Source organism: Paenibacillus sp. JT22N7 (assembly GCF_059383875.1).
On sequence record NZ_JBXENY010000003.1, the window covers coordinates 228925 to 286595 of the forward strand.

The following is a 57671-nucleotide window of genomic DNA, read 5'->3' on the forward strand; positions in this document are numbered from 1 at the left end:
GCGCTGCTGCCGCTATAATGCGTATTACCTTTCGTGGAACAGGCGATTCGATGGGCGTTCCGCGTGTTTATTGCAGCTGCGCTGTATGTGAAGAGGCGAGAAGCACGGGCATTAATCGCCGTTTGCGTTCACTCGTACAGCTTGATGGATTGGGTGCAGAGCCTGCAGGTGGAGCTGATGATCCGGTTTGGATTGACTGCGGTCCTGATTGGGGAAGGCAAATGGAAGCGGCTGGACTCAGGTTCGTCAGGCGGATTTTAATTACCCATGCCCATTTTGACCATATTGGCGGTCTTGTGGAATGGGCCGACGCTTGCCGTTGGCTGAACGTCAAGGGCGAGGCTTTTGCAGCGGCTGAGGTGATTGGCGAAATTAATGCGCGTTTTCCTTGGCTGCAGCGGCAAATTGATTTTCATGCCATAGACGGCGGTAATCTGCGAATGGGCAATTGGGATATAAGGAGCTGGCGTATCAATCATGGCAAAAATGGCTATGCGTATGCTTTTCGTTTTGATCATGCGGTCGAGAAACGCTCCTGGGCTTATTGCTCAGACGCGATTGGGCTAACGGACGAACAGCAGCAGCCGCTTTATGGTCTTAATCTGCTTGTGCTCGGAACAAGCTTTTATAAAGAGCCCTTCGCCTATGAAACCCGCTCTGTTTATGATGTAACGGAAGCGCTTGAACTGCTTCAACTTTGGCAGCCGAATCATACGATATTTACCCATATGTCTCATGACATTGATCTGAATAGCGATTATGGGCTTCCAACCTCTGTGCAATTTGCAAGGGCAGCCCTTGAAGTGACGGTATAGCTAGGCCTAGACCAATGTACCATATGCAGCATGAAGTTTCTTGCGAATACCTATGGGGTTGACAAGGAGCTTGTTTTTGAAGTAAGTTGAAGATATATATTGTTGGCTGGATGGTTCAGGAAGGGGTTTATTTTATGTTGACAGGTGTTCTTAACTCATAAATTGGATAGATCAGATCGCGCTTGAAGGCGAATGGAGGCTTGCCGGCTGCTTTGTGCAGTTGAGGCAGGTTTCTATGAATGTATCTTCATCAGCGCTCTGATACCAAGAGTTAAGAACATGTGGACTCCGCCTGAATGCTATTCGGCAGCGGCCTGACCACCGTGCTCTTGCAGCACGGTTTTTTTGCGTTATTCGCGCTAATGACAACCGTATTTGTGTGGCGGTTACATTAGGCATGATTAATGCTTGGTTAGGTACAGCAGCCGTTTAAAACAGGAATGGGACGCTCATGCGTTCTGTTCCTGTTTTTTTTGTAATTATGCTTTGATAGGTGCACCAAACGGTTGATTACGAATCATTCACGCCAACGAAATGGGAAATACAACCGATTATAATGAGGAGCGATAGAAAATGATGCACGAAGCTACGCTAACGCGTTTGGAATATGACAAATTAAAAGAACAATTGATCGGCTATACGGTTTCTCCAGCAGGGAAAATATTAGCGGAACGCCATCTGCCCAGTATAGAAATGAGGCAGATTCAAGCATGGCTGTTGGAGACAGAGGAAGCTTCCGCCTTGCTGGCAGCGGGGGCAAGCGTTCCCTTATCCGCTATGGAGGGGATTGATCCTTTTCTGGCACTGCTTGGCAAAGGACGCATTTATGTTGAGCAGGAGCTGGAGCAATTGCAGACATGGCTCGCTTCTGTCATGCAAATGCGCAGATACATGGCGAGCAAACGGGCAATTGCCCCGATCATTGCCAGCTATGCAGATTCCATGCATGATTGCCCGCAGCTGCGCGAAGAGCTGAGCCGCTGTATTCGCTACGGAAGCCTCACCGATCAGGCAAGCGCTTCGCTCGCGGAAATTAGGAGGCATCGCTACGCGGTCGAGGACAAAATCAGTCGTAAAATGGAAGCTTCGCTTTCTAAATACAAAGCAGCCTTGCAGGAGCCGATAGTGAGCAAGCGGAGCGGCCGGCTTGTTATTGCAGTAAAGCGCGAGCTGCGCAAGCAGGTACCGGGTACGGTGTGGGATGAATCGGCCAGTGGGCAAACCTTATTCGTAGAACCGGTTGATGTAGCCGATTTGCAGGTCGAGCTGCGGCAGTGGGAGGCGGAGGAGGAACGCGAACGCACCGTTATTTTATCGGGTTTATCCGATCTGGCTGATGCGCACGAAGCTGAGCTAAAACTTAATTTAGAGGCGATGGCCTCCTTCGATTTCATTATGGCGCGCGGCAAGCTTTCGCGTTCCTACGATGGGAAATCGTTTCAATTAACCGATGAACCTCTCATCTCTTTATCGCAGGCTCGTCATCCATTGCTTGGCCCGTCGGCAGTTCCACTTGATGTGGAGCTTGGTACGAGCTGGAGTCAGCTCATTATAACAGGGCCCAATACAGGCGGGAAAACAGCAACACTGAAAACAATCGGCCTGCTTGCACTGCTCGCTCAGTCAGGGCTGCTTGTTCCGGCAAAGGAAGGGAGCCGATTCGGCATTTTCCGCACGATTATTGCCGATTTAGGAGATGGGCAAAGCTTGGAGCAATCTTTAAGCACCTTCTCCTCGCATATTCGGGTGCTCAGAGAAATGCTGGAATCTGCCGAACCGCGCTCCTTGCTGCTGCTGGATGAGCTGGCGGCTGGCACCGATCCCGGAGAAGGTATAGCTCTATCTATTGCCGTGCTGGAGGAGCTTCACCAGAAGAGAGCTTTAACGGCGGCAACAACACATTTTAATGAGATTAAGCAATATGCTTCCCGTACGAGGGGCTGCATGAACGCGCGGATGGCTTTTGATCCGCAGACGCTGCTTCCGCTGTATCAATTGATCATTGGGGAGGCAGGCGAAAGCCAAGCCTTCGCCATTGCCCGCCGTTACGGTTTGCCGGAGCGGGTTATGCAGCGGGCGGAGCAGCTCGCAGTTAACCGCCAGCAGGTCATAATGTTAAACCCAGATGCTGCAGCCGTGCATGCCGAAGATAGTAGCGAAGCTCATACGGAGATTGATGTCAAAAATAGCAGCAAAAAACAAGAGGGCGCCGGTAAAAGCGCCTTGCAGCCCTTTCAAGCGGGCGATGCGGTATGGATTTATCCGCTCAAGCGCCTGGGTATCGTTTTTCGTCCGGCTGATGCCCGTGGAGAAGTCATTGTTCAGGTGCAGGGCCGCAAGCTGGCCTTTAACCGAAAGCGGCTCAAGCTGTCGATCAGCAGGGAGGAGCTTTATCCTGGGGAAGATTATGATATGAGCATCGTCTTCGATTCCAAGGAGAATCGCAAGCTTCGCAAACAGCTGAGCCGCAAGCATGTGGAAGGGCTGGTCATCGAGATGGAGCCAGAGGCTTTTGAGTAATGCTTGTGCTTTTAGTTCCTCATTGTTTAATGTTTAATGTTTAATGTTTAATCGCGGCTTTGAATAATGAGCAGCAGCCCAGCATCAATCGTAATGCTGCCTTCCGTCTCCGTCAGTATATTGCTAATGCCAAGGGATTGGCCAATTTGCAAGTTTGCTTTTTGCAGAGGATACTGAAAGCCAGTTAGCGTAATGCCGGAAACAGCAGAAGACAAGGGCAGCAGGGAAACATTCGCATACAGCCCTTTCTGTATTATTCGTTTAGAGGAAGTAACAGTAATACAGTTATGTTGGTCGATAATACAGGCGGGGATACCCCGCTGTTCGGCGAGCATCAGCAGCTGTACATTCGATAACGAATGGTCAAAGCGGGTGCCTAAAGCACCCAGTAAAATAATTTCATCTGGATTTTGCTCCAGCGCATAACGCAAAGCCATTTCTGTATCCGTATAGTCTTTATAAATCGGATCACAGGTGATGAGCTCCGTGCTGGCGGAACGTATTTGCTCCAGCTGCTCGTCAGTGACCGAATCAAAATCGCCGATTGCGAGCTGTGGGGAATATCCCTGCTCCACCAAAAATAGTGCGCCGCGGTCTGCGCCAATGCGGAAGGCATCCTGCTTCAGATGAGGCAGTGCCCAAGTTCCAAGCTCGCCGCCTGAGCAAATGACTATTCGTTGTGGCATAATCGCTTCCTTCTTTCTTTATCACTTTTGTAGCTTTGCCGCCAAAGGACGGCGACAGCCGTTTCACCTTGTAGCTTGTCGCTTTTGCTAGTATATAGCTACTTTGAGCAGGAACACCAGCAGCAGACGGAAAATCGGCAGAGATTTGGCGAAATATGTCGTTGCTTTACGAAAGCGGCGGGGCTAAAATGGGAAAGGACATACCGTCTGATAGATGACATCGGACGGGAGAACGGAAGCGGGGGCGTACACGTTGGATTTGGAGATTTTTGGCGTATTCAGCATCATCGGCACCATTGCCTTTGCCGTCAGCGGCGCGGTTGTGGCAATGGAGGAGGAATACGACATACTTGGCGTTTTTGTGCTGGGCCTGGTTACGGCGTTTGGCGGGGGGGTAATAAGGAATTTGCTGATCGGCGTTCCGGTTACCTCGCTTTGGAGCCAGGGGAGCTTGCTGAAAATCGCGCTCATCGCGATGACGATTGCTTTTTTGCTGCCGGTTAAATGGATTTATACGTGGCGCAAAAGCGAAGCTTTTTTCGATGCGATCGGTTTATCAGCCTTTGCGATTCAGGGCGCGTTGTATGCGACGCAAATGAACCACCCGATCAGCGCGGTGATGGTAGCGGCTATGCTGACAGGCATCGGCGGAGGCATCATTCGCGATGTACTGGCAGGGCGCAAGCCGCTTGTGCTGCGGGATGAAATTTATGCCGTTTGGGCGATGATTGGCGGCTTGGTTATTGGCAAGGGCTGGTTTCATTCAACACTCGATTTGCTGTTCCTGTTCGTGCTTATTATCGTGTTCAGGATGCTGTCGGTATATTACAAATGGAAGCTGCCGCGCCGCTCGCTGCGGGAGAAAATTGTTCAGGAGAAAGGAGAAGCCTAAATGAAGCAAAAAGTGTTGTTTGTTTGTCTTGGAAATATTTGCCGTTCACCGATGGCGGAGGCTGTTTTTCGCAGCAAGGTGGAGCAGGCGGGGCTGTCAGAGCAAATTATTGTAGATTCGGCGGGTACGGGAGATTGGCATATCGGCCATCCGCCGCATGAGGGCACACGCAAAGAGCTTGACACGAATGGCATATCCTATACAGGGATGAAGGCACGTCAGTTCACACAGCAGGATGATGCGGATTTTGACTATATTGTCTGTATGGATACGAAAAACGAGCGCGATGTGCGTGAAATTCTCGGAACGCGTGTGGGGAATGCGGAAGTGCTGACCTTTATGAGCCTGCTGCCCGAGCGTGGCGTAGCGGATGTGCCAGATCCTTATTATACGGGACAATTTGATTATGTATTTGAATTGGTGGATGCAGGCTGCGAGCGGCTGCTGGACCATGTGAAGCTTAAGTAACCAAGTTAAGCGAGCATGCAGTTGATAGAATGGCTCAAAATAAACAAACAAAGCCTTGGCTTCCTCCTTGGGCGGGGGAAATCAAGGCTTTGTTTCATTTGTTAGGCAAGGCTGCCGCGCTTATTGGCGCTCGATAAAATACATTAATGCTTCCGGCAGCTCTTTCTGCCAAAAGCCCCATTGATGTTGGCCTTCTTTTTCCGCATAATAAAAGGGAGCTTGTCTTTCTTCGAGCAGCTTTTTGGCTTCACGGTTTAATTCGACAAAATTATACACGCCTCTATCTGTTGTTTCATATGCCGTTTCCTGCAGGCCGACAATCATGTACAGCTCCAGCCAGGAAAGGTCATTCTGTGCAGCCATAATTTCTAGCGAGCGCTCGAAGTAGGCGCCTGATAAAGAAAGCACACGGTTGAACAACTGCGGATAGGCCAGCGCAAGATGAAAGGAGATGGTGCCGCCAAGCGAATCGCCAGCAAGCACGCGATGCTCGGCCTCACGCCGGACCGGATATTTTGCTTCTATAAAGGGAAGCAGCTCCTCGCCGAAAAAGCGGACATAAGCCTCATGGCGGTCTCCGTCAGGAGCATATTCTGCTGTGCGAAATGTTTTATTCACATCTACGCCAACAATAATGAAGGGCTCTACGCCTTCATCCAAAATAATGCGGTTCGCCGTTGTCGCGATCCGGCCGAAGTTGAAAAAGTCTTCTCCGTCTTGGCAGTAGACGACGGGGTAGCTCAGCAGCTCATTGTAGCCGGGCGGCAAATAGACGCGAAGCGAGCGCTGCCCATCTTGCAAATAGTTGCTTGCAACCGTTTCCCTGAGGACGGTGCGTTTCAAATAACGTTCATCTGTCATCATTTCTTCCTCCGTTGGTTGAATGGAATGGGAGCTTGTGGGTAAACAATAGAGAGATGCCATAGTGATGCGGGATCGGCAGCAGACGGAAAGGCTGTACAAGCTCCACTGTTTCAACATTGTATTATGCTGTTATATAACTTTGTGGCAGCTGTTACATATACAATTTCTTAACAAAAAGGGCATAAGCGTTGAAAATACAGCGGATTTTTTGCTTTTTGCTTTGACCATTTTTGTTAAACAGGTTTATAATAATTCTATAACAGAGTACTGTAATATTCAAATATTAATGATTGAGGTGAGCGTTCACAATGAGCAAAGTGCTTAGCAAACTGCCATATGAAGTTCAAACGGAGCCAGTTACACCATTGTCCGTCTTGTCGCTTGATGGTGAAGTTGTTAACCCGGATGAAATGCCGGAGCTTACGGACGACCAATTAAAAGAAATTATGTACCGTATGGTATTTACCCGCACTTGGGATGATCGTGCCGTGAATTTGGGCCGTCAAGGCCGTCTGGGCTTCTACGCTCCAGTATCCGGTCAAGAAGCAGCCATGATTGGTAGCGAATACGCTTTGAATAAAGATGACTTCATCTGTCCGGGCTACCGCGATATTCCGCAGCTCGTATGGCATGGTCTTCCGATGTACCAAGCGTTCCTATATTCCAGAGGACATCAGCATGGTGGTCAAATCCCTGAGGATGTTCACGTTCTAATGCCGCAAATCATCATCGGCGCGCAAATTTTGCACGCTACTGGTGTTGCGATGGCATTTAAGAAAAAGAATGAAAAACGCGTAGCAATTACGTACACAGGCGACGGCGGTTCTTCCGAAGGTGATTTCTACGAAGGCATGAACTTCGCAGGCGCGTTCAAGCTTCCGGTTATTTATGTTGTACAAAACAATGGCTATGCGATTACAACACCTTATGCTAAACAAACAGCTGCACATTCTGTTGCCCACAAAGCGCTTGCTGCTGGTATCAAAGGCGTGCAGGTTGATGGCATGGACGTGCTTGCTGTAATTAAAGCAGTTAGAGATGCTGCTGAGCGCGGCCGCAACGGCGAAGGCGCTACGCTGATCGAGCTTCTTACTTACCGTTATCGTGCGCATTCCATGGCGGATGATACGACAAAATATCGCACCAAAGATGAGGAAGCGGAATGGGCTCCTAAAGATCCACTCATTCGTTTCGGCAAATATTTGGAAAGCAAAGGTCTCTGGTCAGAAGAGGATACGACTCGCGTGAAGGAAGAAGCGAAAGCGACTGTTAACGAGCAAATCAAGAAAGCAGAAGCTGTTGAAAAAATGACGGTTGAAGGCTTGATTGACTCGATGTTTGAAACAACGCCGCAGCACCTCGAAGAGCAAAAAGCTGATTTCAAATAATAGCCTTTAACGAAGGAGGAACTATAGATCATGGCTCAAATGAATATGAAAGAAGCGATCCGTGACGCAATGCGCGTTGAACTTAAACGGGATCCGAATGTACTACTTTTTGGCGAGGATGTTGGTAAAGTCGGCGGCGTGTTCCGTGCGACTGAAGGCCTTCAAGCTGAATTTGGCGAAGACCGCGTATTTGATACGCCGCTTGCCGAGTCCGCTATCGGCGGTTTGGCAGTGGGTATGGGGATTCAAGGCTTCCGCCCAATTGCCGAAATTCAATTCGTAGGTTTCATCTATGAAGCGATGGACCAAATGTTCATTCAAGCGGCTCGTATGCGTTACCGTTCCGGCGGACGCTACAACTCGCCAATCGTATTCCGTACGCCTTTCGGCGGCGGCGTGAAAGCAGCTGAGCTGCACACGGATTCCCTGGAAGGTCTTGCAGTACAGACGCCAGGTATCAAAGTGGTTATTCCATCCAATCCTTACGATGCTAAAGGTCTTCTTATTTCCGCTATTCGCGATAATGATCCTGTATTTTTCATGGAGCATTTGAACCTTTACCATGCTTTCCGTACAGAAGTGCCAGAAGGCGAATATACGGTTGAAATCGGCAAAGCCAATGTCGTTCGTGAAGGCAGCGACGTTACAATCATTGCTTACGGCTTGATGGTTCACACGGCTGTCAAAGCAGCTGACGAGCTTGAGAAAAAAGGAATCAAGGCTGAGGTTATCGACCTTCGTTCCCTTGTGCCTCTCGATATCGATACTATTGTAGCTTCGATCCAAAAAACGAACCGTGCAATTGTCGTTCAAGAAGCGCAAAAAACTTCCGGCGTTGCCGCTGAAGTAATCGCTCAAATTAATGAAAAAGCAATTCTGCACCTGGAAGCTCCAGTGCTTCGGGTTGCAGGTCCGGATACCGTTTATCCGTTTGCGCAAGTTGAGGATGCATGGCTTCCAACGGTAGCCCGCATTTCTGCAGCTGTCCAAAAAGTACTTGATTTCTAAAGGAGGATACACGCGGTGGCTAAATTCGAATATCGTTTCCCTGAGCTTGGCGAAGGCTTGCACGAAGGCGAGATTATTAAAGTGCACATTAAAGCCGGCGACAAAGTAACAGATGATGACATTATTATGGAAGTGCAAAACGACAAGGCAATTGTTGAAGTGCCATGTCCGGTTAACGGAACAGTGCTTGAAGTTTTAGTTAAAGACGGCCAAGTTTGCCACGTAGGCGAAGTAGTCGCTTTGATTGATGCGGAAGGCGAAGTGCCTGAGCAAGCAGCTCCGGCAGCTGAAGAGCCTAAGAAGGAAGAGGCGGCTCCGGCCCCAGCTCCAGAAGCGGCTAAAGATGCTCCAGCAGCAGAAACAGCTAAAGAAGCTCCTAAAGCTACAAATGCTTCTGTGCTTGCTACACCAAGCGTTCGCAAGTTCGCTCGCGAGCAAAATGTTGATTTGACGCAAGTAAGCGGCACTGGCAAAAACGGCCGTATTACGCGTGAAGATGTTACTGGCTTTGACGGTTCTGCTTCTGCAGCAGCCGATCAAGCAGCGGCTCCGGCTGAGCAGCAAGACAACGCAACTGCAAAAGGTGCTGGCGAAGCGAAAGCAGCTCCAGTTGCTGCTGGTACAGCTTACCGTCCGGAAGAGCGCTTGCCATTTAAAGGCATTCGCAAAATTATTGCAGGCGCTATGTCCAAATCCGTTTATACAGCTCCGCATGTAACGATCATGGATGAAGTGGACGTTACTGAGCTTGTGGCACTTCGTGCAAAATACAAGCCTTATGCAGAGAAAAAAGGTGCTAAGCTTACGTACTTGCCATTCATCGTGAAGGCGCTCGTAGCTGCTGCCCGTGAATTCCCAATTATGAATGCGACGCTTGACGAAGCTAATCAAGAAATCGTTTTGCGCAAATATTACAACATCGGTATCGCAACAGATACAGACAACGGCTTGATCGTTCCTGTTATTGAAGATGCGGATCGCAAAAACATTTGGAAAGTGGCTGACTCGATTCGTGATCTGGCTGTTCGTGGACGCGATGGCAAGCTTTCGGCTAACGAGCTGAAAGGCAGCACGATTACTATTTCCAATATTGGTTCGGCAGGCGGTATGTTCTTTACACCGGTTATCAACTTCCCTGAAGTTGCAATCCTCGGTACTGGACGTATTTCCGAAAAAGCAATCGTACGCAACGGCGAGATCGTAGCTGCTCCTGTAATGGCTCTGTCACTGAGCTTCGACCACCGTCTAATCGATGGCGCAACCGCTCAAAACTTTATGAACTACATTAAACAGCTGCTGGGCAACCCAGAACTGTTCATTATGGAGGTATAAACGATGGTTGTTGGAGATGCTTCATTAGATATCGATACTTTAGTCATTGGTGCAGGTCCTGGTGGTTACGTAGCGGCAATCCGCGCTGCGCAATTGGGACAAAGCGTGCTTTGTGTAGATAAGGAATATGTAGGCGGCGTTTGTTTGAACGTGGGTTGTATCCCATCCAAAGCTCTGATTTCCGCTTCCCATCAATATGAGTCCATCAGCCACGCTGATGTATTCGGTATTACAGCTAGCGATGTAAAAGTTGACTGGAGCAAAGTACAGGAGTTCAAAAGCGGCATTGTCAAAAAATTGACTGGCGGTGTTGGCTCTTTGCTTAAAGCGAACAAAGTACAGTTTTTCAATGGTGAAGTGATGTTCATCAATGAAAACGAAGCGCGTGTGTTCAACGATCAGGAAGCTCCGCGCTACCGTTTCAAAAACTGTATTATTGCTACAGGCTCCCGTCCAATCGAACTGAAAGCTTTCCCTTATGGCAAGCGTATTATCTCCTCTACAGGAGCTTTGTCGCTGCCTGAGCTGCCGAAAAGCGTTATCGTTATCGGTGGCGGCTATATCGGTATCGAGCTTGGTCAAATGTTCTCGAAATTCGGTACGAAAGTAACGGTTATCGAGGGCGGAGACAGCATTCTGCCTGGCTTCGACAAAGACATGTCTTCTCTTGTCGTTAAGAAGCTTAAAGGTACAAAAGTCGATATCGTAACGGGCGCGCTTGCACAAAGTGCTGAGCAAACGGATAACGATGTAACGTTGACTTACAAAGTCGGCGATAAAGAAGAAAAAGTAACAGCAGACTACTTGCTTGTTACCGTTGGCCGTCGCCCTAACACAGATGGCGATCTTGGTCTGGAACTGGCTAACATTAAAGTTGGCGAGCGCGGTCTGATCGAGGTTGATGATCAATGCCGTACTAGCAATAAAAACGTTTATGCAATCGGCGATATTATTGCTGGTCCTGCACTTGCTCACAAAGCAATGTATGAAGGACGTGTTGCGGCAGAAGTTATTTCCGGCCTGCCTAGCGTGATTGATTATAAATGTGTTCCTGCTGTCTGCTTCTCTGATCCAGAATGCGCAAGCGTTGGCTACACGGAGAAGGATGCAAAAGACAAAGGACATAATGTAAAAGTGGGCAAATTCCCATTTGCTATCAACGGACGCGCGATGTCGATTAATGCGAATGAAGGCTTCGTGAAGCTCGTTGCGGATGCAGACAGCGGTCTTGTACTTGGCGCGCATATCGTCGGTATGGAAGCTTCCAATATGATTGCTGAGCTTGGTCTTGCAATCGAAATGGGCGCTACGCTTGAAGATATCGCCCTTACGATCCATGCGCATCCAACACTGGGTGAGATCGTGCTTGACGCTGCAGAAGTAGCGCTTGGCCACCCGATCCACACGTTTCTTAAGTAATTGATTGTTATGATTCACTAAATATAGTCGCCGCATTTGCGGCGGCTATTGAAGAGGTCCCGCGGCTGCTGAAGCCTGCGGGCCTTTTTTTATAAAAAATTAATAATTATGTGCTTTGTTGAGAATTTATACGGAATCAGCAGAGGCAACTATTTTAAATGATTGACTATAATGATATAATACAAATCTATATGTCCAAAATAGGAGTTGTAAGGGAATGAGTGTTCATACTAGTGAGAACGAATACTTGCAGCTGCTGCGCAGCGTTCTGGAACGCGGCACGGTCAAGGAGGATCGTACCGGAACGGGCACGATTTCCACGTTTGGCTACCAGATGCGTTTCGACTTAAACGAAGGCTTTCCGCTCATTACGACGAAGCGTGTACCGTTTAAGCTGGTTGTCAGCGAGCTGTTATGGTTTATTAAAGGCGATACGAATATTCGGTACCTGCTCCAGCACAACAATAATATATGGAATGAATGGGCCTTTAAGAAGTGGATAGAGAGCTCTGATTATACAGGTCCAGACATGACCGGCTTTGGCCTGCGTTCGCAAAGCGATGAAGCTTTTAATGTGCTTTATTTGGAGCAAATGGAGCTGTTCAAGCAGCAAATTTTGCAGGATGACGCTTTTGCAGAAAAGTATGGCGAGCTCGGCAATGTATATGGAAAGCAATGGCGCGACTGGAAAACCTCGCAAGGCGAATCCATTGATCAATTGAAGGATGTTATTCATACGATTAAGACGAATCCCGATTCCCGGAGAATGATTGTCTCCGCATGGAATCCAGAGGACGTTCCTAGAAATATGGCTCTACCGCCTTGTCATACGATGTTTCAATTTTACGTATCAGAAGGCAAGCTTTCTTGCCAGCTGTACCAGCGCAGTGGAGATATATTTCTCGGAATTCCTTTTAATATTGCCAGCTATGCCTTGCTTACGTTGCTTATTGCCCATGAATGTGGCTTGCAGCCTGGACAATTTGTGCATACGCTTGGGGACGCGCATATTTATTCCAATCATATGGAGCAGATTAAGACGCAGCTTGCCCGCGAACCTCGCGCGCTTCCGCAAGTGCGGATTAATCCAAATGTGAGCTCTTTATTTGATGTAGAAGTGGATGATATTGTACTGGAAAACTACCAGCCTCATCCTGCAATCAAAGCGCCTGTAGCCGTATAGAAGGGATGGACAAACGATGTCGATTACATTAATAGCAGCGATGGACCGCAACAGAACGATTGGGATCGGCAATAAGCTGCCGTGGCGGCTTCCAGCAGAGATGGCGCTGTTCACGAAGCACACGCTTGGCAAAACCGTTTTAATGGGCCGTAAGACGTTTGAATCGCTGCCTAAGCCGCTGAAGGACCGCCATAACGTCGTCTTAACTAGGCAGTCTGATTTTGCCTTAGAAGGCTGTGAGACCGTTCATTCGATCGAGGAGGCTTTGTCGCGTTTCGGCGAGGAAGAGCTTATGGTTATTGGCGGAACGGAAATTTATACGCAGTTTCTGCCGATTGCAGACAAGCTTTACCTGACAGCTGTTGATGTGGAAGTAACGGGGGGCGACGCTTTTTTTCCTATGTTCAATGAAGCCGATTGGGAGCTAGTGGAAGCTATTCCTCATCGCAAGGATGAACGCAATTTGCATGATTTTACATGGCAAACTTTTAAACGTATAAACCGTTGAATCGGTTTTTCGCGGGGTACAAAGGACAAATATGACATCTTAAGCTCATTTTTTTGTGCTCTCCTGCATAGAACGTACGAACATTATGTTATAAAGTGCAAATGATTGTACGGATAATCCATTAACGATGGCAGGGTAAGAGTGTTAGGATTTTGTAAAATGCCTCGCGAAAAATTGAAAATGTTTGTTATTGAATAATTGCTGAGTTCCCGATATAGTTTGTTTAGAGAAGCCTTACAACGGTTGACGGGAATAACGGATGGAGGAAAAGCGATCATGTCTACACCTACTGGTTTTATGGAATATCAACGAGAACTCCCAGCCGATCGCGATCCGATTGAGCGGATTAAAGATTGGGAAGAATTTCATAAGCATTTGTCCGATGAACAGCTTCGTACGCAAGGTGCGCGCTGCATGGACTGTGGAACACCTTACTGTCATTCTGGAATGGAGCTTGCTGGCTCAACGTCGGGTTGTCCGATTAACAACCTCATTCCAGAGTGGAACAATTTGATTTACCGCGGTTTATGGCGTGAGGCGCTGGATCGTTTGCACAAAACGAATAATTTCCCAGAATTTACAGGGCGGATTTGCCCAGCTCCATGTGAGGGCTCCTGTACGGTTGGCTTGATTGGTGATGCGGTTACGATTAAGACGATCGAGCAAGCGATTATTGACCGTGGCTTTGATGAAGGCTGGGTTGTTCCACAGCCTCCGAAGATGCGCACAGGCAAACGTGTAGCGGTTGTCGGTTCGGGCCCAGCGGGCCTTGCTTGCGCAGCGCAGCTTAACAAAGCGGGACATCTTGTAACAGTGTACGAGCGTGCGGACCGCATCGGCGGACTTCTCACTTATGGTATTCCTACAGTCAAGCTTGACAAGAAGGTTGTTCAGCGTCGTGTAGACTTGATGGCGGAGGAAGGCATAGAATTCGTTGTAAACACAGAGATCGGTAAAGATGTATCGGCTGATGAGCTGCAAGGCCAGTTCGATGCAATCGTATTGTGCGGCGGCGCTACGAAAGCGCGCCCGGTAGATATTGAAGGACATGAGCTTGAAGGCGTTCATATGGCGATGGATTATTTGAACGGCACGATTAAGAGCTATCTGGATTCCAATCTGGAAGATGGCAACTACATTTCTGCGAAAGACAAAAATGTCATTGTTATCGGCGGTGGCGATACGGGGACGGACTGCGTGGCAACTGCGCTTCGTCATGGCTGCAAATCGGTTACGCAATTCGGTACTCATGCTAAGGCTCCACTAGTACGCGATAACATTAGCAACCCTTGGCCGCAGTTCCCGAACGTCTACACGCTGGATTATGCGCATGAAGAGGCAAAAGCGCTGTTCGGAGAAGACCCGCGTGCCTTCTCGGTTCTGACGAAAAAATTTGTTGGCGAGAATGGCAAGCTTACCGAGCTTCACACCGTACAAATCGAGCGTACAGTTGATCCGGAAACGGGACGCCGAATTTATACAGAAATCGAAGGCTCCGAGCAAGTATGGCCGGCTGATCTCGTGTTTATCGCGGTTGGTTTTGAAGGCCCAGAAAACACGCTGATTGATGCTTTTGGCCTAGAGCAGGACCGTCGTACGAATGTGAAGGCGCCTTATGGCAAATATACGACGAATGCTGAGAAAATATTCGCAGCTGGCGATATGCGTCGTGGTCAAAGCTTGGTTGTATGGGCGATTAACGAAGGTCGCGAAGCGGCTCGTGAAGTGGATAAGTTCCTGATGGGATCTTCCTTGCTTCCCTAAATTAATGGTATGATGAATTGAATAGCAGCTTATGAGAAGCGCCCTAGGGCGCTTTTCTTGTCGATAGGAGGGAAATGAAGCGATATATGATTAAATATGGACTGGATACAGTAACGGAACTAAAATTTGAGAAAATCGTGGCGAACATGGAGCGGCGCAATGATCAATGGGTAGATATTGAGCTGTTGTTTGAGCTGTCGGAGGCAACGCCCGCGCCTGATGATCTCATTGATTTTAGTGGACTGGTCATTTGTACACCAGAGGGCAGAATTGCCCAAATTGTGCCGCAGGACGAAGACTGTGACTGTGAATATCAATTTACTGCATTTGAGAAGGAGCAAATTACGGCTTTTATTTTGCAGGAGCAAAATCAGCTGAGAATTAGGCAGCTCCCCTCCCCAATATAAGGAAAGTTGTGGTAAAATCAGTGTGAGATGACGTAAAGGAGCGATTCGTCATGCATGCTGAAGAAGCTTATGTGTTATCCCCGGCAGATGTCAGCAATATTCGAAAATATGTCCAGCATAAATATGGAGCGCTGCCGCAGGAGAAGAAAACCGAAATGATTGCCGATGCGGTGAACCGCATTATACATAAGCAGCTTCCGTCGTTTGACGAGTCGATTAAGCGCCAGGTGACGGCGCAGCTTATTCGCACTGCGGTGCTGGAGCAGAAGCGCCCTGTACGTGCAGATGATATTTTTGCAGCTTGCTTATTATTGCTGGATGACCGCGAGCAGGATATTGAGCAGCCGATGCATCAATGGGTAGAGAAGCAGCTGCAAAGCTTTGTCGAGATCGAGCGCTATCGACTGGCGATGGACAAGCTGCGCAGTTCTGCCGAGCGAATGGACACGAGCGCAGATTCTTTGCCAAATGCAAGTTTGTCGGTGAACGAGAGCTGGCTTCAGTTGAAAAATGAGCTGCAGCCAGCCGGCGATGAGCAGCTGGCCAAAGAGCCGCTTGCAGCCGGGGCGGCTGGCGCCTCCGGCTTGGCGGATGTCATACCTCTGCCATTGCCGCTGGCAGTGCCTCAGAACGCGCCAGTTCCTCGCAAACGGCGCAATCAAGCTATCGTGTACGGATTTCTCAGCTTGCTGCTTGTGAGCGTCTCGCTGCTGTATGGAGAGTCTCTGACGCGTGCGTTAAGAGGGGCACAGCCGGAGCCGGTCCTTCTTGCTCCCATTGAACCAGTGAAGATCGTCGAGCTGGATGGCTTGCCGCAAGAGCTGCGGTATGTAGAAATTGATAAGAAGAGGCTGACTCAGTATTTGAAAGGCAAATCGTCGATACTTGCCAGGCAGCCTTATTTAGATGCGATTATTGCCCAAGCGAAATCATTTGATATTCATCCGCTCTTGCTATTTGCTATAACTGGGCAGGAGCAGGCTTTTGTACCAACCACGAACAAGCAGGCGAAGGAAATTGCGAATAATCCCTTCAATGTGTTTCATAGCTGGAAAGAATATAATACGACGATTAGCGATTCCGCTGAAATTGCGTCGCGAACGATTGTGAATTTAAGCAAGGGACGACCTGAAGGCATGGACCCATTCACATGGATTAACCGTAAATATGCGGAAGACCCTAACTGGTCGAATGGTGTTCGGTCGATTTTTGCTTCTATGAAGCAATATGTGGAAACAACAAGCAAGAAGTAAAGAGGCGATTTGTTGAAGACATTAATTATTGCGGAGAAACCGGATATGGGCAGGACGATTGCTGCCGTGCTTGAACCAAAGGCAGCTAATCGCCGGACGTATTTGGAAGGCGACCGCTATATTATTACATGGGCGATTGGGCATTTGGTATCACTCGCCGAGCCTGACCAATACGATGCACGCTACAAACGGTGGAATGATCAGGACTTGCCGATCATTCCGCAGGTGTTCAAGCTGTGGCCGAATCCGCGGACGAAGGATCAGCTTAAGACGATTGGCGAGCTTGCGAAGCGCTGTGGCAGACTTGTTAACGCATGCGATGCCGGGCGCGAAGGCCAGCTTATTTTTCACCTAATCAGGCAATATTTAAAGCTGGCGCAGCCTACGGACCGGTTATGGATATCGGATTTGACGGCGGAGACGATTCGCCGCGGTTTTGATACGCTGCGCAGTGATGATGAATATGAACCGCTGACGAAAGCGGCTCGTGCCCGCAGTGAAGCCGATTGGCTGATCGGGATGAATGCTTCTCGCGCATTTACGATTCGCCATAAAGCCTTGCTTTCTGTCGGTCGTGTGCAAACGCCAGTTTTGGCGCTGCTATATGATCGTCATAAGGAAATTACGGCTTTTCAGTCGGAGACTTATTTTGTCGTTAAAGCGGCATTTGACCAGTCTGGATTTGGGTATTCTGGCATTTGGCAGGGGGAGCGTCTAACCGATAAAGCAAAGGCTGAGGCATTGGCAGCGAAAACAGCAAATAAGCCTGCGAAGGTAGAAGATTACCAGATAGCGGAAAGCAAGGAGTATCCGTTCAGGCTTTATGACCTGACGCTATTGCAGCGCGAAGCGAATGGCAAGCACGGCTATTCGGCTAAGAAGACGCTGGATATTGCCCAAGCGCTCTACGAGAAGCATAAGGTGATTACGTACCCGCGGACGAACTCCAACTATGTAACGGAGGAGAACATTCCGGTCATGGGCAATGTATTAACGATGCTTCAAGGCACTAGCGGCTATGGCGAGCTTGCGAAAGGAGCAGACCGCTCTCGCGTTCACAAAGGGAACAAAGCGGTTTGTAATCCGTCCAAAGTCGAGGATCACCATGCCATCATGCCTACACCGAAGCGTGCTTCTGGCCTCAGCCAGGAGGAGCAAAACGTCTATGACATGATTGTCAGACGTTTTCTGTCGCACTATTACCCGCCCGCCGTATATAAAAACCACACGGTGCTAACGGTCGTCGAAGGCGAAACCTTCCGCACGAAAGCGAAGGAACAGCTGGAGCCCGGCTGGAAAGTGGTGTTGCCCCAGCAGGATTCCACTGCGGCCAAGCCTGCTAAGCGCGCCAAAGCCAAGGATGACAAGGAAGCCGATGACGAGGAAATGGTAACCGATCAGCCCTTTAAGCTCGACCCGAATGGGCCGGTTCATTGCAGCAGCGTTGAGGCGATGGAAAAAATGACGCAGCCGCCCAAGTCCTTCACAGAGGGAACGCTGCTCAAAGCGATGGAAGGCGCAGGGAAGTCGATGGAGGATGATGAGCTGCGGGAAGCGATGAAGGATACCGGTCTTGGCACGCCGGCGACACGGGCAGCGACGATCGAGCGGCTGAAGCATGTCGGCTATATCCAGCTAGCAGGAAAGAAGCTGGATATTACGTCGAAAGGACTCGCTGCGATTGAGCTCATCCGCAACGCCGGTGTTGAGCTGCTCGCTTCGCCCGAAATGACGGGACGCTGGGAGCAGCGTCTGCACCAAATTTCTAAAGGCGAAGCTTCGGATGATCGTTTTATTGCGCAAGTTAAGCAATTCGCAGCCGTCATCGTCGATAAGGTTCGTCAGCAGCGTCCTGCCGCACCTGGAACGTTCGAGGACACATCTGCGAAAGGGAAGAAGGCAGCAGGCTCGACGAAAAGCGGCAGCCGTACAAGCAGCTCACGCTCGTCAGAAGCGAAAGCAGGGGGGAAGTCGCCTGCCGGAGTTGGCAAGAGCAGAAGCTCCGCACGGTCAGCTGAGGGTAGCGAAGCAGTGAAGCCGCCCAAGCAAGCAGCAGCGTCTGCGGCTCCAAGAGGGCCGCTCGCTGCCTGCCCGAGGAAGGGCTGCAACGGCAGTGTGATTGAAGGCAAGCGCGGTTACGGCTGCAGCAGCTTTCGCGAGGGCTGTTCTTTTGTGATTTGGAAGGAACAGCAGGGGAAGAAGATTACGCTGCCGATGCTCCATTCGCTGCTGGAGAAGGGGGCAACGAGCCAGCTCGCCTTTAAGCAGTCCGATGGAAGCAGCATGAAGGGCAGACTTGTATTGACCGACCGTGACAAAGGGACGCTAACGATTCGGCCTGCCGACTAGTTAGCAGGCCGCCATAACCTGCTTGAGGTTGTTCGATGTGAATGATGTGAATAAGCGCTAACGAAAATCGCAACAAAATAAGCCGCCAAACCAACGAGTATGCTGGTTTGGCGGCTTATTCTAGTTAAATATTGTGTTTGTTCAGCTAGCGGTTGATATAACCGTAGATGGCTTCCGGCACTTCCACTAAATCATTCAAAGTGAAAAAGGCGCCTTTAGGCTGAACTTCAATATTGACAACATTATATTGCCATTCGGTATCCTTGCGCATATGAATGGCATGGATGCCTGCAGTCAAGGCGGGAACAACATCCGTGCGAATAGAATTGCCAATCATCCATGTGCGTGCGCGATCCAGCGATGTTTCAGCTAAAATGTCCTCCAGCGCTTCATTCGTTTTGTGTTGGCGAATATAGATTCGGTTATTAAAATATTTGCTTAAATTTAATTGATTAATTTTGCGGGATTGAATGAGCTGCTCGCCCCCTGTGTACAAATGCAGCTCATGGCCTTGATTAGCTAAAGAATACAGCGTCTCCTCCATATTCGGATAAGGCTCTGTATCATGCTCATACACGCTGAGCCCAAGCTTCCATAGAAAATCTTGTTCTACAGCGGAGCGCTTCCTTCCGGTTACATCGGAGAAATAAACATAGCTGTCAACGAAAGATTGAGGAAAATGCTCGCTCTTAAAACCAAGCACGGCAATTCCAGCAATGTCGATCTCTGTTTGTTTATCTCGTACAGTGTCCGCGGTTACTTCTTCATATCCGGCAAACCAGGTGGTCATCGCATCAACAAATTGACTAATGACCAAATAGAAATATTTATTACAATGAATTAATGTATCGTCGAGGTCAAACATAATGTGCTGCTTCATAGAAAGCACGGCTCCTTTAGCGCAAAATAGACTGTGTATGAAATCAATCTACAGTATCAGGAGCCTTACGTCAACGCAGCAAACGCGTTTCGGCAACACTGAATTAGGAAAATTAAGGATGAAAATTAGATTAGCTGGTCATTTCCAGAAAAATCATGCATATTTAAGCTGCGACACAAGCAGCGTTGTCTTGATAAAGGCAATGCGGCGGCGGATATAGAAATCCAGGCTGTCGCCCCGCAGGTCATTCGGAGAGATCACCTCCTCAGAGCTGTTATCAATAATCGTCAATTCTCCGTTTGAATAAAATTTAAAAGTCAAATCTCGACGTGGCCAACTTTTCTCAACGAAACGAAAATTTTCACAAGTGCTCTTCATGGTGATCCTGCCTCCCTTATTGGATGTTTAATAAATAGTCAATCAGAACTTTTGTTCAAATATAAGAATTTATAAGTTGTACACATATAAACTCTTATATTTCATCGCGAAACGGTAGCTTTGCCACCAGAGGAGGGCTTCAGCCGTTTCCGCTTGCTGTTTTCATTATACCAAACATTTGTTCGTGTGGAAACTGTTTTTTGTTTCCCGTAAACTAGATTTATATAAAAGAGCATTTTGCATAAATCCCCTGAGCGACTTTCAATGTACAATAATTAGAACGAAGCGGTTTTATCGCTCTAAATATTGCACCTAGAAGCGACCCGAATCGAATTATACAAAATGCTGAAAATATGATGCGTGAAACAAAGGGGCGCGAAAAATGATAAGAATTTCGAATTTGACGAAGGTTATTCCAGGCGGGCCGAAAGTGCTCGACGATATACATTTGGATGTGGAGGATGGCGAGTTTATCGCCATTAAGGGAGCGAGCGGAAGCGGGAAGTCGATGCTGCTTAAATGCTTGGCGCTGCAGGAAAAATGGACGCGGGGAAGCTACAAGCTGAATGGAACGGATGTTTTGAAGCAAGGGCTGACCGGCAGATTTAAAGTTCGCCGCGAGGTAGCTTATTTAGAAGAGAAGCCTGTACTGTATCCAAGCAAGACGGGGCTCAAAAATGTGATTATCGGATCGGTGACCCAAACCCCCGCTTGGCGGCGATGGACCGGCATGGTGCGCAGCGACGATTATATGGGCGCTATGGATACGATAGAGAAGCTGGGCCTTATCGATAAAGCACATCTGAAGGCGGAGAAGATGAGCGGGGGAGAGCGCCAGCGTATCGCTGTTGCCCGCGCGCTCGTGCACGGCGCAAAAATCATTTTGGCGGACGAGCCGGTATCCGGACTTGACCCGCATACGGCCGATCAGGTGCTCGCCGATTTAAAACGGCTTTGCACGGAGCAGCGAGTTACGGTTATTGCCGTGCTGCATCAAGGCGATTATGCTGAACGGTTTGCGGACCGCATTATTGGTCTCAATAATGGCAAGCTTGTTCTAGACATTAGAGGCAGGCGCTTAACCGAACGGGAGAAAATGCAGCTATGAACGAAGTGAAGCTGAGATTGATTCAGCAGCATGAGCTTTCACAGGCGCTGGAGCTTGAGCAGCGCTGCTACTCTCCTGAGGCCGCGGCGACGGAAGCGGGATTCCAGTACCGTTTTCAGGAATATCCCTCGTATTTCTGGTCCGCTTGGTCGGATGACGGCAAGTTGCTTGGCATAGCCAATGGAATTCGGACGGAGCAGGAAAGCTGCGGTGACGAGATGAAGGGAAGCCATCAAGGCGAATACGCGGGAGACAACTTTTGCATACTGACTATTGCGGTAGATCCGGCTTTCAGGCGTAGGGGAATTGCTGCAAAACTGCTGGACAAGCTGATCCAAGCATGCGAAAATGAGAGGCTGAATGCGATTATTTTAATGTGCGAGCCGCATTTGATTTCTTTTTATGAACAGGCGAAATTTACATACGTAGGCAAGGCTTCTTCCACACATGGAGGAATTGAGTGGCATGAGATGAGGCGTAATCTGCATACAATGGAGCATTCTAGCGAATAGGCAGGTGTAGCCCGATATGGCGTTTCAATCTCCTGTAATCGTTCAGTCTGTCCGCAGTACGTTTCCAAAGGCCGAGCTGTGGCTGCCTCATATTAGCGGGGGATCCAATGAGGCAGCAGATAGCCAAATCAATGGGATCATTCACTCAGCAGCGCAGCATCTCATAGCTGAGCAAGGCACGCTTGAAGACCCGCATGCGGAGATGCAAGGATATTTTGAGCTCAAAAACAACCAGAAGGATGTGCTCAGCCTGTCTTTGTTCAACTACGCCTATACAGGCGGAGCGCATGGACTGACACTGCAGCAGTCGCTTACCTTCAAGCTGACTACGGGACGTTCTTACGCGCTTGCTGAGCTGTTTAAGCCTGGCAGCAATTATATCGTCAAGCTGTCCGCGCTGGTCACCGCTCAAATCAGGTCGCGAGATATTAGCACGCTGTCGCCGTTCAAAGCGATAAGGCCGGATCAGGACTATTATGTGGCGGACCGGACGCTGGTGCTTTATTTTGCCCTGTATGAGCTGACGCCTTATGCATTTGGTTTTCCGTATTTCCCCATCTCCGTCTATGACATTGAGGATATGATTAATGAAAATGGCCCGCTCGGACCAATGGTCGTCAATTATTGATATGTGCAACTTTGCAGCAGGAGAGAAGACAGCATGATTTATATCATTTTATTATGCGCTGTATTTGTCACGACGATCGCTTTCGTTGTTTATTTGCAGTATGTGAAAAAGGACAAGGGGCCGCGCTTTTCGGCGCCCCCCATTCGGCGACAGTCTTCAAGCTTGCACGTCAGCCCAGTGAAAAAAAACGTTCCCAGCAAGCTGGAGGACGGTCGCAGCAAACAGGCGCACCAAGCTTTGGCGGGCAGCGCGGATGCAGCAAAGCTAGCTGAGGGGAAAAAGCTGCTTATTGTTGACGACCAGCCGCTCATTCGCCTCATGCTGGCAGAGCTGTTTCAGAAGGCGGGATTTACCGTCTATGAAGCTGCAGATGGGCTGAACGCGCTTGAGCAATTCGAGCGATATGGAGCGGACTGCATTTTGCTGGATTTTATGCTGCCTGATATGGACGGATTGGACGTGCTCTGCGCGATTCGCAAAAGCGATGCGAATGTTAAAGTATTGCTTATTACCGCGTACGGGGAGCCTGAAAAAATAGAGGCAGCGGCTGAGCTGGGCATTACCGAGTGGATAGAAAAACCGTTTGACACCGACCAATTGCTGAATCGGGTACTCGCGCTAGTTTAGCTAGTTTAGTGTGCCTGCTTCCGCCCTATAGTTAATGTCATAAAATATTAATGTCGTGATATATTTCGTTTGTTTGCTGGCATGAGCCCTTCCACCCTCACATATACTGCTTAATGATGGGGGTGGTGGAATGATTGCGCTCGTAATCGGGCTGGCTTTATTTTTCGCTGTATGTGCTGCTGCATTAGCCGGAGCTGTCAAGGCGCAGCAAAGTATCAAATCGTCGAGCCATCAGAGCATGACGGCTTATGCCACCTATATTCAAATGCAGCAGGATAAGCATGATTTGAATTTGTTTGGCCTTGCCCAGCAGCTCAGACGCAAATTTGGAGCGGCAGCTTCATTTGGGCTTTCCTTCAACACGATGGGGCTGTGTGCAGCAGCTTTGTTGTTTCTGGCGCCTGCCCTGCAGCAGGGCGGGCCAATTGTCGTCGGTATAGGCATTCCGCTTGCCGCGTTGTTTGCCTTAATGGTAAGTGCATCGCTGGCCGAATTGTCCTCGGCTATTCCGACCGCCGGGGGCGTCTATCATTGGTCCTCGGCATTAGGAGGACGTGTATGGGGCTGGCATGCGGGCTGGTTTCACATGGCTGGCTATATGGGGCTTCTGCTGCTGACCAATCTGCTGTGCGCCTCCTTGCTGGATGGAATGCTTGCAGGCTGGCTCGGTTACATGCCTTCAATATGGACGAAAGCAATCATTGCCTTGGCAATGGTGGTTACGCAAGCTGCTTTGCACAGTCGTGGTGTCCGTCTGCTGGCTGTTCTGCTGAGAAGTGGACTATGGCTGCAGCTTGTCGCTGCAATCGCTGCAATCGTCATTTTAATGGCGCTGTATTGGCCGGGTGCTTTTGCACCTGAGCTGTTATTTACGCTTCCTGCCCTTAGTGGGGAGGGGAAAGGCCAATCCGCCTTAGGGATGATTGCGGGCTTTCTGCTGCTGCAAAAGCTGTTTCTCGGCATGGACAGCGCTGCCCAAGGTGCCGAGGAGACGTCCGATCCCCGCATTCGCGTGCCATGGGCGATCTATTTGTCGACGGCTTACACGTTTATTATCGGCTTTGTGCTGCTGGCTGTGCTGACACTTGTGTGGCCTGGCTTCTCAAATGGAGGCATACCGACTGGCGGGAGCGAGTGGTTTGCAGGCAGTTTGCTGGAAGCTATCAGCCGTTCACCGCTGGTGACCCTGCTCCTAGTCGTGCTTCTCTACTCAAGCAGCAGCAGCGTGCTGATCGCTTGCTCCCGATTATTGTACAGCCTGACGCGCGATAAGGCTCTGCCTTTCAGCAAGCAGCTGGCAGGCGTTCACCCTGCAACTCAATCTCCCAGGAAATGCGTCTGGCTAGCAGCCGCATTGTTTTTCATTATCCTTGCAGCCTCTTGTGTGCTCCTTACAGAGCGCCTGCTCACAGCTGCTGTCCCTAGCTTCACACTAATTTGCCTTTACACGGCGTATGCAATCCCGATTGCGTTAGCGCTGCGCTCAGGGAAGAAGCACAAGCTGCTCATGGATGCGCCTTGGCATCTCGGAAGGTGGAGCCGCACGGTGAATATGTCAGCCCTGGTCTGGCTGCTGCTCAGTGTTGTGCTAGCGGCCAGCGTGCTTGGCAAAGAAGGTATTCTGGGTGCGGGGGCTGTGCTGCTTGTATCCGCAGTGCTGGATTTTCGATACCGGAGACGTCATCTGGAGACGCTGCAAAGCCGCCTGAATAAACCTCACGGGGAAATTATTAGAATTGAGCGAAAATTCAAGCTAACGGAATGAGGGGGAATCGCGGGAAATAGAAAGGTGGAAATGAGCCGTCTATTTCCCGGGGAAGCGCACAATCCAACATGTTTAAAATGATTTCGACAGCAGGCTAACGATTGCCTAATAAAGCTTAAAACATAGGATATCCTTCCCAGCTACAACAGATGGAGGGAGCAAAATCAGGGGAAACTAGATATGGCAAAATGAAGGCGCAAGAACGCGAAAAGCCCGCATTAAGCTGATACAAAATGTGTCGAAGCTTGCCTGTAAAAGGACGGTTCAGTTACGGGGAAATAGCGAATGTCCGCGGCTGATTTCCGCTTTTTTGCCAACTTCTGCTCCCAGCAAGTATAATAAAGGCAGCAACTGGTAGCTTAGGGGAGGACAAAACTATTGAGTCAGCATGATTTTTCAACGTTTTTAGACCAATATGAGCTTGGCGCACGATGGGAAATAGCTGCCGGAGACAGCGGCATGAACAATACAACGCGGATCGTGCAGGCGGGAAATAACCGCTACGTGCTGCGTATTTACAACAATCATCAAAATAAATCGACGGTTTTGCTGGAGCATGAGGTGTTATTTGGGCTGCTGGAGCAAGACGCGCGCCTTTTTGACGTTCCAATGCCTGTAGCGAATCGCGCAGGGCAGACCGTAACGGAGGCGCCAAGCGGCAAGCTGGCTACGCTATGCCATTTCATTGAAGGCAAGAGGCCTTCGGTCGAAAATATTTCCCACATTACAGGGCTCGGCATCGCTACGGCTGCTTTATGCAAGGGATTAAGTGCCATTAAGCCTCATGGCGAGCCTATTTATGATCCGTATTATAAGCTGGAGCAATCTTATGAAGCCATAGGCATTCCAGCTATGCGGGAAATTGCTAATGAAGCGGGGCTGCTGCCGGAATTTGAGGAGCAGATAGCTTGCTTGCAGCAGGAGCGAGAGCGTTTACAAAACGAGTTGAAAAACATAGCCGAGCTTCCCCGCCAGTGGATTCATGGCGATTTGAATTTCAGCAATTCCGTTGCACGTGGGGATGCTGTAGTCGGATTGCTGGATTTTGAATTTTGCACAGTCGATGTAAGGGCGATGGAGCTCGCTGTCGTTATCGTGGATTTGATTGATGGGGCAGATGAAGGGCGACTGGAGCGAATCGCCTTGTTTTGTGAAGGCTTTGGGTCGGAATTACGGCTGATGGAGGCGGAAGCAAATGCGATAACGCTGCTGCTTAAGCTGCGGATGCTTGATGTGACGCTGCATTTTATGACGCGCTGGCGGGAGCAGCTTGACGAAGCGGCGGTATTGCAGAAAATTGTGAGCCAAGCAGCAAAAATCGTGAACTGGACAGGCAGCAATGAACCGCGTTTGAAAGCGCTATTTCTTAAGCATCTTGCCGGCGTTGAACAACCATTATAGTCATTAACCACTATAATTTGAGGAGTTGGGCTCATGAGTGTTGCAGCAGCATTAGGATACAGCAGTGATGAAAGACTGCTCATTGTTAATGCAGATGATTATGGCTTATGTGGTTCAGTCAATAAAGCGGTGGAGCAACTGCTGGAAGAGCGCGCAGTAAGCTCGGCAACGATTATGATGCCGTGCCACGCAGCGCGGGAAGCGGCGAAGTGGTGCGCGCTGCATCAGGAGCATGATGTAGGCATTCATTTCACTTTTACAAGCGAGTGGGACAATTATCGCTGGGGCCCCGTGAGCAAGCCGGAGGATGTTCCTTCCTTGCTCGTAGAGGGCGGATATTTCCCGAAAGACAGCCGAACATTCGAACTGCAGGCCGAATCCGAGCAGGTAGAGCGAGAAATGGTTGCCCAAATAGAGCTTGCCCTGCAATTAGGGATGAAGCCGAGCCATGCTGACAATCATATGGGCAGCTTGTATGGGCTTGCGACAGGCAAGCATTTTTTACCTATTGTATTCGACGTATGCGCCAAATATGGCTTGCCTTTTCGCCTACCGCGCCATTTGCTTGGTGATCGCGCGCAAACAGCCTCTCCAGAGCTTGCTGAGCAGGCGAAGCAGCTCGGAATGCTGGCGGATTCCAAAGGCGTCATCATATTGGATTATTTAGTCGGTTTGCCATTTCAGCTGCAGGCTGGAGAAACATATGCGTCGTTCAAAGAGGCGATGAAACAGCAGCTGCGCAGCTTGCCGCCGGGTTTGACAGAGCTTATTATTCATCCTTCGCTCGTAACCGATGAGCTGCTATCCTTCCATGGGCAGCCTGAGAAGCGCGGGCTCGAGTTCCAGCTGTTCCGCGACCGCGAGATTGTGCAGACGCTGCAGGCCGAGGGCATCCGGCTCGTTCGCTGGTCGCAGCTGCAGCGTGTGCAGCGCGAGCGCTGTGGCTGGAGTCAATAAAACATCCTATTTATAGTGAGAAAAAAGGAGCTGCTAGCATGTCTTACCAATCCATTGCTGCATTATCTGAACAGCTGAGAAGCAATATTGGCCGCGTTATCGTAGGGAAAGAGCATATAGCCGATCTATTGTTTATCGCGTTAATTACCGGCGGTCATGTGCTGCTGGAGGATGTACCCGGGACGGGAAAAACGCTGCTTGCCAAATCGCTGGCGAAGTCGCTCAGCCTGACCTTCCGGCGTGTGCAATTTACGCCGGATTTAATGCCGTCAGATTTGACGGGCATCCATTTTTACAATCAGAAGCAGGGGGATTTTGAGTTCAGGCCCGGTCCTTTGTTTACGAATATGCTGCTGGCTGACGAAATTAACCGTGCAACGCCACGTACCCAATCCAGCCTGCTCGAATGTATGGAGGAGCGGCAAATAAGCCTCGAGGGCGAGACGATGCCGCTTTCGCGGCCGTTCATGGTTATGGCGACGCAAAATCCGGTCGAGCATCAAGGAACGTTTCCGCTGCCGGAAGCGCAGCTGGACCGTTTTTTATTCAAGGTTAAAATGGGCTACCCCACAACGGATGAGGCGCTGCAAATTTTGAAGCGCTTTAAAGAGGGAGACCCGCTGGAGCAGCTTGCACCAATTGCTGGAGCAGACGAAATTGCTGAAGCCCAGAAGCTATACACCTCCGTACGCGTATCGGATGATGTGCTGCTTTATATGCTGAAGCTAGTAGAGCAGACGCGGAGCAGGGAAGAGGTGCAGACGGGCGTCAGCCCTCGCGGCAGCCAGGCGCTGCTGAGAGCCTCGCAGGTGCAGGCGATTTTGCGGGGAAGAGATTTTGTAACGCCGGATGATGTAAAAGCGATGGCGCAGCCCGTGCTGGCCCATCGTCTCGCGCTTCGTGGACTGCAGCGTACACAAGGCAGCGCAGAGAAAATTATCGAAGATATTATTAGGCGAACCGAGGTTCCTGCCGAGGCAGGGCTTCTCGCTAAATAGGCTAGTAAATAGACGATGCTCGTCGTTTCTTTTATTATCGCTGCAATCATTATAGTTATGCTACAAGCTAATGTATTTCGTAGGTTTGCCTTGCGGAACATTAGCTATTCCAGGCGCTTTAGTCAAAAAACCTGCTTTAGTGGGGATCGTATGGAACTAGTGGAGCAATTGTCAAATGGCAAATGGCTGCCTGTTCCTTGGCTGCGCGTCGAATCCCAATTGTCTTCCCAGCTCATCTTTCGCTCGCAGGATAATCTTGCGGTGAGCAGCGGGGAGCATTACCAGAATCATAAAAGCTTCTTCAGCCTTATGCCTTATACGAAAATTACTCGCACGCATTCGTTCGTCAGCGCCAGGCGCGGGGTATACAAGCTTCGCTCCGTTGCTTTGACCGGCGGCGATTTGCTTGGCATTCATCATGATATGAAGCAAATGATGATAGAAGGCGAGCTGCTTGTATATCCGATCCCCGCACAGGTGAAGGTGGACGAGCTGCCCTCTCATAGCTGGCAGGGCGAGACGTCGGTGCGGCGCTGGATTGTGGAAGATCCTTTCGTTGTCGTAGGCGCAAGAGATTATCGTCCTAGCGATTCCTTCAAGGCGGTCAATTGGAAAGCGACTGCTCGGGCAGGCAAGCTGCAGGTTCATCAATATGATTATACAGCTGACCGGAAGCTGATGATTTATTTGAACGTTGAAGATCATGAGGGCATGTGGCGTACGATTACGGATGAAGCATTAATCGAACGGGGCATTGAATGGGCAGCAGGAGCAGCGGAGGCCGTCACGGCCAGTGGCATGGAAGTCGGCTTCGCTGCCAATATGCCGCTGCAAGGAGAGTTTGACAGTGCCATGCTGCTGCCCCGCAGCGGACATGACCAGTGGCTGGCGATACTGGAGCTGCTCGCCAAGCTGTCGCTGACCCGGACGGAGCTGTTTAGCGATTTGCTGCAAAGGGAGAGCGAGCGTGGTGTAAGCGGCTGCGATGTGCTCATTATTTCCGCCTATTGGAATGAAACGCTGGAGCTTGCCGCTCAGCAGCTGCGTTTCGGCGGCAACTCCGTCTCGATTTGGCTGTTGGAAGGGCTAGCTAGCGAACAGCAGCAGTCAGGTGGAGCATCATGAACAAATCGCCTATTGGAAAAATCGCAGGCATAGCTGTAGGGAAAGGCTTGCTGGAGCTGCTGTTTTTTCTGCCTTTCGTTTTGCCTTTCGGTGCTTATGCGCTTTCAGGCAGCCTCCTTTTATTTTGGCTGCTCAGCTTGCCATTGTGCTACGGCGCTGGTTCGCTGCTGCTGTCCATTTCAGCGAAGCTGCTTCACAGCAACCGGGCTACTCGTCTATTCCTTGCTTTGCTGATTGGTATTTTGCTCTCTGATGGATGGCTTGCTTTATGTGGCACAATTGCAATAGCATCAGGAGCAAGCTGGGAAGCTTGGTGGCCAGCGCTCGCTATTTTCGGCAGTATCGCTGCTTATCGCGGAATGAATGAACGGCTGCACAGCTGGTCATCCATATTTACAGGAAGTACGATGATAATAGGCATTGTCGGCTATTTGGCGCTGCAATTGGCTCAATTTTGGCTCAAGCCGCTGCAGCAATATACGATTTGGATGACCGTAGGCGGGATCATAGCGCTGATCGTTTATTTTTTCATGATAAATGAGCGGCTAATGCAGCGCGAGACCGATCAGAGGGGGCAGCAGCAGCCAATATCAGCATCTGTAGAAGCCTTCAAACGTCAAAATAGATGGATGCTTGCTCTGCTGCTGCTTCCTATCATTGCGATTGGCTTTATCAGGCAAATTACGCAGGGGATTGAATGGGCTGTGCGCTCTCTCGTTCAGCTGATACTGTCATTAATAACGGGCGGCGAAGCAGATACGCCTGCTCAACCGCAGCCGGAAGCATTGCCTGAGCCCGTATTGCCGCCTGTGGAGCAAAAAGATCCTGCCCCTTGGCTCGTTTGGGTAGAAAACCTATTGAAAGTCGTCATTATCATCATCGTTATTGCTGCGATTGGACTAGTTTTATTTTGGCTTATGCGAGTTGTGTATCGGCTCTCCAAAGCCTTTCTTGCCAAAATGGCGGAGCGCTCCGCTGAAAGGCTGGGAGGCGAGCAGGGCTATACCGATGAGGTCGAAAGTTTAATGACCTTAAGCAAATGGCAGGATGGCTGGCGGCTGCGCAGAAAGCGCAATAAAGCCGAGCAGGCTGTTAAATGGGAGGAACTCGGGGGAACGAGGGAGCGAATCCGCTATTTGTACAGCCGCTGGGTAAAGCGCAGCATAAGCAAAGGTTATGTGTATCAGCCTCATTTGACACCTAGGGAAACGTCAGAGGAGCTCGTCAAATGGCAGGTGGCTGCGAAGACTGAGGATAGCTATAGCGAAGCAGAACAAAAGCAGCTAATCAAGCTTTATGAGGAGGCGCGCTATAAGGAGGAGGAGCCGCAGGAAGAAGCGGTAAACGCCTTGTATGCGCGCCAGCAGAAACGCGGTAAATAGTTCAAAACAGCCTGGTCGGAGAATGGTCCGGTCAGGCTGTTTTGAATGGGGGTTCTAGGAAAACAAACGACTTGACTGTGAATGGCATTAAACTGGTAGTTTAGTTGAAGATGCAATTGGGTGAACCGTAATACAAGTACCGGCAAGTTTTTTTTGCTAGTAACATTAGATAAGGCAGGATTTCATCCTTAGCAAAGTGCTAGATAAAAGGTAAACAGAGGTTGTATTAACTCGTATATTGCCAATCAACCTGTACATGTAATAAGATTGACTTTGCGTTTCAATTTTACTTCCGTAAGAGGCAGATATTATGATATGGCTTATTATAATAATTCTTTTATTAATCTATGTTATGTCCTGTTCTAGGCTTCTCTCTCGCCTAAGGTTTTGGTGCCTGACTCATGTCTAGTATTTCGACTCTGCTTGTTTTATGCGGTGCAGCTCTCCTTATACTATGGGCAATCAATAAGTATTTTGATAATCCTAATAATGAGGATAAATATCAAGCATGGGTTGATTCTTTATTTGCGAAACGTGATGCTAAAAGAAGACGAGAACTAGGCATTATTACAACTGAAGAGACTAATACTGTTATTCAATACTTTAATAAATACCGATCATTTAAATTCTGCCCTACATACTTGTCGCTCTCACCGCTGCAGAAGCAGACCATGCTAAAAAGTATGCATTCATATGATTGTTGGAGCGTCAGAGTAACACGCCAAGATTCAGACCCAGACTCAGATTCAGACCTTATATTTGAGCCTAGATGAAGGATTGTATCCGATAATTGACTAAATCATTATATTAACAGACACATTAATCCACTGGTATTTACATTTTCGTTCAAAGAAAGACCATCCTTAGTTGATGGTCTTTCTTCATAACTTGCCGTTACAGACGGTGATGAATAATTTGTCACAAGTAACGGCAAGCCTTTAAATGTAATTTTCTCCAAAGGTAGAAATCGGAATGCTCATACGCCGATTATTACGGGTTGAGCTTTTTTCATAAAGCAGATAAATGATTAGGTTACTTGGATAAATAAAAAGAGCCGCGCATTATGCGGCTCTCAATCTAATTTTATCGCCCACCCGTATTCGAAGCCCAGACAGGAATCCAGCTATTAGGATAATGGCTATTGGTCATGGTTGTGTTATAGAGAACTAAATTTCCATCACTTTGCATGATCAGCGTGTCTCCAGTTGTGTTAGCTGGCAGCCCGCTTCCGTGATGGGCTGAAATCCAAGAGGCGGTATCGGCAAACCAAACGGATTGACGTTTAGAAGTATCAATCACCCAAACCGTATCAAACCCCCAACCCGTATAATACTCGAATTTACCTGTAGCATGGTTGAATCCAAAACGATTAAAGCCATATTGGTATACCTGTTGAAAACTTCCGCCATATGTGTACATTACCGGTTTCCCAATTGGTTCAAATATGAACGAAATGGCCCCACTTTTACTGGTACCACTACTCCAAATAGAAGCACCATTCTGATAGATGACAAAATTTCCGTCATTTTGCCAAATGGCTGAAAACCTACCATCTTGGGAGGTGAGATAGTCGCCCTTTGCAAAGCTGCCACCTATAGTGAGCTTATCGCCAAGATAGCCGGCGGAAGCCGTCGCTGGTAGAGCAAATACTAATAGCAAAAAGGAAGCCATAAAAACACGAAAAAATCTGGGGAAAATTTGTTTGCTCATTTGACACACTCCTATAATCTTTATAATGGTTAAAGCTAAATGCATAGAACAACAAACCGTTACCGTTAGTGCATGCTGCTGTGCAGCATTCAGTCAGGGGTGGTGAAGGAGAAAATAACCCTCCCCAATTGGTATGAAACTGGAATTAAGAATTAAACTTTTCACAGGTTCACCTCCTTTGATAGACAAGGTAGCCAGTCCACATCATCAGACAATCACACATACTTTATTTGCCATTATATCAATTTAAAATAAAAATATCCATAATTTTCTATCGACGATATTTAACAATGACTAGGCGTATGCCTCGCGCTCCTGGTCGAAAGGTCAAATGAAGATTCTGCGATGCCCCGAGAATGAGAAAAGATGACAAATTAATAAGCAATGGATGGATCATACTAGTGATCAGGGTAGAATGGACGAAGACACCTATTTGTATCTTCAATTTGTATCTTCAGAATAGAAAGAAGAACATGATCATAGCGGGGCTAATTTTTAGATTAGCATTTATACGAAAGACTTTATTTCCAAAATCGGGTTTTTGAAAGAACAGCTGCCGTCAAAAAATAAAGCTTGAATTACAGATTCACTGTGTCTATAATGATATTGCGCTCAATAGTAGATATTAAGTGTCTACAATAGATTTATTTAGAGGGCTACTCTAAACAAAACAGTGTCATATTTCTCTAAACTCTAAATAATCGTGGCGCAATAAGAACGACGAGTATTTAGAATGAATTTTTGTTGCACAATTAAAAATATTAAAACTCTCGGAAGGTGGTTAATATGAAACAATTGATGGATGTTGCGATTATCGGTGGAGGGCCAGCAGGAATGAGTGCGGCACTTGTATTAGGCAGAGCGAGGAAAAAGGTTATCGTTATTGATGAAGAGCGTCCGCGCAATCGGGTGACGCAGGAATCGCATGGTTTCCTGACGAGAGACGGCATTAAGCCTAGCGAGCTGCGTCAAATTGCGCGCGAGCAGATCAGTGTCTACCCATCCGTTCAATTTGAAAATGACACAGCAGTAGCAGTAACGGGAAGCGATGGGGAATTTATAATTTCGACTGCCAAAGGATTAACCTTTGGGGCCAAAAAGCTGCTTTTTGCCGTAGGGATGAAAGATATTCCGCTTGCTATTGAAGGCTTAACCGACGTATATGGAAAAAGCGCTTTTGTATGCCCATATTGTGATGGCTGGGAGATGAGGGATAGAAAGCTTGTCATAATAGCCAATGGAGACAGTGCGCTGCACTTTGCCAAAACGATAGCAGGCTGGACAAGCCAATATACGATTTGCACCGATGGCCCTGACGAAATGACCAATGAGCAGCGTGAGGAGTTAAGGCGACATGATGTGCCCGTATATGCCTCGAAAATTCAGCGGATTGAAGCAGAAAATGGCAACGTTCACCAAGTCGTGCTGGAGGACGGTTCAATGATTGCTTGCGGAGGCATTTTCTTTGTGCCGAAGCTAGTGATCGGATCGGACCTGCCGCAGGCTTTGGGCTGTGAAATGACGGAAGCTGGCGCTGTTGTTGTCGATGATGTTGGCAAGACGGCTGTGCCGGGCATTTATAGTGCCGGAGATGCTGCCTCCCCAAAATATCAGGTCGTTACGGCGGCTTCTATGGGATCAATGGCGGCTATAAGCATCAATAGCGAATTATTGGGCGAATCATGGAGCGAGCGGGGATAACCACTTAATGACAGAATTTAAAAAAGAGGCTGCCCATGACCGGGTGCAAGCGCATCATATTGCGCTCTCCGGGCATGGGCAGCCTCTAAAAGTTGCCATCACAATCCGTTTTAATCTTCGGCTGTGGTGCTTTGAGCGATATGCGAAGCAATTTTTCTACCGTGGAAGCGTCCGGTTTCAATAAATATTTCATTCGCTTCATGACGTGAAGCAACAACACCAGCGAGAAACAAGTTCGGCACATTCGTCTCCATCGTAGCTTCGTCGAAAAATGGATACCCTTCCTCCGCCATCACGACGCCCGTATCCGTCAGGAAATCCCGATCCGGATGAAAGCCTGTCAGCGCAAGCACAAAATCATTCGCAATCGTATGCTTGCCCTCTGGATCTTCAAGCGTGACGCTGCGGTCATCGATGCTCGTAACGCGAGAGCAGAAGCGCATGGCAATTTGTCCCTTGGCGACTTTGCTTTCAAAGCCGGGCTTCACCCAAGGCTTAATACTTGAAGAGTAGTGCTCACCCCGATAAATGACGGTCACCTTCGCCCCGATGCGTTCGAGCTCAAGCGCTGCATCTATAGCGGAATTGCTGCCCCCAATAATTGCAACCTCCATGCCGGTATACGGATGGGCCTCGCGGAAAAAATGCGTCACCTTCTCCAGCTCTTCTCCAGGTATGCCCAAATAATTCGGATGGTCAAAATAACCTGTGGCAATAATAACATAGCGGCTGGAATAGGTCAGCGGTTCGCCAAAGCGATTCGTGCTGGAGAGCGTAAAACGGCCATTTTCACGAACGACGCGCGTTACCGTCTCATAGGGATTAATCCGCAGCTCATGGCGCAGCGCCGCTGTGCGATAATAATTCATCGCTTCAAGCCGTGAAGGCTTGTCATTCGGCGTCGTGAAAGGAATGCCGCCAATTTCAAGCAGCTCCGGCGTGCTGAAAAAATGCATATAGGTCGGATACTGCGAGATCGAATGGACCAGATGGCTTTTCTCTATAATAAGGGGGCGGATTCCGATGCGCTGCAGCTCAATTGCCGCGGCAAGGCCGCATGGACCCGCGCCAATAATGATAGCTTCTTCTCTAATCATGTATGTACCTCCGATAATGATTTCCCAACCATTGTACTGCGACGCGTGGAATTAATGCAAATTTGGCGAATGGCTATCTTGTACACCAGTTGGATTATTGTATAATAATGTGGAAACGTTGTTTTATAGAAGGAGGTCAAACATGCCGCGACGGTTTGTAATAGAAGCAGTAATGGTGGCTACTTATGGTCACCTTCTCGTTCCAAGCAGCGCCATTGATTATGTTGTTCCTTATTCATCCATTTTGGAGCTATATGATATGAGAGACGGATCAGATCCCGTTATGGAGGATCCAGATGATGATGCTCATGTCAAAAATAAAATCGGCGAGCTGATTGCTTTTTTCGAAGATCCGCTCAATCGTAAAAAAATCGAACGCACGATGCAGGTGCCGTGGCGGGAAAGCTCGCCGCTGCTGCTGAACGAGCGAATACAGTTTACAATTGTACATGCTGTGGACAGCGCACAATACGGCGAAGCATTCGATCCGATCGAAACGGAGCTGCTGCTGACTGCACTGAAATTTAATTTGCCGCTGCTGTCCGACCAGTTTGAGTTTCAGGATAAGCTGATTCAAGCTGAGATCCCTGTGCAAATTTACGACATTGAGGATTTTGAGTTTGCGGTGGAAGAGGGCATTTCCGCTACAGATATGGAGTTGTCCAAAGATTTTTGAGCAAGAAATTAGAGCAACGCGAACAGCCTTCTTGCATGAGCTGAGCTTCAGCTGCAGCCAAGAAGGCTATTTGACTTTACTTGGCTTGCATTTGCTGGTTGATTTTTCTAGTTGGCTTCGCCAAAACTCCGGAATTATTCCCGATCAATCGCTTCCGCCATCGTCTTATCGGTCAAATGGGCGTAAATTTGCGTCGTCTCCGGCGATGCATGCCCAAGCTGCTCTTGCGTTTTGTACAGGTCATTGCGCAAATAATAGTCGGTTGCGAACGAATGGCGCAGCTTATGTACGGATAAGTAGGGCTTGCCGAACCGCTTTGCATATTTCATCACCATCGCCTGCACGGCCCGTTTCGTCATGCGCGAGCCTTCTTTTTTACCATTCGCAATGGCAAGGAACAGCGCTTTTTCACGCTTTGGCGCTTTATAATGCGTGTCGCGCATTTGCAGGTATACTTGAAGGTCATCCACCGCTTCTTGGCGAAAATAGACCGGGGTTTTAAACGAATCGTCGTTTTTACCCTTGCGGTAAACATGCGCGAGCTTTTTTTTCATATCAATGTCGTCGACGTTGAGATTAATGAGCTCGGATACGCGCAGGCCGGAATGCAAAATAAAGCTGATAATGCACGTATCCCGTATTTTGTTCAGCTCATAGGAATACAGCGCCTGCTTGTTGCCGGCAAGATCGCTTTCGTAGCCGCTGGCAATATAAGCAAGAAACTCCCCAATCTCCTCCTCCTGCAGCAGCTTGCCTTCGAGCTTCGCCGCCGTATCCTTAGGCTTGCTTGTACGCTTAATAGCGACCTTCGCCATGACATTACGCTTCAACAGCGGATAAAACTGCTCATCCTCAGCGATTTGGCTCAAATAATGAAATAGCGAGCGCAGGGAGGACAGCTTGCGAGTAATCGTCGTTTTACGATTATTATGGCTCGGATGGGTGGCGAGAAACATGCGGAAGCTGTCAATGCTGTCCATATGCAGCTGCTCCAGCTCGCTTAGCTGAACGTCCTTGATGACCGCCGCCTCAGAAAGCCCTTCCGTAACGAGCCAATTCAAAAAAAGCTCATAATCCCTTACATACTCAAGCAGCGACGAAGGAGAGAGGTCGGGCAGCTTGTAATTAATAAATTTCTCAATATACCAAGGCATAGATGGAACCCGTTTGTCCAGCTCCTGCCGATCCTTCACTTTTATAATGTTCATCCTATTTCACCTCTGCCAATCATCTGACCCTCATTATATCAGTTCCCTGGAGAAAACTCCCGTATAGCGCGCTAGCCCACAGCATATGCTTGTCTGCTTGTTCAAGCATTAGTAAATTCATGTAATTATGCAATTAAGGTTACTTTCGTTTAAATACTATGTTAAACTCATACGAGTGCTGAAAAAAATAAAAAATATTTTTGAAAAATAAGTTTTTGTACTTGTTTTACAGAGGAGGAATATTAGAATTATGAAAAATAATCGAATATTTCGCAATTGCTTAGCATATATATTTGCGATTTTTTTGGTCGTCAGCTTGCCGCTTCAAATCGTTGGAGCCGCGGCTCCAGCTACACTTAGCTATGGCAGCAAAGGGGAAGATGTTCCCGACGTTCAGTATCGATTAAAGATTTTAGGGTATTTTATGAATGCCGAGGTAACGGACTTCTACGGTAAAATGACGGAAGATGCCGTGAAACGCTTTCAAAAAGATTACGGCCTCCAAGCCGACGGCATTACGGGCAAGCAAACCTGGAAGACGCTGAAAAAAGCATCCGTCAGCGAGCATGAGCTGAATTTGCTGGCTCGCATTATATTTGCCGAATCGCGTGGCGAGCCGTTCAAGGGGCAGGTCGCTGTAGGTGCTGTCGTAATGAATCGGTTGGCTTCCTCGCAGTTCCCTGATACGATTAAAGGCGTCATCGAGCAGCCAGGCGCATTTACAGCGGTTGATGATGGACAGTATAGACTGCAGCCAGATTCCACAGCTTACAAGGCTGCTGTCGAGGCTATTGCCGGAAATGATCCGTCGAATGGCGCACTGTATTATTTTAACCCGAAGACTGCAACGTCATCTTGGATTTGGACGAGGGAACAGCTCTTACAGATTGGCAATCATATTTTTGCCATTTAATAGCTTCATATCCAGCACACTGCTGCAAAAACTCGCCAGCTTCCCAAACATGGGAGGCAGGGCGAGTTTTTTTGTAGGCTTCACTTTGCTGAATTGGTATAATATTCATAATGATCGAAAGGGGCATATCCATGGAACGTAATAAGAAATGGCGAAATATAGTCATTGGCGGACTAGCCTTGCTCGTGCTGCTGGGCGTTTTAGAGTATAAAGGGATCATTTGGCATAATTCCATATTTGCGAATGCCTATGAGGTGAAGGGGCTGGATGTCTCGCATTATCAAGGTGAAATAAACTGGCAGCAAATAAAAGCGGCGGGGAAATATGAATTCATGTTTGTGAAAGCGACGGAAGGCAGGGATTATACCGATGAGTGGTTCCAGGCAAATTGGCAAGGAGCGAGGGAGCAGCGCTTTCTGACGGGAGCGTATCATTTTTTCACAACGAAAAGTACGGGGGAGGAGCAGGCGGCCCATTTTATACAAACTGTTCCAAATGAGCAGGACAGCCTGCCGCCCGTCATCGATCTGGAAATCAGCCTGGACCATGACCAAGCGGGCGTACATAAGGAGCTGAAGGCGCTGGCGGACGGCATGGAGGCGCATTATGGCAAAAAGCCTATTTTGTATGTGACGTATGATACTTATCATACTTATGTAGAAGATGTAACCGTATTTGCTCCCTATGAAATATGGATTCGCGATATTGTCAAGCATCCGAAACTTGGAGAGCGAGGCTGGCAGTTCTGGCAATATCATAACCGCGGACATGTGGCAGGTATTGACATGTACGTCGATATCAATGTGTTTAAAGGAAGCCGTGAAGCTTTTTTGACGCAGTTTTCGGCCGCTCCTTCCATGATTTTGGCGGACTGAGGTTTCGCTATTCTGGCTTTTAATCCGATTTCAGGCTGTACGCGGACAGGAAAGCCGTTATTGCCATGATTCTCCCGTCAAAATGGCGACGGACGGCGCAATAGCGGCTCCTGAGTCCGGCTTACTAGCCATAACCCGTGATTTTGTTAAAATAGCGGCTGCTGTGTCCACCAAGTCTATCTTTGTGCAGATAGTCAGCGCTGAAACGAAGCGCATGAAGCTGCCATTCGGTACGCAAATTCACATTCATGAGGGGTGACCTTGCTGGTAACAGAGTAAATAGGTGTGATGTTAAATTCATCTGAATTTGGTTAACTATATTAATTTTGTTAAGGTGCCAAGGTTGCAGCGGCAAAAAAGGCGGCTGACAGCAGCAGGCAAAGCGGCGTAAACAAATACAGGTCGAATTTGGCAAAGCGGGTGGTGCGGACTTTGCGGAAAAGGCCGACATAGTTGAAATCGCCAATCGTCCGCAGCATAAAGGCGGCTGCACATGCCCAGCAGCTCCACTTGATGAAGGCCGCGCCTAAGAAAACGGGGAGCAGCCTTCCTTGCATGAGCAAGAGCATCGCCGCGCAAAACAGCAGGCAGGCTACGATCATCGTACCTGCTGCTCCCGGCACAAATAGGGTTTGCTGCGATCCCGCCTTCGTAGGCAATGCAGCGCTGGCGCCCCATTTGCCGCCAAAAGCCCAATAAACATGAATACCGCCCAGCAGCAGCAAAATGAACCCGCTTAAGGAAAGCCACAGCATCATGCGAATTCACCTCTCATTTTCAAGCCTTCCCAAATCACTTCGAAACGGCGCTCAAAGCCTGTCTGCATTTGCCATGCCTCCTCAACTGACGCTGCCCAGGCTAATAGGGCGTGAAAATACAAGCCTGCGAGCACGGCTGCGACGTCTGCGCTAGCGAGATAGCTTGGCAATTGATTTTGCCGCTGTGCCTCATTCAGAAGGCCATTCAGCAGCTTCTCAAATTTATTAATGACATTAAATTCTTCTTGCATGAGCAGGGGAGAGCGCAGTATTTCCGTTATGGTGAGCTTCGCGAGCCCAGCGTTTACGGCATATTTTTGAAACAAGTCGCGAAATAACGTTAGCAGCTTTTCTTTAATGCCATTAATTAATGCGTATCGCTCAAGGTTTTCTTCCGTCACTTCCAACTGCATCTGACCCAAGTCAAGGAGGATGGCTTCCTTGCGTGGAAAATAGTTATAAAACGTTCCTTTAGCAACGCCGCAGCTTTGCGTAATCTCATCAATGGTGACGTTTGCAAAGCCTTTTTCCCGAAATAACTGCACGGCATGCCTAAAAATAAGTTCTTTAAGCTCCTGTTTCCTTTGCTGTCTCAACACCATATACGAACACCACTTTCACTAGTAATGACTACAGTCAATAAATGACCACAGTCATTATTTTAATGTGAGCCCCATTATTTTGCAAGTTTTTGGCAAGCGCTATAAAAAGTCCACCATTATAAATATATTCGAATTTTAAAATGTAACCGCATTCAATATGATAGAGCTGTACAAAGAGATTGCAATAGCAAAGGGAGGCTTTATATGATCGCACGATTCAAAGGAAGATCAGCATTCACAGCATTGCTATTATCGCTAACACTCGTTGTGGCAGGATGCAGCGGAGCAGGCAACGGGGGAAACACGCCAGCAAGTGAAGGAGCCAGCAGCCAGCAGCCCGCGGAATCGCCGAAAGGCGAGGCGACAGCGACGCCAGAGGAGAAAGAGCCTGTAACGCTCAAGTTTACGTTTTGGGGAAGCCCGCAGGAGAAATCGGCGATGGAGCAGGCGACCAAAACCTTTACGGAAAAATACCCGTGGATTAAAGTCAACGCCATTCATATTCCGGAAGCTGACTATGATGCGAAAATTACGGCGATGGTTGCAGGCAACGATTCCCCGGATCTCGGTTATATGCACGGGGAGCTTGCTGACCCTTGGCAGAAGGAAGGGAAATTCGTCAATCTGTTTGAGCTGCTGGATAATGACGAGGAGCTAAAGCGCGAGGATTTCCTCGACTATATTTGGTTCAAATCTTCCGAGGATTTTGCTTACGGCATTAGCACAGCGGGCGAGACGTTCGGTTTATTTTACAACAAGGATTTGTTTGATCAGGCGAATGCCGCGTATCCGCCATCGAAACCGGAGGAAGCTTGGACTTGGGATGAGTTTGTCGACGTTGCCAAAAAGCTGACGATTGACAAAAACGGCAAAAATGCCTCAGAAGCGGATTTTGATCCGAAAAACATCCGCCAATACGGCGTTTCCTTTGAAACCTGGCATGGCCCTGTACATGCAACGGTGATTAACAATGAAGGCGAATGGATTACAAAGGATGGCAAATTCGGCTTTAGCCAGCCGGAGGCGACGGAAGCGATTCAGCGTCTAGCGGACTTAATAAATGTGCACCATGTTGCGCCATCTCCGGTACAAATGAAGTCGATTCCTTCGCAGGCGGTAGCGCTGCAATCGAAGCTGGTTGCGATGTCGATGCATGGACAGTGGATCAATCTCGATCTCGGGGCGGCTGGAGTAAACTACGATATTGGCGTCCTGCCAAAAATGAAGCGCAGCGTGCCAATGGGCATTAGCGGGGCATCGGTCATTTACCAATCGACGAAGCATTTGGAGGAAGCATGGCTGCTGACGAAATTCCTGGAAAATCCGGAAGGCTCGATTGACCTCTACAAGGGCGGCCTTTGGATGCCAACAATGACGAAATGGTACACCGATCCAGAGCTTGTGGCGAAATGGGCAGAAAATAACCCGGCGCATCCAGCGGGCTTCAAGGATGCGATGATGAACAATCTGCTGAATAACGGCGTTCCGACCGGCTCTTATTATATTAAAAATTTCTCGAAGGTGAATGCCATTACCTTCTCCGGCATGGATGAAGTGTGGCTAGGCCGCAAAACAGCGGCAGAAGCGATGAAGGAAGTCGAAGCGAAGGTGCAGCCGGAAATCCAGGGCCGCTATGATGTGAGCGAATAAACGATAAAACGAGTTTGGAGAGAGCTGTTATGAAACCACTGGCAAGCGTTCATGAGCGTGAATTAAAGGCGGAGCGCGGAGCTGGGCAAAAACGGAAATTCGGAGAGCTGGGCTTCGGCCTGCTCTTCGCTTCTCCAGTGCTGCTGGGCTACGTCATTTTCGTCATTGTGCCGATTGCGGCAACCTTCTATTTGGGCTTTACTTCCTACAGCGTCGGCACTGTGCCGAAATGGATCGGCTTTGACAATTATGCCAGCTTGTTCAGCGGGGCAGATCCCTTTTTCTACCCGGCCGTGAAAGCAACGGTTTATTATGTTGGACTGAGCGTGCCGCTGGGCATTATTTTATCGTTTTTTTTAGCGATACTGCTGAATCAGCAGGTTGCGGGCAAAAGCTTTTTTCGCGGCGTCTTTTATTTGCCCGTTATTATTCCGCTTGCAGCGTCCTCGATGGTTTGGATGTGGCTGCTGCAGCCGGATTTTGGGATCGTCAATTATGCGCTGGATGCGCTGCATTTGCGGGCCTCCAGATGGCTCGGCGATACGACCTCCGTGGTGCCGACACTTATTTTGTTCAGCTTCTGGACGCTGGGCAATACGATTGTCATTTTTCTTGCAGGCTTGCAGGGCATTCCTGCCCATCTGTATGAGGCCATTGAGCTGGACGGAGGCAATCGGCTGCATAAGCTGATTTATATTACCATTCCGATGAGCTCGTCGATTATTTTTTTCAATACGGTCATTGCGTTCATTAATGGGTTTCAGACGTTTGTGCAGCCAGCCGTTATGACGCAGGGCGGGCCTAACAATGCGAGCTTGCTCTATGTGCTGTATTTGTTCAACGAAGGCTTCAAATCTTCACGAATGGGCAGCGCCAGTGCGATATCTGTCTTGCTGTTTCTCGTCATTATGCTGTTCACCGCAGCGATTTTCTACTTCTCCAAGTCTTTGGTCTACTATGAGGGCAAGGAGGAACGCAGATGAAAAAGCAATCATTGGGCAATCGAATCGTTATTTACGCGCTGCTTATTGCCGGAAGCCTGTTTTTCCTGTTTCCGATCTTTTGGATGCTGCGCACCTCGCTCATTAATATGGGCGATCTGTATCAAATGCCGCCGAAGCTGCTGCCGGACGATTTAAGCTGGGAAAATTTCGAGCAGGCGCTTGGCGCCTATCCGTTCGGACGATTTTTTCTCAATAGTACCATCATTACGGCATCGGCGATGCTGGGCGTGCTATTTTCCAGCTCGGTCTGCGCTTACAGCTTCTCGCGCATTCACTGGAAGGGCCGCGACAAAGTGTTTGGATTTATATTAACGGGGTTAATGATTCCGTTTTTCGTCGTCATGATTCCGCAATATGTGTTCTGGAATGCGCTGCATTTGACCGATACGTTCGTACCGCTCATTGCACCTGCGTGGTTTGGAGGCGGCATATTCAACATTTTTCTGCTGCGCCAGTTTTTCTTAGGTATTCCGACGGAGCTGGATGAAGCCGCTAAGGTGGACGGAGCCGGGCATTTCCGCATCTATCTGCAAATCATTTTGCCGATTGGCAAGCAGGCGATGATTGTGGTTGGCTTGCTTACATTTTTGGCTAACTGGAACGATTATTTAGGACCGCTGGCTTTCATTACCTCAGAGAGCAATTACACGCTCATGCAGGGGCTAACGCTGTTCCAAGGCTCCTATTCAGCGCAGTGGCATCTGATGATGGCGGCAACGTCCGTTATTGTTATTCCTTCGCTGATCGTCTTTCTCGTGGCGCAGCGGCATTTTATTGAAGGCATTGCCATGACGGGCATAAAGGGGTAGCAGGGGAAGAAGGACGTAGGAAAACGAAGAGGTCCATGAAAAATAAAAAGGGAAGGCGCCTGCTTGTTCGAGCAGGCGCCTTCCCTTTGCTGCAAATATAAGAAAGTATAAGTTTCCCCCTTATACTCCGCTTATATTTCTCGGACTGAAACGCGCCGCACCGCCAAAGGACGGCGACAGCCGTTTCACCTTGAAATATAAGAATTTATAAGTTTTACACGTATAAATGGGCTTATATTTCTCCGACAAAGCTCTTCGGTCGTCCCAGAAGGACGACGAAGTCGTTTTTGCTTGGTGCATTTAGCTGCTGGCCAGCTTGCCGAGCAGCACGGACTCCACCTTGGAAATATGCGCCTCCATAAGCAGGGATGCGTCTGTTGGCTGCTGTGCAGCAATGGCGGCATAGATGGCCTGATGCTCGCCTTGCAAGCGCTCCGCTGTTGAGCGCTCTGCATAAAACCACAAAGCCCGCGTATCCTTCATGCTTTCGTGCAGCTTGGTGGACAAGGATTCCATCATCTCCAGCAGCACGGGGTTATGGGTCGCCTTCGCAAGCTCCTGATGGAAGCGGATATCGGCCTGTTCGCTGAAGGCTTCATCGCCAAGGCGTTCATGCATGCTCTGCAAAATGGAGGCCAGCGCTTCAAGATCGGCTTCGGTCCGATTGCGGGCAGCCAGAGCAGCACAGCCAGTTTCCAGCACCTTGCGCACCTCCAAAATATGGCGCAGCGTCTCCGCACGGTCCATCCACGCTTCGTCATAGAGAAAGCTTGGAGCCGATAGGGAAGCTGGCTCTGGAGGAGCTGTGACAAACGTGCCGCTGCCTTGGCGAATGTTCAGCCTGCCCATGGCCCGCAGCGCGCTTAATGCCTCGCGGATTGTAGATTGCCCAACGCCATAGGAGGCGGCAAGGTCGGCAACAGAGGAGAGGCGGTCGCCAGGGGCGAGCGAGCCGTCGTCCATTTTTCGTTTAATATCGTTCATGACCCACTCATAGCTTTTGAGCGGCCGGTTTGGGCTAATGTCCATAATAACTCCCTTCAAACAACGAACTGCCGTGCTTAAAAATAGCGCTTTCGCTTTTATCTATTTTATTGTATACTTTTTTTAATTTAAAGTCATCAGATGACCTGATTAATTAATTAATTAAGGGATGGCAGCTTTATTTTAGGGAAGGGGACATCAATATGCTTCAGCAAACGATCCGACAACAACTGCTCGCTATAGTGGGAAGCGACTATTATAAAGATGATCCGCAGTCGCTAGTGACCCATTCTTATGATGGGACTCCGATGCTTCAAGCGCTGCCAGACGGCGTTATCTATCCCGGGAATACGGAGCAGGTGAGCGCAATTATGAAAGTGCTCAATACGCATCGCATTCCCGTTATCGGCCGTGGCTCGGGGACGAACTTATGCGGCGGTACGGTCCCTGTAGAGGGTGGCATCGTAATGGTCATGCACCGAATGAATCGCATTTTGGAGGTCGATCTTGAAAATTTGGTAGCCGTCGTGCAGCCGGGGATGATTACGAAAGCTTTTATCGCCCATGTGGAGTCGCTCGGCTTGTTTTATCCGCCCGATCCGAGCAGCATGGCGATTTCGACGATTGGCGGCAATATCGCCGAATGCTCCGGCGGGCTGCGCGGGCTGAAATATGGCACGACCAAAGATTACGTCCTTGGCCTTGAGGCGGTGCTGGCAAGCGGCGAAATTATTCGTACCGGCGGCAAGCTGATGAAGGACGTAGCCGGTTACGATTTGACCAAGCTGCTCGTTGGCTCGGAAGGAACGCTGGCGATTATTACCGAAGCGACGCTGAAGCTTGTGCCGCCGCCGAAGTTCAAGAAGACGATGCTGGCGATGTACAAGGATTTGTATGGCGCGGCGCGAACCGTTTCCAAAATTATTGAAAATCGCATCATTCCTTCAACGCTCGAATTTCTCGATAATGCGACGGTGCGGGTAGTCGACGACTTTGCCAAGCTCGGATTGCCGCTTGATATGGAGGCGATTCTGCTCATTGAGCAGGACGGAGAACCCGAAATGGTAGAGCGGGATATCGCACGGATTGAAGAAATTTGCCGCAGCGAGCAGGCGCATAGCGTCAGCGTCGCTGAAAGTGCGGAGGAAGCACTCAAGCTGCTGACGGCACGGCGTAGTGCTTTTACCGCATTGGCACGATTAAGGCCAACGACGATTCTTGAGGATGCGACGGTGCCGCGCTCCAAAATTGCCGAAATGGTGCTGGAAATTAATCGGATTGCCCAAAAGCATCAGGTGACCATTTGTACCTTTGGCCACGCCGGCGATGGCAATCTTCATCCTACAGCAACGACTGATGCACGGGATCAGGAAGAGATTCACCGCGTCGAGGCGGCGTTTGAGGAAATTTTCGAGGCAGCTATACGGCTCGGTGGAACGATAACGGGCGAGCACGGCGTCGGCCTTGTGAAATCCCCTTATCTTGAATGGAAGGTCGGCTCCGCAGGCATCGAAGTGATGAAAGCCGTTAAACAGGCGTTCGACCCGCATCAGCTGCTCAATCCCGGCAAAATATTTGCCAAACAGTCGCGCAAGAGGGTGGTGCTTCAGCATGGTTAAAACGGAACCAGCATGCAGTACGCCGCGCTCCCCGCAGCTTCAGCTTGCGGGAAAGCTCAAGCTGCGGCTCGATGAGGATCAATTGACGAATTGCATGCGCTGCGGCTTCTGTCTGCCTGCTTGCCCAACGTTTCGTGAAACGGGCATTGAAGCGGAATCGCCGCGCGGCCGCATCGCATTGATGAAAGCGGTTACCGATGGTTTAATGATGCCCGATCAGTCCTTTGAGGAGCAGATGAGCCATTGTCTCGGCTGTCGTGCCTGTGAGCCTGCTTGTCCGGCAGATGTGAAATATGGCCAGCTCATTGAGCAGACAAGGGAGGCGATTGAAGAGCATACGGAAGGCCAGCGGTGGTGGGTGAAGCCGCTGCGGCAGGTGGTGTTCAAGCAGCTTTTCCCGCATCAGAAGCGGGTGCGTCTGCTCGGCGGAGCTATGCAGCTGTATCAGCAATCTGGGCTTCGCAAGCTGGCCAGAAGCTCTGGCGTTATGAAGCTGCTGCCGGCGCATTTGAGCGAGATGGAGGAGGTGCTGCCGGATGCCTCAAGCAAAGGCATCGTCCAGAAAATCGGCAGCCACCATCCGGCCAAAGGGATGAAAATAGCTACAGTAGGCATGTTTCGCGGCTGCCTCATGGATATGCTGTTCACGGAAACGAACATCAAGACGGTGGAGCTGCTGACGGAAGCTGGCTTTGAGGTCATCATACCGGATACACAGGCTTGCTGCGGAGCGCTTCACGCACATAGCGGGGAGACGGAGGACGCCCGGTCACTAGCGAGGAAGAACATTGCTGCTTTTCAGGATGCTGGTGTGGATTATATCGTATCCAACGCGGGCGGCTGCGGCGCTATCTTAACGGAATACGATCATTTGCTGCATGAGGATGAGCAGTGGAGGGAAGGTGCGGTGTGGCTGGCGAAGCGTGTGGTGGATATTAGCGATTTGCTTATCCGCTCCGGCAAGCTTGCTACCGCCCAGGCGAAGGGGCAGCCGATTCGGATAACGTATCAGGATTCCTGCCATTTGCGCAATGTGATGCGCTCTGCCGATGCTCCCCGGAGGCTGCTGCGAGAAGTAAGCGGCGCTGAGTTTGTAGAAATGTTCGAGGCTGACCGCTGCTGCGGCTCGGCGGGCACCTACAATATTGTTCAGCCGGAAATGGCAGGCGGGCTGCTGGCGCACAAAATGGAGCATGCCAATGCGACAAAGGCGCATTATTTGCTCACGAGCAATCCAGGCTGCCTGCTCCAAATGAAGCTCGGCGTGGCCAAGCATGGAGATGGTCAAATGCGGGTGCAGCATATCGTTGATTTTTTGCATGATCGTTTAGTTCATAACGAATTGCGGGAGGCTGAAATTTAATGGCATTAACCATTGAAGATTGCAAAACGGAGTATATGACGAATCCGCTCGGTATTGAAGCGGCTAAGCCGCGCTTGTTCTGGAAGCTGCGCTCGGAGGAGCGCTCCGTCCGCCAAACGGCGTATCAAGTGCTGGTCGCTTCTTCCAAAGAACGGCTGGCCGCAGATGAAGGCGATCGCTGGGATAGTGGAAAAACAGAATCGAGCGAGTCGATTCAGGTGGAATATGGCGGCAGCCCGCTTGAGGCGGAAGCCGAATGCTTCTGGAAGGTGCGAGTGTGGGATAATTACGGGCGCGTATCGGCATGGAGCGAGCCAGCCTTCTGGACGACAGGCTTGCTGCACCGGGCAGCGTACCGGGGGAAATGGATTGGCCGCAAGCATGATGAGGGGGCAGCAGGCAGACAGCCTTCGCCACATTTGCGCAAGCCATTCGCCTTAGGCGGAAAGGTGCGCCGCGCTACGGCTTATGCGACCGCGCTCGGCTTGTTCGAGCTGTATGTTAACGGGCAGCGGGTGGGGGATTATTTTGCCCCCGGCTTTACCGATTACAATGTCCGCTCGCAGGTGCAGGCTTACGATATTACGCCGCTGCTGCAAGAAGGCGACAATGCCTTTGGCGTCATTATTGGAGAGGGCTGGTATGCAGGCACGGTCGGTTTTCTAGGTGAAAAGGTTTATGGGGAACGCCCGTTTTTTGTGATGCAGGTTAATGTGGAGTATGAGGACGGCACGAAGCAAAGCATCGCAACCGATCATACGTGGAAGGTGAGCAAAGGTCCTATTTTATATTCCGATTTTATTATGGGCGAAGCTTATGATGCACGGCTTGAAATGGCGGGCTGGTCGGAAGCGGGCTTTGATGACAGCCTGTGGGAGGAGCCGGATGTCCGTCCTGGCTATAACGGGATGCTGGTGGCGTCTAACGAACCGCCGATTAAGGTGATGAAGACGATTAGGCCGATTCGGATGGAGCGAACAGCAAGCGGCAGCTATATTTTTGATATGGGGCAAAATATGGTCGGCTGGACGGAGCTTCGCGTTAGCGGAGAGAGCGGCACAACGGTCACGATCAGCCATGCGGAAATGCTCAGTCCTGATGGCTCGCTGTATTTGGAAAATTTGCGCGTTGCTGTTCAGCAGGAGCATTATACGCTTAAAGGCGAAGGGCTGGAATGCTATGAGCCGCATTTTACATTCCATGGCTTTCGTTATGTGGAGCTGATTGGTTTTCCCGGCGAAGCCACTCTGGATACGATTGTGGGCAAGGTCGTTTACTCCGAAACGCCGGAAACTGGACATTTGGAAACGTCGAATGCGATGGTTAATCAGCTGTTTTCCAACATTGCATGGGGGCAGCGCGGCAACTTTTTGTCGGTACCGACCGATTGTCCGCAGCGGGATGAGCGGCTTGGCTGGACGGGGGATGCGCAAATATTTGCGCGTACTGCCTCGTACAATATGGACGTGGCAAGGTTTTTCAATAAATTTATGTGGGATATGATTGATTGCCAGCAGCCATCGGGCGCTTTCACCGATGTGGCGCCGGATGCAGGCTGGATTCGCTATAAAAACTGGAGCACGCGCCTGAACTGGTATGCGCCAGATAACGCGGGCTGGGGCGATGCGGGCGTCATTATCCCCTGGACGCTGTATTTAATGTATGGAGATGTGCGCATTCTGGAAACGCATTATGAGGCGATGAGCAGATGGGTCGATTACTTGCACGCAACGACCGATGAGCTTGTGAGGCCGAACTATGCCAACTATGGCGACTGGCTGTCCATTGATGCGGATACGCCAAACGAGGTGCTGGCAACCGCTTATTTTGCCTACAGCACGAAGGTGCTTGGCTTAATTGCCGGCGTACTGGGCAAGGAGGACGATGTTAGCCGGCTGGAGCAGTTGTTTCAGGGCATTGCCGCAGCATTCCGCCGTGCTTTTGTAACGGAGGAGGGCCGCATCCATGGGGAGACGCAGACGGTATATGTGCTTGCGCTGCAATTTGGCCTGCTGACAGAGGAGCTGCGGTTAAAGGCAGTAGACCATCTCACAGCGGATATTGCCAGCCGCGGCAACCGCTTGACGACGGGCTTCCTTGGCGTTGGTTATTTGCTGCCCGCGCTGTCGGATAACGGCCGTCTTGACGTAGCCTACCAACTGCTGACGCAGGAAGCTTTTCCATCGTGGATGTATTCCATCAAGCATGGAGCGACGACCATTTGGGAGCGCTGGGATGGCTGGACGGAGGAAAATGGCTTCCAGACGCCGCAGATGAATTCATTCAATCATTATTCGCTAGGCTCTGTTGGCGAGTGGATGTTCCGCTATATGGCAGGCATTGAAGCAGACAAGGGAGCACCTGCCTTCCGTCATGCGATTATCCGTCCCCAGCCGGGCGGCGGCCTTTCTTTTGTGAAATCCCATTTTGCTTCGTTATATGGAAAAATCGAAGTAGACTGGCAAATCGATAAATCCGGCGAGTTCCAACTTAACGTAATCATTCCCGCTAATACGACGGCATCGGTATACATTCCTGGGACGGTCCATACGATTGATGGAGCATCTGTTGGTACGCTTGAGGACCATTCAACGGAGCAATTCCCAACTAGTTCTTCTGGCAGCCATCATGTTAAGCTGATTGAAGCCTTTGGCAGCCAAACGGTGCTGGAAATCGGCTCTGGCTCCTACTGCTTCGTCAGTCAGGTCAAAGTCTAGCGAAGTCTGCTAATGAAAAGGAGCAAATGAATTCGCCCAAAGCCGTCTCGTATCAGAGAAGCGGCTTTGGGCTTTTTAAGCTAGACACTTTTTGGTATAGGTTCGGCTCGTCCGATTCGTTATAATAACAATAAAACATGATGGCCTGAGGGGGAATTGTTATTCGGCTGCGCAATGAGCTGTTGCTGAGCTACTTTATTATTATTTTGGTGTGCATTACACTGGTCGGCTCGGTCTCCTTCTATATTTCCTACAAAACGATGGCAAGTCAAGCGGAGGCTGCCAGCCTGCTGCTCGTCCAGCAAATTGAAAAAAATATGGATAATGATTTTCACAGCAAGCGCAATTTGCTGCTGGCCTCCTACAATGAGCAAAGCTATATTGACGGCGTTAATCGTTACACCGAGCTTAGCGATCGCGAACGTTTCTTGTTCCGTCAGAAAATCGGCGATTTGTATTTGAAAAGCTTTAATGTAACGCCAATCCGTGATTTTTTGCGTTTTCAAATTTATTATAGCAACGGTGAGCTGCTTAGCTCCTCGGATGAGAGCGGACAGCATAACCCGGCGAAGGTGCGGGGATCGGAATGGTTCCGCCAGACGGTGGCGAAGAATGGCGAAGTGTTTTACAGCGGCTTCATCCCGGAAGCAGACCGGACCGTTGATGGGGAAACAGCCTATTTTTCCTCTATTATGATTCGCGATTTCTCCAATCCCGAGCAGTTTATTTTAGTGCGAGCCGAATATCGTGCTGAGCTGTTCAACAGCATTGGCCGCAACGATGGCCTTTCGCCAAACAGCAGCATCGTCATTCTTGATGAAGGAAATCGGCTTGTTTATGCGTCAGGTGATGCGCAGCGTTATGCCGGAGGAAAGGAATTGACAAGCCGCATTAATGGCAGCCAGGGCAAGTTTTGGCTCAGCCTGGATGGAGAAGAGCGGCTAGTGTCTTATACGAATTCCGCTTATTCAAACTGGAAGGCCGTGCTTATCGTGCCGAAGCATGATATTTTTGGCGCATTAGACATCATTAAGACGACCGTTATTGTTACCGCTTTCATTGCCTTTGCGATTACGCTGATTATTTCGATACTGTTCGGGCAGCGGATTACGAAGCCGATTCTGGACTTGTACAAGACGGTTAATCGCATTAAACGCGGCGATTTTTCGGTGCGCGTCGAGGTGCGGCGCAATGATGAAATCGGCAGAATCGGGATGAACTTTAATGCGATGCAGGATGAGCTGCAAAATTTGATTGAGACGCGGTATGTGAATCAGATTAAGCTGCAGGAGGCGCAGCTCGCCATGCTTTATTCGCAGATCAATCCGCATTTTCTGTACAATACGCTCGACAGCATCCGGGCGATGTCCGACTATTACCAAGTGCAGGAAATTAGTGAAATGGCTCAGTCGCTCGCTGATATTTTTCGCTACAATACGAAAAACAAGGATGAAATCGTCACGCTGCAGGAGGAGCTTGTCCAAATTGAAGCCTATATGAACATTCAGCGCATTCGCTTTGAAGACAAAATTTCCTTTGAACAGCAAATTGATGACGACCTATACAGCTTTCCAATGCTCAAAATGACGCTCCAGCCGCTCGTTGAAAATGCCGTATTTCACGGTATAGAGCGCAAGCGCGGCAAAGGTACAATTGCTATAATCGTCAGCAGAGAGGGCGGCAGCATTACGCTCACCGTAAAAGACGACGGCGTAGGCATATCCGACAAGCATTTGGCCGATATCAGAAGCAGCTTGAAGCCTCCGCTGCAACAAAGCGAAGGATTGTCCTCAGATACGCGCAGCGGCATCGGGGTGCAAAATGTTTATTCCCGTTATCGGATTCGTTATGGCGACCGCTTTGAATTTCATATGAACAGCCGTAAAGGTGCAGGCACGGAAATTAAGCTCCTTATTCCCGAACATGTGGAAGCGCATTCATAAAAGTCGGAATTTTCAACATTAGAAGTCAAAATCGTGTACAGAAGACAGGGAAGCGCTTTCAATATAATAAAGGTGCAGGTAATTATGAAGGAGAGGGTGTCTTATCATGAGAAAGATGAAAGCGGTTTACCTCACAATGGCGCTGATGCTGGGAGCATTTTCACTAACGGCTTGCGGCAGCAGCAACGGCAGCACGAATACCCCGGAGGGAACAGAAACAGCAGGCAGCTCAGCTGAAGCGTCCACGCAGCCGTCTGCGAAGCCCGTTACGCTGACCTTTCTGATTCCGAATACGGAGGATGTCACGCCTTACAATCTTATCTTCAAAGAGTTTGAAGCGAAGACAGGCAATAAAGTCGAGGTGCAGGCGCTGCCGGGCGGCGACTATGACAATATGCTGAAAACCCGCTTCTCGACGGGCGATTTCCCTGACGTATTCCTCATGCAGCCGGGCACGAAGCAATATGTAAAGCTCAGAGCGGATGAGACGCTGTACGAATGGTCCGGCGAGGCTGGCGTTTGGGACAATGTCATCGATACGATTGTAGACTTCCAAAAGGATACGGCTGGCAAAGCCTATGGCGTGCCATTCGGCAAAACCGGCATGATGGGCGTCTTTTACAATAAGGATGTATTTGAAAAAGCGGGCGTTGCCGCTCCAACAAATTACGCGAATTTAATTGAAATCGCTAAAAAGCTGAAGGGCGATGGCGTAACGCCGTTTTATGAAGGGGTAAAAGATGGCTGGCCGACGCAAGTGTTTTATTTGACCGGCTGGGTAAGCCAGGTAGATCAGGAAATTGGCGACGAAGGCGTGCAGAAGCTGAACGTCAATCAGCTGAAGCTGTCGGACATCGCGGCGCTGAAGGACCTTTTTGTAAAATCGAAGGAAATTAAGGATCTCGGCTTGTTCCAAAAAAATACGCTTTCCGGCACATTCGATGAGCTGCAAAACGAGCTGGGCGAAGGCAAGGTAGCGATGGCCTTTATGCTGGACGGCATTTTGCCGCAGCTGGAGAAGAAGTTTGGCAAAGATTTTGTAACGAATAAAATCGGCTTCTTCCCATTCCCGACTGCAACAGATACGGGTACAGCTATGATTACGCCTCCGAACCAGCTGATGGTGCCGTCGAAAGCGAAAAATCTGGAGGCAGCCAAAGAATTGGTTAAATTTATGATTTCGAAAGAAAGCGTCAATATTTTCTACCAAAGCCAGCCGGGCATTCCGGTGTTCAAGGATGCAACGAGCGAGCTGTATCCGATGCAGCAGACGGTTAAAGACTATATTGATCAAGGCAAATCGAAGGTCAATGTTCAGAACCGCCTGACGGCATCGTTTCTGGACTTGGGCAAAATTCTGCAAAACTTCCACATCACAGGCGACGTGGACACCGCGATTAAAGAGATGGATGCGAACTATGTGAAGGACGGCAACTCGAAGCGTCTTGAAGGCTTTGAATAAATGAGCTGAGCAAAAAATAAAGGACAGAGACGGCAGCAGGGCAAGCCGAAGCTGTTAATTACCGGACGGGACAGGTGCTGCGGGCGAGGCCATCAAGACGATCAAGGCGATCGAGGCTTCGCCCCGCCATCCCGGCCAAACAGGACAGGAGCAGGAGGGCAGGCCCTATGGAGAGAAGCAAATATCCGTTATATTTTTCATTTCCGGCAGTCATCGTATTTTTATTGTTTTTCATTACGCCAACCATTATCGGTATCTATTACAGCTTTACCGACTGGAATATTAACGCCGATGCGATTAAGTTTATTGGACTTGAAAATTACAAGGAGCTGTTTAACGAGCCGCGCCTGAAGCAGGCTTTTATTAACACCCTTATTTTCGCCGCCGCCGTTACGCTGCTGCAAAATGCAGTTGGCCTCGCCTTGGCGCTATTGTTGAATGAAAAGCTGAAGCTGCGCAATCTGCTTCGGATGATCTTTTTTATGCCGTATGTTATCGCTCCGCTCGTCATCGGTTACATTTTCCGGGCGATTTATCATCCGGAGCATGGCATCGTCAACCAGTTTTTCGGGCTGCTGGGCATGGATTTTATGGTTCAGGATTGGCTGAATGATCCGCGCTTCGCGCTGTTCACCGTCATTATGACCGATATTTGGCGGGTAGCTGGCTTTTCGATGGTCGTGTATTTAGCGGGCTTGCAGTTCATTCCGAAGGATTTGACGGAGAGCGCATCCATTGATGGGGCGAACTATTGGACGCGGTTCAAGCATGTTGTTTTTCCGCTGCTCGCTCCGGCGTTCACGGTTAACGTGCTGCTGGCGATGATTGGCTCGATGAAGGTGTTCGAAATCGTAATGGTGCTGACCGAAGGCGGTCCGGGCTATACGACAGAAGTATTTTACACATACATCCGCAATACGTTCAGCTCAGGTGAAATGGGCTATGCGACGGCGATCAACATGCTGTTGTTCGTATTGGTGACGCTTGTCGGCATTCCGGTATTGCTGGCGATGAAGAAGAGGGAGGTGGAGATGTGAGAAGCCGAAAATATTCGCCTTTGCTGCTAGAGCTGCTTGCGATCTGCCTCGCTATGCTCATTCTCATTCCATTTTTTATGATATTCATTAACTCGTTTAAGGATATTCGGGAGTCGGCGCTGTTCGGGCTGTCGCTGCCAAGCAACTGGGTGTTCAGCAATTATAAAGAGGTATTTAATCAGGATAATCTACTGCGTGGTTTCAAAAATAGCTTCCTGCTGTCGGCGCTCGTCGTCGTCAGTGTCAATTTTTTCGCTTCGATGGCTGCATTCGTCATCCAGCGGCGCGGTGGGAAGTTTTTGCAAGGCGTCTATCTTGCCTTCATTATGGGACTGATTGTCCCGGTATCTATCATCCCGACGATTCGGCTAATGGATATACTGCACATCAAAGGAAGCTACTTAAGCATCATTATGTACTATACAGCGGTGCTGCTGCCGTTTGCCGTCTTTCTGCTCGTTGGGTTTATTAAATCGGTGCCGCGCGAGCTGGATGAGGCGGCGATTTTGGAAGGCTGCGGTTACTTCCGGCTATATTTTAAAATCATTTTGCCGCTCATCAGCACGGTGCTGGTTACCGTCTCGATCGTCGTCATCGTGTCGGTATGGAATGATTTTTTCGGCCCGTTTTATTTGGTCACGGACAGCACGAAATGGACGATTGTGCTGCAAGTATTTAACTTTGTTACGCTGTACAGCACGAACTGGGGCGTTGTATTTGCCTTTATGATCGTTGTCATTACACCAGTGCTAATCATTTATTTGTTCCTGCAGCGCTACATTATTGACGGTCTGACGGCAGGCTCTGTGAAAGGCTAAGCGAATAAAAGAGGGCGACAGCAAAAGGGGGGCGAGGGTTATGCGCAAGGTCATGGTTGTGGACGATGAACGCTGGATACGGCGGGGACTTATTCAAATGATTCCATGGGAGGAGCTGGGCCTTGAGCTTGCCTGTGAAGCGGTTGACGGCGAAGAGGGCTACGAGCTGGCGCTGCTGCATAAGCCTGACCTGCTGTTTCTCGATATGCGCATGCCCGGCTTCGACGGCAAGGAGCTTCTTGGCCTGCTGGCCGAATCACTGCCGGACGTTGTGACGATCGTCGTCAGCGGCTATTCGGATTTCGAATATACGAAGGAGGCCATCCGCCATAAGGCGTTTGATTATTTGCTCAAGCCGCTTAAGCGGGAGGAGCTGATTACGGTGCTCGGCAAGGCGCTGACGGTGCTGGATGAACGAGATAGGCGGCAAGAGCAGCAGCACCGGGACAGCCGGAGAAACTGGCTGCTGGACGTTTTGCTGCGCAGCGAACAGGCTGCACAGAGTCAGAACCAAGCGCATGCTCAGTCCCAGGCGGCAGGGATTGCACAGACAAGTACAGCTGTAAGGGCGGAGTGTTTGCCTGAGCTTCCAGGAGAGGGCTCAGGCAATAAAGTGCTGCTGCTGCTCGCTCAGCCGGACTATTATACAGAGCAGGCCGGCATTCAAGAGGCAGCTGGGAAAATAGAACGGTCGCTGCAGCAAAGCCAGCCCTTTTATTTTGAAGGAGGCTGGTCGTTTGTTGCAGCCGCCTCCCCTGTCAACCTCGGCGAAATAGCCATTTGCTTGTTCGGCAGCCGCTTCGAGCCTGTGGAGATACAGCGGCTTGCGATTTTGCTTCAAAGCATGCTGCATGAGGAGACGGGCACAAGCTACAGCATGATCGCCGGGAGCAAGCCTTGTCTTGCGAGTCAGCTTCCAGCTGTCTACAGCAAGCTCCAGCAGCGTCTGGATGGGAGGCAGCTGGGAGAAATAGCGATCATGGGATTCGTGGAGTGTGCATTTGAGCCGGAGGAGAAGCCGAGTAAACAACAGCAACAGCAGCATTTGCCTATAGGTGCTGCAAATGCCGATTTTTATCCGGCGGAGCTGGAGCAAGCGTTTCTCGTGCAGCTGCAGCTTGGCAACGTGGAGCAGATGAAGGCGGAATTCAACCGTTTTTTCACAGCGCTTGCAGTACCGTCGCGGACGGTGGATGGTCTGCGGCGCAGCGCCTCCATGCTGGTGCATGCACTGGAGCGGCAGCTTCAAACGGCGGACACAAGTCTGGAGCAGCTGAGCGGGAAAAGCGCGCTCGCCTACATGGAGCTGATCCGGCTGCGCAAAGACCATGTATCGGTTAAGCGGCTGTTCGAGGAGCAAATATTGCCCGCTGTTGCTGCCCGGCGCGGCAGCACCCAAGGGCGGCATGGCGAGCAGCTGGTCCGTGAAATCCAAAAGCTGATTGAGCTGCATTATGACCAGCCGCTTAGCCTGCCGCAAATCGCGGAAAGCCGCTTTTTGAATGCCGATTATGTAGGCCGTCTGTTTAAAAAAACGACGGGCAGCAATTTTGTCGATTATTTAACCGAATACCGGATTGCGAAGGCGACCGAGCTGATGCGTTATCCGCAATATAAAAACTATGAAATAGCGGAGCTTGTCGGTTATGACGACTACCGTTATTTCAGTCAAATTTTCAAAAAGAAAACCGGGCAAACGATTGGCGAATACCGCGGCGCAGCTGGAAAAACGCCGCAATAAATGATAGGGGAGAGACTTGCGATGCAAACGAGACAAATACCAGATACGCTGACCCTTGCGGACAGAGCTGGACATGCGATGAATGCGATAGTTGGAATGGCAGACCGCGACTACAACGATATCCCTTTTTTTGCTGCAAACCTGATGAAGGAGCCAGCTAATCTGACACATGGGGACTGGGACTATGGCTCATCTCATGGTCGAATGGTGGACGGGATGATTTTGGCCCGCCATATGTCGGGGGAAACGTTTGGCAAGGAGACGGAGGAGAAATATCGTGCGAATCTGCTCTCTTTTTTCAAGGAAGATGGTCTTAGCTATCGCCAGACGAACCCGAATTTCAACTGGGAGCCGAATGCGAATCTGA

At 49.5% G+C, this 57671-nt stretch carries 52 protein-coding genes (2 of these 52 only partly in view); 42 read left to right on the top strand and 10 right to left on the bottom strand.

Features of this window, described 5'->3' with window-relative positions; genetic code table 11:
• The 3 genes from AC50Y5_RS09500 to AC50Y5_RS09510 form a co-directional block, all read left to right on the top strand.
• Positions 1-18: the 3' portion of a GNAT family N-acetyltransferase gene (locus AC50Y5_RS09500; protein WP_056040709.1), read on the top strand. Its footprint begins 657 nt before the window's first position; 18 of the gene's 675 nt are visible here — the last part of the coding sequence; its start codon lies beyond the left edge, outside the window; it ends in the stop codon at positions 16-18.
• Positions 15-815, top strand: a complete 801-nt coding sequence (locus tag AC50Y5_RS09505; protein ID WP_494860692.1) for an MBL fold metallo-hydrolase — start codon at positions 15-17, stop codon at positions 813-815. Before AC50Y5_RS09500 ends, AC50Y5_RS09505 begins: the two co-directional genes overlap by 4 nt.
• A 576-nt stretch (positions 816-1391) precedes the next feature.
• Positions 1392-3335, top strand: a complete 1944-nt coding sequence (locus tag AC50Y5_RS09510) for an endonuclease MutS2 (protein WP_494860694.1) — start codon at positions 1392-1394, stop codon at positions 3333-3335.
• A 47-nt stretch (positions 3336-3382) separates the two neighbouring features.
• Here AC50Y5_RS09510 and AC50Y5_RS09515 read toward each other — a convergent pair whose 3' ends face one another.
• On the bottom strand, positions 3383-4024 hold the full coding sequence (locus tag AC50Y5_RS09515; RefSeq protein ID WP_494860696.1) for a thiamine diphosphokinase: 642 nt from the start codon (positions 4022-4024) through the stop codon (positions 3383-3385).
• Between the two features lie 256 nt (positions 4025-4280).
• On the opposite strand from AC50Y5_RS09515, the gene AC50Y5_RS09520 reads away from it, so the two are divergent.
• Together AC50Y5_RS09520 and AC50Y5_RS09525 are read left to right on the top strand one after the other, a co-directional pair.
• Positions 4281-4913 carry a trimeric intracellular cation channel family protein gene (locus tag AC50Y5_RS09520; protein WP_056040868.1) on the top strand — a complete coding sequence of 211 codons (633 nt, stop codon included), beginning with the start codon at positions 4281-4283 and terminating at the stop codon, positions 4911-4913.
• The gene (locus tag AC50Y5_RS09525) at positions 4914-5381 is read left to right on the top strand and encodes a low molecular weight protein-tyrosine-phosphatase (RefSeq protein WP_056040702.1); all 468 of its coding nucleotides are present in this window, start codon (positions 4914-4916) and stop codon (positions 5379-5381) included.
• 120 nt (positions 5382-5501) lie between these two features.
• Here AC50Y5_RS09525 and AC50Y5_RS09530 read toward each other — a convergent pair whose 3' ends face one another.
• Entirely contained in the window at positions 5502-6242 is a 741-nt protein-coding gene (locus AC50Y5_RS09530) for an alpha/beta hydrolase (protein ID WP_056040700.1), read from the bottom strand.
• A 311-nt stretch (positions 6243-6553) separates the two neighbouring features.
• Between AC50Y5_RS09530 and pdhA the strand changes: the two genes are divergently transcribed.
• The 10 genes from pdhA (at position 6554) to AC50Y5_RS09580 (ending at position 18856) form a co-directional block, all read left to right on the top strand.
• The gene (gene pdhA / locus AC50Y5_RS09535) at positions 6554-7633 is read left to right on the top strand and encodes a pyruvate dehydrogenase (acetyl-transferring) E1 component subunit alpha (protein ID WP_056040696.1); all 1080 of its coding nucleotides are present in this window, start codon (positions 6554-6556) and stop codon (positions 7631-7633) included.
• Between the two features lie 30 nt (positions 7634-7663).
• On the top strand, positions 7664-8641 hold the full coding sequence (locus AC50Y5_RS09540) for an alpha-ketoacid dehydrogenase subunit beta (RefSeq protein WP_056040694.1): 978 nt from the start codon (positions 7664-7666) through the stop codon (positions 8639-8641).
• Positions 8642-8656: 15 nt separating this feature from the next.
• The gene (locus AC50Y5_RS09545; RefSeq protein WP_056040692.1) at positions 8657-9973 is read left to right on the top strand and encodes a dihydrolipoamide acetyltransferase family protein; all 1317 of its coding nucleotides are present in this window, start codon (positions 8657-8659) and stop codon (positions 9971-9973) included.
• Positions 9974-9976: 3 nt separating this feature from the next.
• Entirely contained in the window at positions 9977-11392 is a 1416-nt protein-coding gene (gene lpdA / locus AC50Y5_RS09550) for a dihydrolipoyl dehydrogenase (RefSeq protein ID WP_494860107.1), read from the top strand.
• A 217-nt stretch (positions 11393-11609) separates the two neighbouring features.
• Positions 11610-12575, top strand: coding sequence for a thymidylate synthase (locus tag AC50Y5_RS09555; protein WP_494860109.1), 966 nt, complete (start codon positions 11610-11612; stop codon positions 12573-12575).
• A gap of 16 nt (positions 12576-12591) precedes the next feature.
• Positions 12592-13083, top strand: coding sequence for a dihydrofolate reductase (locus tag AC50Y5_RS09560; RefSeq protein WP_494860114.1), 492 nt, complete (start codon positions 12592-12594; stop codon positions 13081-13083).
• Between the two features lie 276 nt (positions 13084-13359).
• Positions 13360-14847, top strand: a complete 1488-nt coding sequence (locus AC50Y5_RS09565; RefSeq protein WP_494860116.1) for a glutamate synthase subunit beta — start codon at positions 13360-13362, stop codon at positions 14845-14847.
• 74 nt (positions 14848-14921) lie between these two features.
• Positions 14922-15254 carry a hypothetical protein gene (locus tag AC50Y5_RS09570; RefSeq protein WP_235533270.1) on the top strand — a complete coding sequence of 111 codons (333 nt, stop codon included), beginning with the start codon at positions 14922-14924 and terminating at the stop codon, positions 15252-15254.
• Positions 15255-15304: 50 nt separating this feature from the next.
• Positions 15305-16507 (top strand): glucosaminidase domain-containing protein, encoded by a 1203-nt coding sequence (locus tag AC50Y5_RS09575; protein WP_056040680.1) that lies wholly within the window; start codon positions 15305-15307, stop codon positions 16505-16507.
• A gap of 12 nt (positions 16508-16519) precedes the next feature.
• Positions 16520-18856, top strand: a complete 2337-nt coding sequence (locus tag AC50Y5_RS09580) for a type IA DNA topoisomerase (protein ID WP_494860122.1) — start codon at positions 16520-16522, stop codon at positions 18854-18856.
• 145 nt (positions 18857-19001) lie between these two features.
• Here AC50Y5_RS09580 and AC50Y5_RS09585 read toward each other — a convergent pair whose 3' ends face one another.
• Together AC50Y5_RS09585 and AC50Y5_RS09590 are read right to left on the bottom strand one after the other, a co-directional pair.
• Positions 19002-19736 (bottom strand): HAD family hydrolase, encoded by a 735-nt coding sequence (locus AC50Y5_RS09585; RefSeq protein WP_494860124.1) that lies wholly within the window; start codon positions 19734-19736, stop codon positions 19002-19004.
• 153 nt (positions 19737-19889) lie between these two features.
• On the bottom strand, positions 19890-20114 hold the full coding sequence (locus AC50Y5_RS09590) for a hypothetical protein (protein ID WP_056040867.1): 225 nt from the start codon (positions 20112-20114) through the stop codon (positions 19890-19892).
• A gap of 382 nt (positions 20115-20496) precedes the next feature.
• On the opposite strand from AC50Y5_RS09590, the gene AC50Y5_RS09595 reads away from it, so the two are divergent.
• The 11 genes from AC50Y5_RS09595 (at position 20497) to AC50Y5_RS09645 (ending at position 31390) form a co-directional block, all read left to right on the top strand.
• The gene (locus tag AC50Y5_RS09595; protein ID WP_056040674.1) at positions 20497-21222 is read left to right on the top strand and encodes a phosphonate ABC transporter ATP-binding protein; all 726 of its coding nucleotides are present in this window, start codon (positions 20497-20499) and stop codon (positions 21220-21222) included.
• Positions 21219-21734 (top strand): GNAT family N-acetyltransferase, encoded by a 516-nt coding sequence (locus AC50Y5_RS09600; RefSeq protein ID WP_056040673.1) that lies wholly within the window; start codon positions 21219-21221, stop codon positions 21732-21734. The genes AC50Y5_RS09595 and AC50Y5_RS09600 overlap by 4 nt, the downstream gene beginning before the upstream one ends.
• A gap of 16 nt (positions 21735-21750) precedes the next feature.
• Entirely contained in the window at positions 21751-22362 is a 612-nt protein-coding gene (locus tag AC50Y5_RS09605; RefSeq protein ID WP_056040671.1) for a DUF3298 and DUF4163 domain-containing protein, read from the top strand.
• Between the two features lie 33 nt (positions 22363-22395).
• The gene (locus AC50Y5_RS09610) at positions 22396-22989 is read left to right on the top strand and encodes a response regulator (protein ID WP_494860127.1); all 594 of its coding nucleotides are present in this window, start codon (positions 22396-22398) and stop codon (positions 22987-22989) included.
• 130 nt (positions 22990-23119) lie between these two features.
• Positions 23120-24754 (top strand): amino acid permease, encoded by a 1635-nt coding sequence (locus AC50Y5_RS09615; protein ID WP_494860129.1) that lies wholly within the window; start codon positions 23120-23122, stop codon positions 24752-24754.
• A 378-nt stretch (positions 24755-25132) separates the two neighbouring features.
• A complete protein-coding gene (locus AC50Y5_RS09620) occupies positions 25133-26155 on the top strand; it encodes a phosphotransferase (RefSeq protein ID WP_494860131.1) in 1023 nt (340 codons plus the stop codon).
• A 33-nt stretch (positions 26156-26188) separates the two neighbouring features.
• A complete protein-coding gene (locus tag AC50Y5_RS09625) occupies positions 26189-27112 on the top strand; it encodes a polysaccharide deacetylase family protein (protein WP_494860133.1) in 924 nt (307 codons plus the stop codon).
• Positions 27113-27150: 38 nt separating this feature from the next.
• On the top strand, positions 27151-28110 hold the full coding sequence (locus AC50Y5_RS09630) for an AAA family ATPase (RefSeq protein ID WP_056040663.1): 960 nt from the start codon (positions 27151-27153) through the stop codon (positions 28108-28110).
• Positions 28111-28260: 150 nt separating this feature from the next.
• On the top strand, positions 28261-29235 hold the full coding sequence (locus AC50Y5_RS09635) for a DUF58 domain-containing protein (RefSeq protein WP_494860136.1): 975 nt from the start codon (positions 28261-28263) through the stop codon (positions 29233-29235).
• Positions 29232-30617 carry a UbiA prenyltransferase family protein gene (locus tag AC50Y5_RS09640; protein ID WP_494860137.1) on the top strand — a complete coding sequence of 462 codons (1386 nt, stop codon included), beginning with the start codon at positions 29232-29234 and terminating at the stop codon, positions 30615-30617. Before AC50Y5_RS09635 ends, AC50Y5_RS09640 begins: the two co-directional genes overlap by 4 nt.
• A 401-nt stretch (positions 30618-31018) precedes the next feature.
• Positions 31019-31390, top strand: a complete 372-nt coding sequence (locus tag AC50Y5_RS09645; protein ID WP_155973438.1) for a hypothetical protein — start codon at positions 31019-31021, stop codon at positions 31388-31390.
• Between the two features lie 310 nt (positions 31391-31700).
• Here the strand turns inward: AC50Y5_RS09645 and AC50Y5_RS09650 are convergent, their stop codons facing one another.
• Positions 31701-32327: a hypothetical protein gene (locus tag AC50Y5_RS09650; RefSeq protein WP_056040656.1), complete on the bottom strand. Its 627-nt coding sequence runs from the start codon at positions 32325-32327 to the stop codon at positions 31701-31703.
• A gap of 786 nt (positions 32328-33113) precedes the next feature.
• Between AC50Y5_RS09650 and AC50Y5_RS09655 the strand changes: the two genes are divergently transcribed.
• On the top strand, positions 33114-34028 hold the full coding sequence (locus AC50Y5_RS09655) for an NAD(P)/FAD-dependent oxidoreductase (RefSeq protein ID WP_056040654.1): 915 nt from the start codon (positions 33114-33116) through the stop codon (positions 34026-34028).
• 110 nt (positions 34029-34138) lie between these two features.
• Here the strand turns inward: AC50Y5_RS09655 and AC50Y5_RS09660 are convergent, their stop codons facing one another.
• Positions 34139-35125 (bottom strand): YpdA family putative bacillithiol disulfide reductase, encoded by a 987-nt coding sequence (locus AC50Y5_RS09660; protein WP_056040653.1) that lies wholly within the window; start codon positions 35123-35125, stop codon positions 34139-34141.
• 142 nt (positions 35126-35267) lie between these two features.
• On the opposite strand from AC50Y5_RS09660, the gene AC50Y5_RS09665 reads away from it, so the two are divergent.
• Positions 35268-35801 (top strand): ADP-heptose synthase, encoded by a 534-nt coding sequence (locus tag AC50Y5_RS09665; protein WP_099520235.1) that lies wholly within the window; start codon positions 35268-35270, stop codon positions 35799-35801.
• A 134-nt stretch (positions 35802-35935) separates the two neighbouring features.
• Here AC50Y5_RS09665 and xerS read toward each other — a convergent pair whose 3' ends face one another.
• Positions 35936-37009 (bottom strand): tyrosine recombinase XerS, encoded by a 1074-nt coding sequence (gene xerS, locus AC50Y5_RS09670; RefSeq protein WP_056040649.1) that lies wholly within the window; start codon positions 37007-37009, stop codon positions 35936-35938.
• 250 nt (positions 37010-37259) lie between these two features.
• Here xerS and AC50Y5_RS09675 point away from each other — a divergent pair, with 250 nt between their 5' ends.
• Both AC50Y5_RS09675 and AC50Y5_RS09680 read left to right on the top strand, forming a co-directional pair.
• The gene (locus tag AC50Y5_RS09675) at positions 37260-37922 is read left to right on the top strand and encodes a cell wall hydrolase (RefSeq protein ID WP_494860140.1); all 663 of its coding nucleotides are present in this window, start codon (positions 37260-37262) and stop codon (positions 37920-37922) included.
• Positions 37923-38053: 131 nt separating this feature from the next.
• The gene (locus AC50Y5_RS09680) at positions 38054-38797 is read left to right on the top strand and encodes a GH25 family lysozyme (protein ID WP_056040645.1); all 744 of its coding nucleotides are present in this window, start codon (positions 38054-38056) and stop codon (positions 38795-38797) included.
• A 329-nt stretch (positions 38798-39126) separates the two neighbouring features.
• On the opposite strand, the gene AC50Y5_RS09685 is transcribed toward AC50Y5_RS09680, so the two are convergent.
• Both AC50Y5_RS09685 and AC50Y5_RS09690 read right to left on the bottom strand, forming a co-directional pair.
• Positions 39127-39555, bottom strand: coding sequence for a DUF3995 domain-containing protein (locus AC50Y5_RS09685; protein WP_494860143.1), 429 nt, complete (start codon positions 39553-39555; stop codon positions 39127-39129).
• Positions 39552-40157, bottom strand: coding sequence for a TetR/AcrR family transcriptional regulator (locus tag AC50Y5_RS09690; protein ID WP_494860145.1), 606 nt, complete (start codon positions 40155-40157; stop codon positions 39552-39554). The genes AC50Y5_RS09685 and AC50Y5_RS09690 overlap by 4 nt, the downstream gene beginning before the upstream one ends.
• 204 nt (positions 40158-40361) lie before the next feature.
• Between AC50Y5_RS09690 and AC50Y5_RS09695 the strand changes: the two genes are divergently transcribed.
• The 3 genes from AC50Y5_RS09695 to AC50Y5_RS09705 are packed head-to-tail and all read left to right on the top strand — an operon-like array spanning position 40362 to position 43620.
• On the top strand, positions 40362-41807 hold the full coding sequence (locus tag AC50Y5_RS09695) for an ABC transporter substrate-binding protein (protein WP_056040640.1): 1446 nt from the start codon (positions 40362-40364) through the stop codon (positions 41805-41807).
• 29 nt (positions 41808-41836) lie between these two features.
• On the top strand, positions 41837-42790 hold the full coding sequence (locus AC50Y5_RS09700; RefSeq protein ID WP_081419024.1) for a carbohydrate ABC transporter permease: 954 nt from the start codon (positions 41837-41839) through the stop codon (positions 42788-42790).
• A complete protein-coding gene (locus AC50Y5_RS09705) occupies positions 42787-43620 on the top strand; it encodes a carbohydrate ABC transporter permease (RefSeq protein WP_056040638.1) in 834 nt (277 codons plus the stop codon). Before AC50Y5_RS09700 ends, AC50Y5_RS09705 begins: the two co-directional genes overlap by 4 nt.
• A 300-nt stretch (positions 43621-43920) precedes the next feature.
• Here AC50Y5_RS09705 and AC50Y5_RS09710 read toward each other — a convergent pair whose 3' ends face one another.
• The gene (locus tag AC50Y5_RS09710; protein WP_056040636.1) at positions 43921-44649 is read right to left on the bottom strand and encodes a FadR/GntR family transcriptional regulator; all 729 of its coding nucleotides are present in this window, start codon (positions 44647-44649) and stop codon (positions 43921-43923) included.
• 158 nt (positions 44650-44807) lie between these two features.
• On the opposite strand from AC50Y5_RS09710, the gene AC50Y5_RS09715 reads away from it, so the two are divergent.
• The 9 genes from AC50Y5_RS09715 to AC50Y5_RS09755 form a co-directional block, all read left to right on the top strand.
• Positions 44808-46223: an FAD-linked oxidase C-terminal domain-containing protein gene (locus tag AC50Y5_RS09715; RefSeq protein ID WP_056040634.1), complete on the top strand. Its 1416-nt coding sequence runs from the start codon at positions 44808-44810 to the stop codon at positions 46221-46223.
• The gene (locus AC50Y5_RS09720; RefSeq protein WP_056040632.1) at positions 46216-47586 is read left to right on the top strand and encodes a (Fe-S)-binding protein; all 1371 of its coding nucleotides are present in this window, start codon (positions 46216-46218) and stop codon (positions 47584-47586) included. The genes AC50Y5_RS09715 and AC50Y5_RS09720 overlap by 8 nt, the downstream gene beginning before the upstream one ends.
• Complete coding sequence (locus tag AC50Y5_RS09725) at positions 47586-50303, top strand: glycoside hydrolase family 78 protein (protein ID WP_056040630.1); 2718 nt, start codon at positions 47586-47588, stop codon at positions 50301-50303. The genes AC50Y5_RS09720 and AC50Y5_RS09725 overlap by 1 nt, the downstream gene beginning before the upstream one ends.
• A 182-nt stretch (positions 50304-50485) precedes the next feature.
• Positions 50486-52246, top strand: a complete 1761-nt coding sequence (locus tag AC50Y5_RS09730; RefSeq protein ID WP_494860150.1) for a sensor histidine kinase — start codon at positions 50486-50488, stop codon at positions 52244-52246.
• Between the two features lie 106 nt (positions 52247-52352).
• Positions 52353-53708, top strand: coding sequence for an ABC transporter substrate-binding protein (locus tag AC50Y5_RS09735; RefSeq protein WP_494860152.1), 1356 nt, complete (start codon positions 52353-52355; stop codon positions 53706-53708).
• Between the two features lie 167 nt (positions 53709-53875).
• Complete coding sequence (locus AC50Y5_RS09740; RefSeq protein ID WP_056040622.1) at positions 53876-54745, top strand: carbohydrate ABC transporter permease; 870 nt, start codon at positions 53876-53878, stop codon at positions 54743-54745.
• Entirely contained in the window at positions 54742-55563 is an 822-nt protein-coding gene (locus tag AC50Y5_RS09745) for a carbohydrate ABC transporter permease (protein ID WP_056040620.1), read from the top strand. The genes AC50Y5_RS09740 and AC50Y5_RS09745 overlap by 4 nt, the downstream gene beginning before the upstream one ends.
• A 40-nt stretch (positions 55564-55603) precedes the next feature.
• Positions 55604-57304 (top strand): response regulator transcription factor, encoded by a 1701-nt coding sequence (locus AC50Y5_RS09750; protein WP_494860155.1) that lies wholly within the window; start codon positions 55604-55606, stop codon positions 57302-57304.
• Positions 57305-57325: 21 nt separating this feature from the next.
• Positions 57326-57671: the beginning of a hypothetical protein gene (locus tag AC50Y5_RS09755; protein ID WP_494860160.1), read on the top strand. 1379 nt of this gene lie beyond the right edge of the window; 346 of the gene's 1725 nt are visible here — the first part of the coding sequence; its start codon is at positions 57326-57328; its stop codon lies off the right edge, out of view.

What these genes read in the sequence shown, in the direction of transcription:
- AC50Y5_RS09510 (WP_494860694.1), top strand. Translation starts at nt 1,392, where the DNA reads ATGCACGAAGCTACGCTAACGCGTTTGGAATATGACAAATTAAAAGAA.
- AC50Y5_RS09525 (WP_056040702.1), top strand. Translation starts at nt 4,914, where the DNA reads ATGAAGCAAAAAGTGTTGTTTGTTTGTCTTGGAAATATTTGCCGTTCA.
- AC50Y5_RS09530 (WP_056040700.1), bottom strand. Translation starts at nt 6,242, where the DNA reads ATGACAGATGAACGTTATTTGAAACGCACCGTCCTCAGGGAAACGGTT.
- pdhA (WP_056040696.1), top strand. Translation starts at nt 6,554, where the DNA reads ATGAGCAAAGTGCTTAGCAAACTGCCATATGAAGTTCAAACGGAGCCA.
- AC50Y5_RS09540 (WP_056040694.1), top strand. Translation starts at nt 7,664, where the DNA reads ATGGCTCAAATGAATATGAAAGAAGCGATCCGTGACGCAATGCGCGTT.
- lpdA (WP_494860107.1), top strand. Translation starts at nt 9,977, where the DNA reads ATGGTTGTTGGAGATGCTTCATTAGATATCGATACTTTAGTCATTGGT.
- AC50Y5_RS09555 (WP_494860109.1), top strand. Translation starts at nt 11,610, where the DNA reads ATGAGTGTTCATACTAGTGAGAACGAATACTTGCAGCTGCTGCGCAGC.
- AC50Y5_RS09560 (WP_494860114.1), top strand. Translation starts at nt 12,592, where the DNA reads ATGTCGATTACATTAATAGCAGCGATGGACCGCAACAGAACGATTGGG.
- AC50Y5_RS09565 (WP_494860116.1), top strand. Translation starts at nt 13,360, where the DNA reads ATGTCTACACCTACTGGTTTTATGGAATATCAACGAGAACTCCCAGCC.
- AC50Y5_RS09570 (WP_235533270.1), top strand. Translation starts at nt 14,922, where the DNA reads ATGAAGCGATATATGATTAAATATGGACTGGATACAGTAACGGAACTA.
- AC50Y5_RS09575 (WP_056040680.1), top strand. Translation starts at nt 15,305, where the DNA reads ATGCATGCTGAAGAAGCTTATGTGTTATCCCCGGCAGATGTCAGCAAT.
- AC50Y5_RS09585 (WP_494860124.1), bottom strand. Translation starts at nt 19,736, where the DNA reads ATGAAGCAGCACATTATGTTTGACCTCGACGATACATTAATTCATTGT.
- AC50Y5_RS09590 (WP_056040867.1), bottom strand. Translation starts at nt 20,114, where the DNA reads ATGAAGAGCACTTGTGAAAATTTTCGTTTCGTTGAGAAAAGTTGGCCA.
- AC50Y5_RS09595 (WP_056040674.1), top strand. Translation starts at nt 20,497, where the DNA reads ATGATAAGAATTTCGAATTTGACGAAGGTTATTCCAGGCGGGCCGAAA.
- AC50Y5_RS09600 (WP_056040673.1), top strand. Translation starts at nt 21,219, where the DNA reads ATGAACGAAGTGAAGCTGAGATTGATTCAGCAGCATGAGCTTTCACAG.
- AC50Y5_RS09605 (WP_056040671.1), top strand. Translation starts at nt 21,751, where the DNA reads ATGGCGTTTCAATCTCCTGTAATCGTTCAGTCTGTCCGCAGTACGTTT.
- AC50Y5_RS09610 (WP_494860127.1), top strand. Translation starts at nt 22,396, where the DNA reads ATGATTTATATCATTTTATTATGCGCTGTATTTGTCACGACGATCGCT.
- AC50Y5_RS09615 (WP_494860129.1), top strand. Translation starts at nt 23,120, where the DNA reads ATGATTGCGCTCGTAATCGGGCTGGCTTTATTTTTCGCTGTATGTGCT.
- AC50Y5_RS09625 (WP_494860133.1), top strand. Translation starts at nt 26,189, where the DNA reads ATGAGTGTTGCAGCAGCATTAGGATACAGCAGTGATGAAAGACTGCTC.
- AC50Y5_RS09630 (WP_056040663.1), top strand. Translation starts at nt 27,151, where the DNA reads ATGTCTTACCAATCCATTGCTGCATTATCTGAACAGCTGAGAAGCAAT.
- AC50Y5_RS09635 (WP_494860136.1), top strand. Translation starts at nt 28,261, where the DNA reads ATGGAACTAGTGGAGCAATTGTCAAATGGCAAATGGCTGCCTGTTCCT.
- AC50Y5_RS09640 (WP_494860137.1), top strand. Translation starts at nt 29,232, where the DNA reads ATGAACAAATCGCCTATTGGAAAAATCGCAGGCATAGCTGTAGGGAAA.
- AC50Y5_RS09645 (WP_155973438.1), top strand. Translation starts at nt 31,019, where the DNA reads ATGTCTAGTATTTCGACTCTGCTTGTTTTATGCGGTGCAGCTCTCCTT.
- AC50Y5_RS09650 (WP_056040656.1), bottom strand. Translation starts at nt 32,327, where the DNA reads ATGAGCAAACAAATTTTCCCCAGATTTTTTCGTGTTTTTATGGCTTCC.
- AC50Y5_RS09655 (WP_056040654.1), top strand. Translation starts at nt 33,114, where the DNA reads ATGAAACAATTGATGGATGTTGCGATTATCGGTGGAGGGCCAGCAGGA.
- AC50Y5_RS09660 (WP_056040653.1), bottom strand. Translation starts at nt 35,125, where the DNA reads ATGATTAGAGAAGAAGCTATCATTATTGGCGCGGGTCCATGCGGCCTT.
- AC50Y5_RS09665 (WP_099520235.1), top strand. Translation starts at nt 35,268, where the DNA reads ATGCCGCGACGGTTTGTAATAGAAGCAGTAATGGTGGCTACTTATGGT.
- xerS (WP_056040649.1), bottom strand. Translation starts at nt 37,009, where the DNA reads ATGAACATTATAAAAGTGAAGGATCGGCAGGAGCTGGACAAACGGGTT.
- AC50Y5_RS09675 (WP_494860140.1), top strand. Translation starts at nt 37,260, where the DNA reads ATGAAAAATAATCGAATATTTCGCAATTGCTTAGCATATATATTTGCG.
- AC50Y5_RS09680 (WP_056040645.1), top strand. Translation starts at nt 38,054, where the DNA reads ATGGAACGTAATAAGAAATGGCGAAATATAGTCATTGGCGGACTAGCC.
- AC50Y5_RS09685 (WP_494860143.1), bottom strand. Translation starts at nt 39,555, where the DNA reads ATGATGCTGTGGCTTTCCTTAAGCGGGTTCATTTTGCTGCTGCTGGGC.
- AC50Y5_RS09690 (WP_494860145.1), bottom strand. Translation starts at nt 40,157, where the DNA reads ATGGTGTTGAGACAGCAAAGGAAACAGGAGCTTAAAGAACTTATTTTT.
- AC50Y5_RS09695 (WP_056040640.1), top strand. Translation starts at nt 40,362, where the DNA reads ATGATCGCACGATTCAAAGGAAGATCAGCATTCACAGCATTGCTATTA.
- AC50Y5_RS09700 (WP_081419024.1), top strand. Translation starts at nt 41,837, where the DNA reads ATGAAACCACTGGCAAGCGTTCATGAGCGTGAATTAAAGGCGGAGCGC.
- AC50Y5_RS09705 (WP_056040638.1), top strand. Translation starts at nt 42,787, where the DNA reads ATGAAAAAGCAATCATTGGGCAATCGAATCGTTATTTACGCGCTGCTT.
- AC50Y5_RS09710 (WP_056040636.1), bottom strand. Translation starts at nt 44,649, where the DNA reads ATGGACATTAGCCCAAACCGGCCGCTCAAAAGCTATGAGTGGGTCATG.
- AC50Y5_RS09715 (WP_056040634.1), top strand. Translation starts at nt 44,808, where the DNA reads ATGCTTCAGCAAACGATCCGACAACAACTGCTCGCTATAGTGGGAAGC.
- AC50Y5_RS09720 (WP_056040632.1), top strand. Translation starts at nt 46,216, where the DNA reads ATGGTTAAAACGGAACCAGCATGCAGTACGCCGCGCTCCCCGCAGCTT.
- AC50Y5_RS09725 (WP_056040630.1), top strand. Translation starts at nt 47,586, where the DNA reads ATGGCATTAACCATTGAAGATTGCAAAACGGAGTATATGACGAATCCG.
- AC50Y5_RS09735 (WP_494860152.1), top strand. Translation starts at nt 52,353, where the DNA reads ATGAGAAAGATGAAAGCGGTTTACCTCACAATGGCGCTGATGCTGGGA.
- AC50Y5_RS09740 (WP_056040622.1), top strand. Translation starts at nt 53,876, where the DNA reads ATGGAGAGAAGCAAATATCCGTTATATTTTTCATTTCCGGCAGTCATC.
- AC50Y5_RS09750 (WP_494860155.1), top strand. Translation starts at nt 55,604, where the DNA reads ATGCGCAAGGTCATGGTTGTGGACGATGAACGCTGGATACGGCGGGGA.